A 57,671-nucleotide genomic window follows, 5' to 3' on the forward strand; every position below is an offset into this window, starting at 1 on the left:
GCATGTTCAGATCGCATATCACAACATCGACACCGTCGCCCTTCTGCTCCAGGATCTCCTGTGCGGCCGGGCCTGACATCGCATTCAGTACCCCTGAAATACCCAGATCATTCAGCATTACCGTCATCACCCGGTGCATGATGTAGTCATCATCTACCAGCAGCAACTTGATACTGAACTGGGTGACATCTTCATCTTCAGCAGGCAGCTGCGGGCTGAATTCAGGTTCCACAACCGGTGCCGGGCTCTCAGCTATCGGTTCATCCAGATATTCTTCAATAAAGGCTGTCGCCTCTGCGGCATGCTGACGCAATGGAGGAATCATATTTTCGATCTGCGGCCAGGCCTCATCGGTCGCCTTTGATTCCAGCTGCTGGCAGGCATGTGCCATGGCCATTGCGCCGAGGCTGCGTGACGATGATTTCAACTTGTGCGCGTATTCGGCTACCTGTTCGCTGTTCTTCCAGGCAAAGGCCTGCTGAATGTTTTCAACCTCGTTTACAAGCGCCTTATTATAGGATTGCAGCAGGCGCCTGTGCAGGTCGGGTTTATTCCCGGTGGATTGCACCAGTACGCTCAGATCGATTGCCTCGTCTACCCGCAAGTCAATAGAATCCTGGCCATTCCCCACGTCTTCCACGATCACATTGTCCGGCGCCCACTTATCAAGTACGTTGCGTAGATCATCGAGTTCCACCGGCTTGGGAATAACGTCATCCACCCCGACCGCGAAACATTTTTCGACATCCGCTTCCAGTGCATTGGCAGTAATCGCGATGACCGGCGCCCGCAAACCCTGGTCATTTTCCTGCTGCCGGATTTCCTGCACCAGTTCGTAGCCGTTCATTTCCGGCATGCGCATATCGGTTAACAACAGGTCGTAGTGACCCTGTTGCCAGAGTTCAAGTGCCAGTGCACCGTTAGCGACATAGTCAGCGCGATAACCCAGAATATTCAATTGTGCCGCCATCAACTCCTGGTTAATCAGGTTATCCTCGGCAACAAGTATGCGCGACCTGTCACCTTTGGATTGATCGTCTTGCGATTTAGCTGACTCCGGAAAATCAACCACGCTGCCGATGGGCGTTGACGGTGCCTGGTCAAGCGTTACCCAGAAAGTGCTGCCCTCGCCCGGTTTACTGTTGATCTCAAGTTCGCCCTTCATCAGATCCACCAGCTGCCTGGTAATCACGAGCCCGATACCGGAACCTTCAACACCGCTGAACTCCGCGCCCAGACGATTGAAAGGCTGGAACAGCTCCTTGAGTTTTCTGGGAGAGATGCCTACTCCGGTATCGCGAATACCGATTCGTAATGATTTGTCCTTTCCGAATTCGGAAACAACACTGACGGTACCTTTCTCACCGTTATACTTGATCGCATTCGTCAACAGATTCAGAAATACCTGCTTGAGCCGAATCGAGTCAGCAAAGACGTTTATGCGCTCAAATTGCGTCGCGTCGAATTCCATGCGTATATTGCGCTCGTATGCGAGCGGCTCAACCCAGTGAACGCTATCGCTTAAAACCTGAAACAGCGATACCGGCTCCAGCGTTATATCGCTTTCACCTGCTTCGATGCGTGATAGGTCAAGTATCTGGTCGATCAACGACATCAGGTGTTTACCGGCGCGATTTATTTCGTTGGCGTTGGCGAGATGTTGCTCATTCAGGCCACGGTCATATTCAAACAACTGTGAAAATCCGAGAATCGCGTTCAACGGGGTGCGCAGCTCGTGACTCATGCTGGACAGAAACTCGGACTTCGCCTGGTTGGCCTGCTCCGCCTGAAGCTTGGCCTCGATTAATCGTGCTTCGGCCTCTTTACGATTGGTAATATTTTCGTGGATCGTGATGACGCGCTCCCAGGTATCTTCGTAACCTCGCACCAGGGTTACAATGGAACGGGTTTCGAAATAAGACCCGTCGAGACGCGAGTCGACCCGTTCCGCACTGTAAAGCTTTTCGTCACTGGCAAGCGCAGCGATTTCCTTTGCGTAGTACTCCACCCACTGCGCATCCCACCAGTCGTCAACATCTGCTTCGCCAGCCAGGAACTCCTCTTTCGAGTCGGCCTCATGCATCCGTAACAATGCCTCGTTAACATCGGTAATACGTGTCTGCTCAACCAGTTCCTTCAGGAGTCTTGGATTTTTATAAAAGTACTCTTCGAGGTTTTCGATCCCCTGGAAGCGGAGCTTGTCGACTACAGTCTTGATTTCCGAATAGTCTTCTTCCTGAACGCCCAGCGGCATATGGGTAAATAACGAGCTGAATCGTTCTTCGCTCTTTTTCAGTGCCTGAATCGCCGTTTCCGATTCAGAAACATCCTGAACCATGCCAAAGCTTGACTCCAGTTTGCCCTTGTCATCGAACACGCCCTGCTGGTATTCACGCAAGTGTCGAGTCTCTCCCTTTTTGGTGACAACCCGGTAATCGAACACATGACACTTGCCGGGCTGCAGCAGTTCTGCAGAATTGAGATTCTCGAGATAATGCGCCTTGTCTTCAGGATGGATAATCGATTGGATCTGTTCCGGATTACGGTAAAGCTTTTTAAGTTCGCCCTGATTGATACCTAGAACATCGGCCATTTCGGCGGAGTAACTAATGGGTTTGTTGGCTTTTTCGTCCCATTCCCAGATGCCGAGGTTGAGCATCTTTGACAGTTCCTGGCTTCGTAAATCGCGGGATTCGATCTGTGCCCGGGCCTCATCCAGCTGTGCCTGCAACTCGGCAATCTCGTCACGTAAGGACTGCTCGGTTGAACTGGCTTTGGTGGTTTTTTTGGTTTTTGCTGTCAAGGCATTGCTACAAAAGTTGCACAGCGCTAAGTATAGGTGTCAATTTGGCGGAAATCTTGAGCAAATTCCCGCATTTGTGACCTGTATCTCCAACCGGGAAATGGTAATTCTTATCGCAAATAAAGCGCGATTTCTATCGGTGGACCCTGATCCTTGCGCATGCTGATTTCGAGACAGGCTTTTCTTGACGCCTGGTTTCGTGTCTCGCAATTCAGGTTATAATCTGGCATCAATTAAACCTAGCGAGCACCAACATGGCAGAAACTCCGTCGACAATGCTGGAAATCGGCACCCAGGCACCCTCATTTTCACTGCTAGAACCCGCCACTGGCAACCAGGTGAGCCTTTCGGATTATTGCGACAAGCCGCTATTGGTGGTTTTCTCGTGTAACCACTGCCCTTACGTCCTGCACATCATCAAATCCTTCAGTGAATTTGCGAATGCGGCACAAAATCGGGGCCTTGGTGTTGTCATGATCAGCTCGAATGACGTCACTGGATACCCGGCCGACAGCCCGGAAAAAATGGTTGAGCTGGCACAACAACATGGATTCGAGTTCCCGTACCTGTATGACGAAACACAGCAGGTTGCGCAATCCTATCGGGCCGCCTGCACACCTGATTTCTTCTTATTTGATGCGTCGCACCGGCTGGTGTATCGGGGGCAATACGATGCATCGAGACCTGGCAATGATGTTGCCGTCAGCGGTAGCGATATGAAAGTCGCTGTCGATGCGCTGTTTGCGAACAGACCACTGTCGCGGGAGCAGATTCCGAGCGTTGGTTGTAACATCAAGTGGCGTGCTGACAACGCACCCGATTACTTCTGAGCTTTAAGCGCCACGGAGTCGGCGTGATCGGCTTTCATCGCATCAACCTTGTCCATTACTTCCTGCAGGGTAAGCTGGTGATCCTTGCCGCCACCGAAGATTTCGCCAAATTCGGTTATCAAGTCGCTTAGTTTGTCATTTGCTACCGAGAGTTCGGTACGCAGTTCTTCATTTTCGCCCTGTAGTGTGGAGATCTCCTCGACCACCGCCTCGTCCTCCGATGCAACCTCGACTCGTGGCTGGAGGCATTTGTATGCCTTTACTAAATTATCCAGGGCAGTATCCAGCGTGGTGATTTGTGCTCTTTTACCTCGGTATAAGCTCTCGATCAAATGTTTGAAAAAATCGGTTTCGTGTTTGTCAATATCGGACAGCGTGCTCCTCAACTCGTCGCCTTCAAGTTGATATACCGCCTGTAAATAAGATTCGGTTTGCTGTTTACGCAAGGAAGAACGTCCCTTGATAGCTGCAGTAAGTTTCGCAATATCCCCGCGTTTACGCCGCCTGCGAACCAACGTTACCAGTAACCAGACCAGTAACAGTACCAACAACAGTACGAAACCTTCGACCAGCAGAATAAAATAAATAGCATTGACTTCAAGCATCGAATCACTCTTCATCTAGAACCAGTGCAGGCGTGGCCTTACCCCTTTTCAGGAACCACCAGCCAACAATAAACAACAACAAAAGGAACAGGTTAACCCCAACGATGACCACACCGACGATTTTCCAGTCGATGTCTTCCGATGGCGTCAACGGTTCAGCGGGATCATCCCGGGCGGCACCGGTTTGTTCGGGTTCGGCAATGGGTGGCGCACGATAAACACCGAGCATCGAGAATGTCCCGAGATCAAGGTCCCTGATCTCGTTCGTCTGGGACTGTGCCGAAACCTTGACATGCGCACGATAGAGGCCGTCCTGATCGGTCTTCACTTCGGTATGCAACCATCCCGCCAAGGACTCAAGCGCAAGGCTGTTCTTTGAGCCGTCCGGTGCCTCGATGTCGACATCGGCCGTCAAACCATCCGGTTTCAGGTATTCTTCCCGAGCACGCAGCTTGAGTTCATAAATACCCGGTGCCTGTTGCGCTTCGATTTTGACCTCGACCGGCCACTGCACTTGCATATCGAAACGCTTGCTGCGGTTAAAGGTCTGACTATCGGCTGATATGATAAAACTGTGTGTGCCTTCGGCAAATTTACGATCGGATTGATAGAGGTACCGCCCCTTGTCCTTGCGCACTTTGGTGAGAATCATCTGGTGGCTGGTCTCGTTGCCCTCAACATCGATGTGTGAAATCTCGAAATCAACAAAGCGCAGAAAGCTGTTGCGGCTGATTTTCTGATCACGATTAAACAACTCGGCTGTCACCTCCAGGGCTTCCCGGGGGGTAGCGTAGGCCGGCATACCACCAACCTGCAGTTTCAGATCCGTGACTACCATCAGTCGATTATCCGGATCCATCTCGGCATCGATACGCCAGCTGCCAGCCTGTGGTTTTTTGACCGTTATCAATTCGTATCCCTGGTCGCTACGCCAGCGGGATCCACGCGGTTTCAGCGCGCTCAGTGCCGGGCTATCCGGGGGAATCAACAGTGTCGGCTCACTGGTATCGGTACGAAACAGCAACAGGGTCATTTCCCTGATACTGGAATCAATCTGGAATTCCCTGCCTTTCAGCGCAACCGTATCCGGTTTGCTGGCGCGTTCAAACATCCTGAAAAAAACTTTTTGCAGTTCGGCTGCGCTTTGCGCTACCGCAAATGAACCCCCGGTTTCAAGGGCAAGTTGTTTCAGCAATACTTCGTCTGTACCGTGCGACAATGCGATTGCATGGACCTGCGCCTGTGCCTGCTTGAGCGCGGCCAGGCTCTTGCTCAGAACCCTGGCACGTGATGCCTGGTTCTTCGCGGCATCAGAAGAAACATCGACTTTACCGTCGGTTAACAACAACAGGATGCGCTGGGTATTTGCGTCCGCCTTACCCCAGCCTACGCTGGCGCGTGCGAGTGCACTTTCGATATCGGTTAACAGCGCATTGGAGTGTATTTCATCGGCGCCTGAATCGGCCAGACTGCGCCAGGCATCGTCCACCACACCCCACTTCACGCTCATATTAACGTAACGTCCGAAGGTCCAGACGCCGGCCCGTGATCCGCTCGGTAACAGTCCGTTTATCAGTTTTAACGCCGGGACGCGCAAGTTCTGCGGATCGGTCTGCTTCATGCTTCCGGAAACATCGATTACGATCCGAAAGTCATAGCGGGCCTCTGCCGCTAATAACTGGTCCTGGGAAAGGACAGATATTAAAAGCATATATAGACAAATACGCTTGCGCATTGGTATAAGAAAGAGTTATCTACATATGCTTTATCGGCCAATAACGGAACTTCTAAACATTAATTAGAGCCCCAACAGAATGCGCCACACAATATCAGACCATAACAAGACAAAAGATCGCGTTTAAATGCCCTTCGATCCCGAAAATCCAGAGATTAATACCCGGGTCTATAATTTTTGTGTCCGGGCATTCCGCACTACCAAGAAACTGCTGAAGCTCAATATCAAGCTGCACCAGGACGAAAATGCAGAGCACAGTACGGTGCAGCAGGGCGATATCTTTCTATTCAATCATTTCGCACGATTCGAAACTTTCATTCCGCAATACCTGATCAACGAGGCCACGGGTGCCTATTGCAGGTCCGTTGCCGCGGCGGAGTTTTTTGAAGGCGACGAGAGATTCAGTCAATTCCTTTACTCCATTGGCGTTGTTCCGAACGACCTGCCAAACCTGTTTCCTTTCCTGGCACGCGAAATATTGCACGGCCGCAAGCTCGTCGTGTTTCCGGAAGGAGGCATGGTCAAGGATAAACGCGTGGTCGATCGGAAAGGCGAGTTCAGTGTTTTCTCGCGCACCGCCAACGAACGTCGCAAACACCACCGCGGGTCGGCAGTGATCGCGCTTGCGGTGGATGCGTTTAAAACGGCGTTACTACATGACTTCTCGGCCGGTAAGTATGACCGTGTAGAACGCTGGGCCGAGCAACTGGAATTTGATACCGTCGAACACTTGATGCAGAAGGCGATAAAACCCACGGTAATCGTCCCCAGCCACATCACCTTTTACCCGATCCGAGTGAGTGACAACATACTGCACCAGGCAGCGCGCCTGTTTAACCGGGGTATCAACAAGCGCTTCGCCGAGGAATTGATCATCGAGGGCAACCTTTTGTTCAAGGAAACCGACATGGATATCCGGTTTTCGCGGCCGATCATCGCCGGTGATTACTGGAGCTGGTGGGAAAAGAGACTGCTTCCCAACGTCGTTCACCGATTTGATACCCTGAACGAATTATTTGCGCTCAAACCCAGCGCCGGTCATTGGGGTGGGCGCATTCATGCAATCGGCATGAAGGTTAAGTCCAACCATGTACGCGATGATTACATGCGCTCCATGTACGAGGCGGTTACCGTCAATCTCAGCCATATTGCGTCCCTGATTATTACCAGGCTGTTTGAGCAGGGCCTGACTCAAATCGACTGCGGTCGGTTTCATAAAATGCTCTACCTGGGTATCAAGCTGTTGCAGAAAACCGAGTACCACTTGCACCGCAGCTTGCGCAATCCGGAAGAGTACGACGCCATTATTAACAGGGGCAGCAGTCGGCTCGATCAATTTCTCAAAACGACGACAACTATGAAGCTGCTGCATGTAGACCAGGGTAAATACGTGATCGATCAGAAGCTGATCGAGGATTTTCACGTCGACGACGTTCGTACTGAAAATTTAATCAGCGTCTACGCGAATGAAGTCACGCCATTGTCCAAGATCATCCGAATCATCTCCAACGCGATGCAGCAAGCCGATAAAATCAATGCGCGTGCGCTCGCCGATTATCGATTTAACGACCAGCTGCTGGCCTTCGAGTGGGATCAAGAAAAGTACCAGCGCGAACGCTACGAGGCGATTAATTCGCAGCAAACACAAACTGCCGATGCCAACTGGTATTTTCTCAAATCGAAAGACAAATCAGCTTCGGCAGTACTCCTGGTTCACGGGTTCCTGTCGGGCCCGGCAGAATTGAGAAGTCTTGGTGAACGCCTGCATGCAGCCGGCCACCATGTACTCGGCGTGCGACTCAAGGGGCATGGCACATCACCCTGGGATTTGCGCAACCGTAACTGGCATGAGTGGGTCGCGTCGGTCGAACGAGGTTACGATATTCTGAAGGCTTACAGCCAGTCGGTACACATCGTCGGCTTCTCGACAGGTGGCCTGCTGGCCCTGAGTCATGCCGCCAATAATCCGAACGTCCGGATTAAATCGGTGACCAGCGTCAACGCCCCGGTGCATTTCAAGAACAAAAACATGGTTTTTGTGCCCCTGGTGCATCATGCCAATCGACTCGTGAGTTGGGTGAGTTCCGAAGGCCTGGTACCCTTCACCCCCAACCAACCCGAAAATCCGGAAGTAAATTACCAGCACATCCCGGTCAGGGCGTTATATCAATTACAGCAATTTATCGACCATTTAACTGCAAATAGCCTCACGATCAATGCAGATGTCTACCTGTACCAGGGAGATAAGGATCCGGTCGTAGCGCCTTCCAGCGTTAAAACCCTTGATAAACTGATTATTGCTGAAAACAAGGCCCTGGTTACACTCGACAGTGATATCCACGGTGTGGTTTATCAAAATATCGACGATGTACAACAAAAGATCTGCGCATCTATTCTATAATTAATATTATGTGAGACTGGCAGATAAGGACAAAGCACAGTAGTTTCAAGGCTTGAAACCCGGTATATGCATCACCCAACACGCTTACTCGTCTACGGCTTTGCAATCGTCATCCTGATGATGGTTACGCTGGCCTTCATCGCGTTCTACGCAACCAGCGATACTAATGGCAACGTAAACCAGCAGGTTTCGCAGCAGCTCGAGAAAATAAACCTGATAAACGAGCTGTCGACGATCATCCAGCACCGCACCCGTTTCATGCAATCGATGCTGCTGCATGACGAAGAATTTATCGAGGCCGAGTCATGGCCGAATTTCAATCGCCTGGAAGGTGCCTATACCGAAACCCGGACACGGTTGTTACCCTTGCTGGCACCTCGCGAGCGCGAAATCATGGAGGCGATCGACCGACTTGATCGTGACATCAACGACTTGAATCGACAGGTATCGGTGCTGTTTCTGAACGGCAGTCGTGACGAAGCCAGTAAGATCCTGCTGCGGGAAGTGTTGCCCAAAACAGCGCCTTTGCTCTCACACCTGTCGGAACTCACCCAGGCGCAACGCATGGATGTACAAAAAGCGCTGCTCATGGCCAGCAGTGACACTGAAAAAAGTCGCACCCAGATCGTTATTTTTTCGATTATTGCAGTTTTGATCAGCCTGGCTGTGACCTGCATCGCAATTTGGTATGGTCGCAAGCTATCGGGCCAATTGCAGAATATGAACGATTACCTGGAGCAGAAAATATATGAACGAACCGAATCGTTGCTCGATACACAGAAGGAGTTGCTCGAAGATAACAACGAGTTAACGCGCATGGCTCTAACCGACAGTTTGACCGGGCTGTCCAATCGCACCAGCATGAACCAGATTCTGCACAAGGAATTTGCCCGGTTTGAACGCCACGATCAACGTTTCGGTATCATCATGCTGGATATCGATAAATTCAAGAATATTAACGATAGTTATGGCCACGACACCGGAGACAAGGTATTGAGACAGCTGGCAACCATTTTCGAAAACGCGATACGTGCCAGCGATTTCGTCGCACGCTGGGGTGGTGAAGAATTCCTGATTTGCTGTACCACGATCGAAGAGGTGGATTTGCTGCCAATCGCCGAGACCATAAGAAAGCTCGTCGCAAGTACCACCTTCGAGACCGCCGGACAGATCACCGCCAGCCTCGGATGTGCGGCGATTGTGAAAGGCGAAAGCATCGGCGAACTGATCAAGCGTTCCGACGTTGCGCTTTACGAAGCAAAAAATAACGGCCGCAATCAAACAGTTGTTTCTGAATTCACCGATATCTCGCTGATCCAGGACCCGGACGATAACCTGGACACGGATTCCCACGACATTTGATCCGCAATCCCGGTTACCGCGGCATTGCGGAACTATAATATCCCGATTCGCAGTTCAAACTTTCCAGGCCTAGTCGATGGAATGCAGCTCAACAGTCCGGTCCGGGCCTCGGCTAAACCAGGCGTGATGAACTTTACCCGTCCCATGCTCAAAAAACAGTTTCAGGCTATGGGTCACAACCGGAAAGGCCAGTTCATTCCAGGGAATCTGCTCACGGGTAAACATCCCGACGTCGAGGCTCTCGTGTCCCGCTGAAATTTCTTTACTGGCAAGTTCGCCATGGAATATCAAATAAACCTGTGAAATATAAGGCATGCTGAAAATTCCGAACAGGGTCAGCGGGCCGGCCTGCGCGTTTGCTTCTTCCATCGCTTCACGAGCCGCGGCTTCAGCCACGGTTTCGTTGTTTTCCATGAATCCTGCGGGCAAGGTCCACAAACCATAGCGCGGCTCGATGGCTCGCTTGCAAAGCAATATTTTATCATCGAGTGTCAGCAGCGCACCGCAAACATTATTCGGATTCTGGTAATGCACGTAGCCGCAGTGATCGCAAACAAAGCGCTCGCGATTATCGTCGACCGGAATCTTCAAGGTAACCGGCTGGCCGCACTGGCTACAATAGTTCATTGCTGTACCAGCCTAGCTGCATCGAGTAACAATGATTTCACCTGCCGCATGCCCTGCTCCATGTTAACCATAATATCCCGCATGCTAATAGGCTCATCCTCAACTCCTGCGGCCCAGTTAACAACCAGGGCAAGACAGGCATACTCGATCTCCAGTTCGCGCGCCAACGCCGCTTCCGGCATGCCCGTCATGCCGACCACATTACAGCCTTCGTTGCGCATTCGGTTTATTTCGGCCGCAGTTTCGAGACGCGGACCGTTAGTACTGCCGTAGGTTCCTGATACAACCAGGGGCTGCCCCTTTTGCAAGCCGACCTCGGTCAGCACCCCGCGCAACTCGGCGCTGTAGGGCCAACTGAAATCAACATGCATCACTTGCGCGTCTTCGCCGTCAAAAAATGTCTGTTCACGTCCTGAACTGTAGTCGACCAACTGGTTCGGCACCACCAGGGTTCCGGGTTTCATCTCGTCGGTTATGCCACCAACGGCGTTGACCGAGATGATCCTGGAGACGCCGACCTGCTTCAGTGCCCAGATATTTGCACGATAGTTGACGCGGTGTGGCGGCACGCGATGCCCGGGGCCGTGGCGCGGCAGGAAAACGACCGGAATAGATTGCCAGCGACCCTGCAAAACATCCGCCGAAGTATCACCATACGGGGTACGTCGTGGCGCCTGCTCTTCGAGACTGAAGTCTTCTCCCAGCGAATAAAGACCGCTACCGCCGATGATCGCCAGCATCAGTCAACCTTTGCAGGCAAGGCATAAATACTCGAAAGATTGCGAAAATGCCCGTTCAAGTCCATGCCAACACCGTAGACATAGCAGTCGTTGCATTCGAGCCCGACATAGTCCGGCAGGACATCCGCCTTCTTGCGTTCGTGCGTCTTGCCGATCAGGAAAACGCTGCTGCACTTGCTAGCACCGTGCTTGAGACAGTAGGACTTGACTTCTTCAAGCGTATAACCCTGGTCGTAGATATCATCGACGATAATCACGTTGCGATCTTTAATCTCGTTTTGGGGGTAGGCCTTCCACAATACATCTTTACCGAGCGTCTTAAGACGATAGCGCGTGGCATGCACGTAATCGAGCGTTAGCGGAAAGTTCCAGTAACGCAACAGCTGTCCGGTCAAGTACAGCCCGCCATTCATGACGCATAACACCAGCGGAAAATCCTGTTCGCTGTCCGCTTCAACCTTGCGCGCAAGTTCCCCGATCGCCTGTTCGACCACTTTCTCGTCGTACAATAATTCGGCCGTCTGGTGGACCTGTTGGGCTCTGTCAGCATTCATGTCAGGAATTATCAATCGCAATGGGTTCGCCAATATGAATTGTCGACGTCGGAAATGCAATCTCGGCGTTATTCGCCTCGACGATATCGGCAATGCGCAACATCACGTCCTGTTTAACCTGGTGAAATTTTCCCCACAGCGTGGTCCTGGTAAAGCAGTAGATGAAAAAGTCGACCGACGAATCTGAAAATTCATTGAAGTTAACCATCAGGGTCTTGTCGGAATCGATTTCGTCGTGCGACCTCAACATGGCTTCCACCTCGGCCACAACCTTATCCATGCTGGTCAGGTCTGAGTAACGCAGGCCGATGGTCTCGTAAATACGACGATTGGCCATGCGCGAGGGATTTTCAACAATGATTGTCGTGAAAACGGAGTTGGGTACATACAGCGGCCTGGACTGAAAATCACGGATCATCGTTACCCGCCAGCCAATGTTCTCCACAGTGCCCTCGATGTCACGATCGGGCGAGCGGATCCAGTCACCAATAACAAACGGCCGGTCAAAATAGATAATCAGCCCACCGAAAAAATTGGCGAGCAGGTCCTTGGCGGCAAAACCAACCGCAATGCCACCAATACCGCCCATCGCAAGCACACCGGAAACGCTGAAACCGAGAGTCTGCAGTATCACCAACGCCGCTGTGATAATAACCGCGAGGCGCACCAGTTTACCGATTGCGAGGACCGTATGCTTGTCGACCCGGTCCGATTCCTGGCCGAATTCCTGTTCCGCGCCGCGGATAATTCCGAGCACAAACCAGGTGATACAGACCAGTACCCCGACGTCTCGTACCGAGTCAGAATAGGTGAAAATAGTGCTCTGGGTTTCGGCATAGATAATTTCAACCGCGATATCCAGCCCTGCGAGCCAGATTATCCAGGTAACCGGGCGCATCATCGCACCGAACACAATTTCATCCCAGCGTGTGGGCGTTCGGTAAAGCTTTTTATGAATTCGTGCGAGCAAGCGCTTGGCAAAAAAACTGACGACTGCAGTAATCAATACAACGATGAAAACCTGCACTATCCAGATCGATTCCCGTTCTATCCAGGGTAACCAGTTTTCCAGGTCAAACATTATTCAAACAAGTCTCCGCTTTCAGCCAGACCCAGCCGATGATTAAAGCTTTGTAATTCTTCACATGCATTTTGCCAGGCTTGAGAGTTGAACATATCTTTACAGGTCGCCTGTCCGTGCAGGCGAATCATGCGCAGCTGCGACGTGGGATTAGAATAACCCTGTAGCGAATTCAGCACTTCGTCTGCGCCCTCGGCATTATTACAAACCAGCAGGATGTCACAACCGGCTGCAAGCGCGTGTTCCGCACGTTGCGGGTAACCGCCAACCGCCTCGGCTCCGCTCATGCTTAAATCGTCGCTGAAGACAGTGCCTTCGAATTGCAGCTGCCCGCGCAGGATTGTCTCGATCCAGTAGCGCGAGTAACCCGCGGCATTCTGATCAACCTGGTCATAAATGACATGCGCCATCATGATGCCGGCTAAATGAGTCGCGATAACCCGTCGAAATGGTACCAGGTCGAGCGCTTCGATTTCACTGATGCTGCGTCGATCGAATGGCATCACGTGGTGCGAGTCCCCCTTGACCGATCCGTGACCCGGAAAGTGCTTGCCAACTGCCTCCATGCCCGCCCTGCGCATGCCTCGTATCCAGGCATTGGCCAAATGAGAAACGGTCTCCGGATCCCGGTGAAACGCGCGATCACCGATCACACTGCTGACCGGACTGGCGATATCCAGCACCGGCGAAAAGCTCAGATCAACACCGTAATAGAGCAGCTCTGCAGCCATTACCCAGGCAAATTTCTCGGCCAGTTGGAGCGCCTGCCCCGCATCCTCGTCGTAAAGATCACCTAGCAGGCCCATCGCCGGAATCGCCTGGAATCCGTCACGAAAGCGTTGTATCCGGCCACCTTCATGATCGACAGCCACCACCAGCCGTGGATCTCTGAGCTTATGAATTTCCGCGCACAGCGCCGCGAGTTGCTCCGGATTCCGGTAATTGCGGCTGAACAGGATCACACCACCGACCTGTGGATCCAGCAGACGCTTACGATCTTCCGCTTCGAGTTCGCAACCGGCGATATCGAGCATGACAGGTCCCAGACTCACTAATCAGACTCCAGGATTACGACCGCAGCTACGGCAATTCCCTGTTCACGTCCGATAAAGCCGAGCCCCTCGGTCGTGGTCGCCTTGATATTGATTGCGGTGGCCGGGGTCTCCAGATCCTCGGCGAGAATCGCGGTCATTGAGCCGATATGAGGTGCCATTTTTGGCACCTGTACGATGATCGTGATATCGGCATTACCCAGCCGAAAGCCATCGGTATCGATCAACTGTTTAATTTTGCGCAGAAATTCACGGCTATCCCGATTTTCATTGCGTACATCGGTATCGGGAAACATCCGGCCGATATCGCCGCGTCCCAGGGCACCGAGTAAGGCATCGCACAGCGCGTGAATAAGCGCGTCACCGTCTGAATGGGCGACGACTGCCTTGTCGCAGGATACGAAGACGCCGCCCAGGGTAAATCCGTTTCCTTCGACGAAGGCGTGCACATCATACCCGTGTCCAATCCTGGTCATGCTCTTCGAAATCCAGTCTCAATCGACTAAAAGCGGATAATTATAACCGCAGGTTATGCTAACTACACCCGACTTAGTGCATGTATGTTGAAAAGTAATGCGCTGAATAACAGCAAGGCGCCAGCCTGGTGTAAGGCACCTAACCATACAGGCACCTGCATTAACAGGGTAGCGATGCCGAGTATCAGTTGCAGGACAACCATCATGCCTACCAGCTTGAAACTGCGCTGCAGCCTTGTCTCCTCGAAGTGCAAGCGCCCCCTGATATACCAGGCAATCAGAATTATTCCGGCCGTAACGGCCAGCCAGCGATGGTTGAACTGTACCGTGACCATGTTTTCCAGCGGGTTCAGGTACCACGGTGATAATGCGCCGATGCCCTCGGGTATCAAACTGCCTCCCATCAACGGGAAAGTATTGAAAATCAAGCCGGCATCCAGCCCGGCAACAAAACCACCGGAGACGATGGTCACCAGTACCAGGATAGCTAATCCAAGGGACAGTAAGCGCCAGCCGGTAACGGTCGACTCGGCCAGTCGACGATAGCTGGCTGTCGTCGCGAGGTTGAATATCGTCCACAGGATGAATCCGTAAATCAGGATTGCACTGAGCAAATGTGCACTTAATCGGTATTGACTGACATGCGGATTACTGACCAGCCCGCTTTTAACCATGTACCAGCCCAGCAATCCCTGCAATCCACCCAGTACAAACATGATCACCAGGCGGGGCGTCAATCCCGGTTTAATCATTTTACGCAACCAGAAGTAAACAAACGGCAGCAGGAATACCAGCCCGATTAAACGTCCCAGCATCCGGTGCGAGTACTCGAACCAGTAGATCGATTTAAAACCCTCGAGCGTCATGTCGCTATTGATTTTCTGAAACTCGGGAAACTGCTGATATAGCTTGAATTCCGCCAGCCACTGCTCCGCACCCAACGGCGGTAGCATTCCGGTCGGATGCCAGGTGACCATGGAAAGCCCCGAGCCGGTGAGGCGCGTGACGCCACCAAGTATTATCATCGAAAAAATCAAAACCAGACAAACCTGCAACCAACGCGTTATCGCACGATCGTTTTCGCTAATCTCATTCATATGGAACGGGTATCTAGTCTCCAGGATCTGCCGCCGTAACCGGCAGTCAGCACCACACTGCGTAATTCTATTACAGACGCCCAAAAAAAAAAGGCGCCTATGGGCGCCTTTCTCGTCCTCGCTGCCGCTATTATTCTTGTATGGCAGCTATCTCCTCCAGTTGCTTTGCCTTGATCGATCAACCATCCCGCGTTGACTTTTCAACACCAGGGCCCAGGGCCACTGATACTTGCTGGCAGTAGTAAACCACAGGCATTTCAAAGTTGCTACCGAATTTTGCAATAATTTTTCCCGGTAATTTTCCGGATTATGCCGGGGAATTTCCAGACTTCAGGAGATGTCGCTCCGGATACAACTGGCTTAACGCCTGGCCTGAATCTCCTCGAACGGAAAGCTGTCCAGACGCTCAACCCCATGGTGCCTGACCACGACCTGGACCTCCAGCTTGATTGACTCGCTGCCCTTTTCTCCAATCAGGCTTTCCACGCACAGCACCATGTTCTTTTCAAATCGACCTTCGCAGGCAAATTCAAAATCGGGATGCAGGGGGATGACCGGCCATTCATCCGCCATGCCGACGCCATGCGCGGCCAGCGAATAGCGATAGGGTTGGTAAGGTTCCGGAATCCGCCAGGACTTCGCATTGAATTCTCGAAAACTCATTCCGCATTCGATAATTTCCAGGTTGTGATTTATCTGTTCCACCGCGGCCGCGTAAAGTTCGGCCTGCTTTGGCGTCATCTGGGTATAGCCACAGGTCCAGGAGCGCGACAGGTCCGCGCAGTATCCGTATGGCCCGATCATGTCCGTATCAAACGAAATCATTTCCCCTTGCCGGCAGACGTAGTCAGAACACTCCTGGTACCAGGGATTGGTACGCGCACCGCAGGTTAGCAACCGGGTCTCGAGCCATTCTCCACCGGAACGCGCGTTTTCGTAGTGTAATTCTGCCCACAGCTCCTGCTCGGTGCGTCCCGGAACGGAGTTTTCATAGATGCGCGCCATGCCGGCCTCGCAAACGCGGATCGTCCATCGCATCAGGGTTAGTTCATCCTCGCTTTTAATCGCACGCGCGCGCTCGGTCAACTCCTGTCCATCAACGATCTCCAGGCCATGGGCTTCGAGTTCCCTGAGCCCGAGCGGTTCAAGTTTGTCAACTGCGAGGCGCCTGTTGCCGGCACCGTGGCTTTGCATTGAATCGACAATCCCCCGGCCCCAGGTAACGACTTGCTCCGGGACACGGTCTCCAACTTCCATGAAAATCCATGGAACCGAACTACGAACCTCGTCGATACCCTCGTAGCCCTCGCACAAATGATGGCAGCCATCAAACTCGAACATAATCGCCGGTCCATCGGTAAAAATGAGTGCATAGCGCATGGCACTGTGCGCACACCAGACCTGCATGTTACGCACATCGAGGGCGTAACGAATATTAACCGGGTCATATAGTAACAATGCTGCGTAATCGAAATTCTGTAACTGTTCGCGGATTCGTGCCAGTCGATACTGGCGTGCGCTTACCAGCGTTTCATGCGGGATCGGACTCTTTAGCGGACGCCCGGCGCCTTCCTGGTTAAGGTAGGTTCTTTTTCGTTCATCGAAGAAAGTATTCTTTAACGCCTTCACTTTATTGCCCCGGGTCAATATGAGCCAACCGGTCCAGCTTGTCGCCTTCCAGTTCGTAAGCCTGGCCAAAGCCGCGTACGAATCGACCCGTCTTTGCATGCACGCAAAACAACTGGAAATCGGGGAGCGGTTCGATAATTTCCATCACCTTACCAAAGCGGTGGTGAAACAGGTCCAACACAGCCCTGAATTGCCCATTATCCCGGGTTACGAGCTCCGCCCTTCCCTGTAGATTGATGCGTTTTCGGGCAAACGGATTTCCGGCTTCGTCTTCAAGCAGCATCAAGCCAATTTCAGGGTTGCGCATCAGATTGCCCGTATGACTCGCGAGCCGACTGAGGAAGAGATAGTAATTTCCTTCGAATAAAACGCAGGGAGCGTAACTCGATTCTGGGGTATGGGCGCTGCCGAGGGTTGCCAATTGAGCGCTGTTGGCATCGTCGCGTAACGCGAGATAATCCCGGTGTGCGCTATCTATGTCGTTCAAAACGGGCCCCGGCAGTCAGTACCCGTTTATTCTGCCACGCTAGGAAGACATTCGCATCAAGCTCGCGCTGGCGGTGTCGTTTTCACTGGCCAGTTTCATCAGTTTGACCTGCTGCTCGTAGTAGCGCGCATAGTCAATCATGCGCACCATGGCGTCCACCGCGTTGACATTGCTGCCTTCGAGCGCACCCGAGGTTACCGAGATCGATGCGTCGGCCTGGGCCTCGACACCATCCTGGACACGAAACAGGCCATCCTCGCCACGGTAGATTTGATCCCTGGGTGGATTGACCAGGCGAATTCGATCCACACCGACCAACGTATTGGCTGACTGGCCAGTGGCACGAATGCTGATGGTGCCGTCGCGACCGATGACGAGACTTTCAAATTGCGGGATCGTAATCGGACCACCGTCACCGAGCACGATCTGGTTGGCTCCATTGACTAAAAGACCGGTTGGGTCGATCCTGAAATCGCCACGACGCGAATAGGCCGTACTGCCATCTTCTGCCTGCACCGCAAACCAGCCGTCACCATCAATGGCAAGATCGAGGTTGCGACCGGTTATATTTATGGTGCCAGGGTTGAAATTGACACCACTATCCTCGTCGCTGACATATACCCGATCGAGATGACCGGGGCCAGAAACCGGGTTCGACTCGAAGTGGTCCAGGGTTGCCTTGAAGCCAACCGTACTGATATTGGCAAGATTATTGGCATTATTTTGCTGCGCAAGCATCGCCTGCGCAGCGCCATTCATTGCCAGGTACAGGTAATTATCCATGACAGTCTAACCCTGATTCCCTATCGAATCTGGATGATGGTATCGGTTATCGAGTTCGATGTTTCGATCGAACGCGCGTTGGCCTGGAAGTTCCGCTGCGCCGTGATTAGATTCACCAGTTGCTGCGTCAGGTCGACGTTGGAAGATTCCAGCGCACCCGATTGAATCAGGCCAAAACGTCCAGTACCGGCAGCGCCGGTGATCACCGGCCCCGAGTCTATGGTTTCCTGCCAGGCTGATCCACCAACCGCATTCAAGCCCTGCAGGTTGGCAAAATCGGCCAGCGCGACCTGTCCCATCGGGGTCTGAATGCCGTTACTGTAAGTCGCACGAATCAATCCATCCTCGGAAATATCCAGCCCGGTCAGTCTGCCGGTGGTGAAACCATCCGGATCGAGCGTACTCACCGAGAACGATGCTGCGAACTGGGTGGTGCTGTTATTAGCAAAATCATGCAACACTGTGAGCGGGCTGGCGCCGTTGGTCAACGGAATCGCGGTGTTTTGCAGTGCTGCCGGCGTACTGCTGGCATAACTGCCGTCGGGATTGAAGTTCAAAACACCTGCATTTTGTAGCACAGGCAGGCCGCCATTCAAGTGGTTAACCGCGGTACCGCCGGCGATATCAACCTCGGCACCATCGAGATAGGTAAATACTGCCCACTGGTTGGGATTGCTGAGCGGATTGGTAACCGAGCCCCCCAGGTCATTAACGAAGTAATAGGACAACACATGCGAGGCACCGAGCGAATCGAAAACCGTGGACGAGGTCGCGTGCGTATAGGTGTTACTCGCAGTCGGATCGAACGCGGCGGGATCAAGCTTGATCGTCGACGCGTCCAGGTTCAGCCCGACTTCGACTTCGGTTGTTGCCTGTGGCGCGCCAGTGGTCGCCGGCAACGTAATCGGGATCGTGGTATTCAAGCTGGTCGAGGTGACATTACCGCTAGCGTCTACCGGGAAAGCCTGCAGGTATTCGCCCGCGCTATTGGTAACCGTGCCGGTATTATCAACACGAAACTGCCCGGCCCGGGTATAGGAAATGTCGCTGCCGGTCAGGGATTTGTTGGTAATGAAGAAACCCTGGCCACTGATTGCCATGTCGAGACTGGCGTCGGTAAATTTGAGGTTACCCTGGTCGAACTGCTGGCTAACGCTCAATACTTCAACCCCGCTTCCGACCTGGGTGGAAGTGTTGCCAAACGGCGATAACTCGAACAGGTCGCCGAATTCGGTACGCGAATTCTTGAACCCGGTGGTTGCGACGTTAGCGATGTTGTTGCTGGTAACGCTAAGATCGACGGTTGCGGCCTGTAATCCGCTCAGTGCTGCATTAAATGACATTAGTTTCTCCTGCTTTGCTACATTATTTTGCGAACCTGGTTCATATCGATATCGCCGAGGCCGGACACGCTAAGCGTAAGATCCTGACCACCGACGCCGAGGGTTACACTCTCGACATCAACCACCGTAAACATACTTCCCGAGCTGACCTCGGTACCCCTGTAAACCTCTGCTGCGATCTGGTACTGACCGCCCGGCAGACTATTGCCGTCCGGGTCCAGTCCATTCCATTCAAAATCGATCAACCCGGCCTGCTGCAGTCCGAGTTCCTGGCGATTCATCAGTTGGCCTGCCGAATTCTTGATCGTAATGACGACCTTGCTTGCCGGCTGGGCCAGTTCTACTGATCCCATCAGGCTGGCACCATCATTCAGAATACCGGTTTGCGACGGCACCAAAACGCGCCTGCCGACCAGCGTCGATGCCTGCAACGCCTGGTTTGACTGGAAAGAGGCACTCATGGTGTTAATCGTGGTATTCAAATCACTGATTCCGCTAACCGTACCGAACTGGGCCATCTGCCCCAGAAAATTTCCGTTTTCCATTGGCTTGAGCGGATCCTGGTATTGCAATTGGGCAGTCATCAGTGCCAGAAACTCTGCCTGTCCGAGCTCATCGTTTTCCCTGGTATCATTTTCCGTGGGCTGGTTTAATCCCAGCTGGGTATAAATCGAGTTGGTATCGATATCAGACATCTTGATACTCCGTTAATTTCCCAACGACAGGACGCGCAGTAACAGGTCGCGCGAGGTATTTAAAACTTCAACATTATTCTGGTAGGCACGCGAAGCCGAAATCATGTTCGCCATTTCTTCGACCGGGTTGACATTGCTACCAAACACGAAGCCATCTTCATTCGCCAGGGCATGACCCGGGTCGTAGCGTCGTTCGACCGTCTTTTGACTTTGCACGATCTGAAGCATTTGCACCCCGACCTCACCCGGCCGGTTATGGTTGCCCAGCAATGACTGGAATACCGGCTGGCGAGATCGATATGCCTCTGCCTCGCTGCTGGCGATGGTTTCTACATTGGCCAGGTTACTGGCAACGGTATTCAAACGCACCGACTGAGCACTGATCGCGCTACCGGAAATATTGAAATTGGCATACAGCCCCATGTCTATTCTCCTTTCAGGGCCTTCATAAGACCCGTTACCTTGCTATTCAGGAATGTAAAACTGGTTTGGAACATTAATGCGTTTTCGGAGAACTCGGCCTGCTCAACGTGGGAATCAACCGAGTTACCGTCCAGCGAGGGATGCAACGGGTTGCGATACATCAGGGCAGGCTGCATCGAGCTCGATTGAGTCGTCATATGGTCGCGATGCGTGCTGGCCAACACTATGTGGCTGGCCTGTTGCTGGCTTGCGTTGCGCAGCATGGCGCCGAAGTCTATGTCACGCGCTTTATAGTTCGGTGTATCCGCGTTAGCGATATTGGCGGCCAGGATCGAGGTACGCTGGCCGCGCAGCAGCAGTGCGTCATCGTGTATAGAAAAGGCTCGTTCGAAGCTTATTGGCATGGTAATACCCGTAATTCAGCAATACGGATCCTGATGCATAGACGATGCCACCAAATTATTACGTTTGTAAATCAGAGACTTAGTTGAAAGTACCCGGCTAAAAGGTGGCAATGCGGCAATCCGGAGAGGCAATGTTGCCACCTCATTGTTAGCCTTTCAGAAAGCAGTCACAAAACTCAACAGGCAAGTTCTGCACAGGTTAGGTGCAGTCGGTGACAGCAGCGGGTAAGGTCGAAGCAGCGGAAACTGTCCTGTTGAATTGCCTAAAATCCGTAAAACGGAATCCTTGATAAAAGCTCCTCGTCGGATTCGACCCGGGTCGATACTATTTTTCTCACGATAACTAAGGATGTGTTTTGGCCTGATAATTGCATTGATTTTTATCATGACCAAACAAATGATTCTGCAAACCCTTACGAAGTACCTATTGCAACTTGCGATAACCGTATGTTTCATACTGGCATCTTCATCGTCACTACTGGCTGCGGAAATCCAGAGCCTGGCGTCGATCCGCATGCAGACCGAATCTTTTATCGTGAATTATCCCTACCAAAGCCCCTATCCACCACGTTTTCAATTCAGCAAGCTGGATTCAAGACTGCGCCTCAAGGCCTGTCCCGAAGCACTCCATGTCGAATTTGCCCGCCGCGACCTGATTGCAGGAAACACCGCGGTGCGGGTAAATTGCCCGACCAAAGCCGGCTGGAAAATTCACTTGCCGGTACGCGTTGATGTATTCGAAGACGTCGTGGTTACCGCAAAACCGCTGCTGAAAGGTCAAAAAATTGACGCATCAGCCGTGACTTTTCGGAAGCAAAATATCGCGCAGCTGAGAAATGGCTACTATGTCAAGAACAGCAACTTTAATCAGCTGCAGGCCCGTCGCAACCTGAGTCAGGGCACGGTACTTACCCCGAAAAATATGAGTCCCAGGTTAATGGTTCGCTCGGGCCAGCAGGTTACACTGGTGCTGGATTACAATGGGCTGCAGATTAAATCGAAGGGTACCGCCCTGAAGTCCGCGACCCTTGGCCAGCTCGTCCGGGTACGCAACAGCCAATCGCTGAGGATTGTCGAGGGGATCGTCTCGGGCGAGGCCCTGGTGCGGGTAAGCATCTGATGAATCCGGGCGCATTTAACAGTAAACTATTTTGTCACGCTGCCGATAAGGTAAGCAGGAACCTCCAGGAGTCCAGCAATGACTGACGCGATTAACACGCAAAACCGCCCGCGCAATACCGGGGTATCAGCGGATACCAAGGCTAGCGCTACTGCGAAAACCAGCCCGCAGACCGCTCAGAACAAGTCCAAAGCTGACGCCACGGGTGAGACGAGCACGGTTGAGCTAAGTACTACCGGTTTGATCGAGCAATTAAGCGAACAAATCAAGAATCTACCCGAGGTTAACGAGGCCCGCGTGGAAGCAGTCAAACAGGCACTGGGTAAAGGGGAATACAAACCCGATGCCGAAGTCATCGCACGTAAATACAGTGAAATCGAGAAGTTACTGCCATGAATAACCAACAATGTCGCGAGCAACTGACAGCACTGCTGGAAGAACACAATCAACGCATTACCAGTGCCAGCGAGTACCTTGCTGGAATCAGGCAGGCGATCGCCGAGAATCAACTGGAGAGCCTGCAGGACTCACTGGCAAAGCCAGAGTTTGTGGTTGACGATATCGAGCAGCTCGAGCAGCAGCGTTACCAATTGCTGTCAAACTACGGATTTAGCCAGGATGCCGATGGATTTGAGAAATGCATGGCCTGGTGTGACGATGGGAACCAACAGGTATCCGCGCTATACCAGCAACTGATACAGAACCTGGTGCGGCTGCAACATTCCACCCAGGTCAATAGTCTACTGGTTAACCGGGGTCGCGATCGGGTGCGACGCTCGCTCGGTATACTGACCGGGCTTGGCACCACGGGTACTTGTAAAACCTATAGCAGTGATGGCAAGCTTGGTTCCAGCGATCCGCGCGATATCGCAATCGCCTGATCTTCGGTCCTGTCGTCCTTAACGGCAGCAACCCTTACCGATCACAATCGCAAGATACCCGCCTTTAGGTGGATGAGCGCTTTTCTTTCTCAGGTTTCAAATCCCGGTCTGTGCAGGCAATCAAGCGAATCAAAAAAAACCCCATCGCGTAAATGGGGTCAACACACAAAAATATAACTGGAGGGTCTTGAGATATAATCATAAGCATTTATGCACCCTTGTTTGGGACCTGGGTCTCAGTTCCTGATTCCTTAAAAGTAATTTAATCACAGATCTCCCGCCCAGGAGGCCGGCAATTCAATTGCCTGTCGATCATTTAAAACTCTGCCAGCGTCGTTATACTGTTCGTACCAGTATGGACGAAGCACCCATGAACAAAGAAATATCCCTGTTACAGCCTTACCCGTTCGAAAAACTCGTCCGGCTGAAACAGGGCCTGAAGCCGCCCCAACATCTCGATCATATCGCCCTGTCAATCGGTGAACCCCGGCATCTGGCACCGCATTTCGTAGTCGAGAGCCTGATCGCCCATTTGCACCAGTTATCGAACTACCCCGGTACCCGCGGCATAGAAGAATTGCGCGAGGCTATCGCGGCCTGGCTGACCTCAAGATACCGGATCGAACCGGGATTACTGGATCCCGAGACCAACCTGTTACCGGTAAGCGGCACGCGTGAAGGTCTGTTTGCCATCGCCCAGTGCGTGGTCGATCGTAGTGCCTCGAATCCCCAGGTTCTGTTGCCGAATCCGTTTTACCAGATCTACGAGGGTGCTGCGCTGCTGGCTGGCGCAACACCGCGTTACCTCGACTGCCTGCCCGAGAATGATTTCCTGCCTGATCTTGACGACATTAGTGCGCGGGAATGGTCGGACTGCCAGATGATTTACATCTGCAATCCGGGTAATCCCAGCGGGGCGGTCATGCCAGGCCATTACCTCGAACGGTTGATCGAGCTTGCTCATCGCTACGATTTCGTGATCGCGAGCGATGAATGCTATGCCGAAATTTACTTTGACGAGCGGGATCCTCCCCCAGGCCTGCTGGGCGTTGCCGCAGCAATGGGAAATGACAGCTTCAGCCATTGCCTGGTTTTTCACAGCCTGTCGAAAAGATCCAATCTACCCGGACTGCGCTCGGGATTCGTCGCCGGTGACTCGGCAATCATCGAAAAATTTCTGCTGTACCGGACTTATCACGGTTGCGCGCTGCCTCCGGCAACCCAAACTGCCAGTGCCGTGGCCTGGCGTGACGAAACCCATGTCGTTGCAAACCGCGACCTTTACCGGCAAAAATTTGAGCAGGTTTTGGCAGTGCTTTCTGATACACTCGCGCCGCAGAAACCGCAGGCAGGTTTTTACCTGTGGGCAAAAACGCCAGTTTCAGATACCGAGTTTGCACAGCGTCTTTACGCCGAGCAAAACGTAACCGTGCTGCCAGGCAGATTCCTGGCGCGCGATCACGGCGGCCGGAATCCCGGCGAAAACCGGGTACGTATGGCACTGGTAGCTCCTCTGGACGAATGCCTCGATGCGGCCAAACGCATCAATTCACTGTTAACGGTTCTTTAGGAGAAACACCATGGCTGAAATTCAGCAAATTATCGAACAGGCGTTCGAAAATCGCGCTGAAATAAATCCCGGTAATGTCGATGCCGGGACCAGGAATGCCGTACTCGAAGCAATCGATCTTCTGGATAGCGGGCGCGAGCGGGTTGCCGAGCCTGTTGCGGGGGGATGGCAGGTCAACGAGTGGCTGAAGAAGGCCGTGTTGCTGTCGTTTCGTATTCGTGAAAATCAGATCATGCCGGGTGGATTTACCCAGTACTTCGATAAAGTCGACTCCAAGTTCGACGGCTGTTCCGCCGAGCAGCATGCCGCCAGCGGGGTTCGAGTGGTACCGCCCGCCGTGGCGCGCAAAGGCTCGTTCGTGGCCCCGGGCGTCGTTATGATGCCCTCCTACGTCAATATCGGCGCCTATGTTGACAGCGGCACCATGGTCGACACCTGGGCGACCGTTGGCTCCTGTGCGCAAATCGGCAAGAACGTGCATCTTTCCGGGGGCGTCGGTATCGGTGGTGTACTCGAACCGCTGCAAGCCTCTCCGACCATCATCGAGGACAACTGTTTTATCGGGGCCCGTTCGGAGGTCGTCGAAGGCGTCATCGTCGAGAAAAACTCGGTTATTTCGATGGGCGTTTATATCGGCCAAAGCACCAAGATATATGACCGTGAAACAGATGAAGTGACCTTCGGGCGTATTCCGGCAGGCTCGGTAGTGGTTGCCGGAAATTTACCATCTGAAGATGGCAGGTATAGCCTCTATTGCGCGGTAATCGTCAAACAAGTCGACGAAAAAACGCGTGCCAAGGTCGGCATCAACGAGCTGATACGTAACATATAGATCGAACATGGTTAACGAAATGACGCTCTACGGCATCCCCAACTGTGACACGATCAAAAAAGCCAGGGCATGGTTGGACGATCACAAGATCGCGTTCCGGTTCCATGACTACCGCAAGCAGGGTCTTGATAGGGAACAACTGCTATCCATGGTGTCTGCACTGGGCTGGGAAGCCATGCTGAATCGCCGGGGCACGACCTGGCGTGCCTTGCCAGGCAAAGTTAAGGACCACATCGACCTTGAGTCGGCGATTCAGGTCATGCTCGAGAACCCGACCATCATCAAGCGTCCGATACTGGCCACAGGTGATCAACTTCACGTGGGCTTCAGCGATGCACAATACCGGAAGATTTTCGGCTAGGACATGGACAGTGCAACCCTGAAACTGGCATCAGACCTCATCGCAAGGCCCTCGGTTACGCCCGATGATGCCGGCTGCCAGGCGCTGTTGATAGAGCGGCTCAACGAAATCGGATTTGATTGCGAGACCCTGGTTTTCGAGGATGTCACCAACCTGTGGGCACGCCGCGGTAATTCCGGCCCGGTACTCGCCTTTGCCGGACATACCGATGTGGTGCCGCCTGGGCCACTGGAGAAATGGCTTAGCGATCCCTTTGTTCCGGAAATTCGGGATGGAATCCTTTATGGCCGGGGTGCCGCGGATATGAAATCGAGCATTGCCGCGATGATAACCGCCTGCGAGCGATTCATTGCGCAACGACCCGGGCACAGGGGTTCGATCGCTCTGCTGATTACCAGTGACGAGGAAGGCAGGGCAGTTAACGGTACGGTCAAGGTAATTGAAACACTCGAGGCACGAGGTGAAAAAATCGACTGGGCGCTGATCGGAGAGCCCTCGAGTCACCTGCATGTAGGAGACGTTGTCAAAAACGGTCGCAGGGGATCCATCGGCGCAAAGCTCGTGATTCACGGGGTTCAGGGGCATGTCGCTTATCCACACAAGGTCGATAACCCAATCCACCGCGCAATGCCGGCTCTGCACGAGCTCGCTCGACACGAGTGGGACCAGGGCAATCGATTCTTTCCGCCCACGAGTTTTCAAATATCCAATATTAACTCGGGGACCGGTGCGCACAACGTGGTTCCAGCACATGCCGAGATTGTGTTTAACCTGCGCTACTCAACCGAGATCGACGCGAAACAGATTATTGAAACCACCCGGGTAATCCTCGATAAACACGAGCTCGATTTTGACATCGACTGGTCGATTTCAGGGTATCCGTTCCTGACAGCCGAGGGAGAACTGGTCGCGGCAGCAAAGCAGGCCATCAAGCTGCATACCGGGCTTACCACCTCGCTGGAAACCACGGGCGGAACGTCGGATGGCCGATTTATCGCTCCTACCGGTGCACAGGTCCTCGAACTCGGTCCCGTGAACGAGTCCATTCATAAACTCAATGAACATGTGAATACAAAAGAACTCGACCAACTGTCCGATATTTACCAAAGTATTCTCGAAAACCTGCTGTCTTGATCCCGTTAATCGGACGATTCGCGCCCTCGCCTTCGGGCCCCCTGCATTTCGGCTCCCTGGTCGCAGGTCTCGCGAGTTACTGTCAGGCGAAGTCGCAACAGGGCAACTGGTTATTGCGCATCGAGGATGTCGATACACCGCGTGTCGTCGCCGGTGCCAGCGAGCAGATTCTGCGCGATCTGGAAGCCTTCGGTTTCGAGTGGGACGGACCGGTCTCCTACCAGAGCGATCGATTCGAACACTACCAGTATTACCTGGACAAGCTCTTCGAACGGGGCGACTGCTACGCCTGCGAATGCAGCCGCAGGTCCTTGCGCGAACAGGGCGTGCGCAGTGGCCCCCTGGGACAGATTTATCCGGGAAACTGCCGCTTGAAACGACTGGTGCCGGCCAACCATTCTATCCGGCTGAATATCGAGCATGCGCAATCCATCAGGTTTGTCGACAAGGTCTATGGCGATTTCACGCTCAACCTGCCCGAATCGGTCGGTGATTTCGTGCTCAAGCGGGCGGACAATATCTATGCCTATCACCTGGCGGTTGTGGTCGATGACGAGCTACAGAAGATTTCCGAAGTCGTTCGCGGCGCCGATTTGCTGGAGAACACCTGTCTGCATATCTACCTGCAGCAGAGACTGGGCTTCAAGACGCCTGAATACCTGCATATTCCACTGGTCAATAATGCCGAGGGCCTCAAGCTCAGCAAGCAAACCGGGGCCAATGCCCTAGATCATCGCAATGCCCCGAGACAGTTACTGGCCGCGTTGCACCACCTCGGCCAGTCACCACCGTCGGAACTCGAGCACCGACAACCGCGGGAAATCTTGCAATGGGCGCTCGACAACTGGTGTATCACGTCGATTCCGGTGCAGCGCCCGGAGATTGCCGAAACTTTTGAAAATTAACCGATCAGACATTTGTTGTGCCCGGTTCATTTCGCTGTAAACTATGGTCCTCGTCCGTCATTAAACCAGGTGCAAAGCATGCTCAAATCTGCAGGTGACATGATCCAGGAAGCCCAGCAGCATATAGAATGCGTGGACGTCACGACGGCAAAGAAGATATACGATGAAAATTCGGATGCAGTCATTGTCGACGTGCGCGAGGCGCACAGCGCGAACGAGTCCAAGCTCTCCAACTCGATCAATATTTCGCGCGGACTGCTGGAAATGCAGGTACATAAGGTCTGTCCCGAGGCAACGACCGTCATCCTGACTCACTGTGGTGGTGGGGGCCGTGCTTCACTTGCGGCACACACGTTGAAACAACTCGGTTACGCGGAGGTTTACGCGATCACGGCACCGTTTGAAGATATCAAGGAAGTCTTCGGCTGACCAGGTGCCTACTTGACCTGGTCAATCGTCAGAACGATTTTCTCGGGTGGATTGCTGCTGTCCACTGCTTCAAGCTCGGTGTAGAAGTCACCCGCCTGGGCCACCGGGTTGCCGCTGCTCGAGACCCGCGCGCCGACGATAACCTGGTCGAAGGTCGATAGCTTCATCGTCGGCATCATCGCGTCGTCGTCGCTCAACGTCAGCGTTGCCGGTAAATCGCTGAGTTGCAACTTTCTGACTGCCAGCGGCATCGGAGGTCCCTGCATCGCCTTGGCATAGATGAATACCGCTGCTCCGGGATTTGCCCTTGATTTAAGATCAGCGATGATATCGACAACAACATTTAGTGTGGCCTTGTTGATCGCTTTGCTGGCGAGTTCCGGATCACGTTCTTCGAGCATCGCGATAAGATCCCTGATTTCACGGGTCGAATTTGGGTTGTCGGCGATCAACGGCAGCAACTGCGTCCAGTGTCGATGCGCCGTCTTGTAGTCCTGGCGTTGTTCGGCAGCCATTCCGGCCAGCCAGAGACCGTTCGGAAAACGGGGCGCGAGCTCGAGCCCCCGTTTAACCAATTTCTCCGGCTCACCCAGCAGGTTGCCATTGTTTTGCATTGCCAGAGCATCCGCGAGCGCAAACATGATTCCGGGTTCATCGGCAATCAGGTCATGGCTGCGTTGAAACGCGGTCACGGCCTGGCTGTACTGCTGCTTGCCCATATAGGATCTGCCCAGCATAAACCAGCCTTCTGCATCCTCGGGGTTGGCGCGTAACCTGTCCTTTATCGCGACGATCATTTCATCGAGCGTCATCTGTGGTGCTGCGGCCGTTTGTTGCGCCGGTACCGCGCGCGCCAGTTCCGGGTTCTTGATGACCCGGTACTCACCGTAAACCAGGTACAGCGCAACGCTCGACAGCGGTATTGCCAGTAACACTACGACAGCCATCCATTTGCCGCGTAATCTGTCACTGTCTGCTTCCTTGCCCTCCAGTTCCAGCGCGAGCGAGGTTTGTAAATCAACGAGTGCGCTGTCGTAACTGTCCTGGTCGATTTCGCCGTCGGCGAGCTGTGCTTCGAGCTGCCGTTTCTGTTCGCGTGCGATTTGAATATTCTGCTGCTGTCGTTGATTATGCTGTTGCGCGCGGTTAGATCGAACCAGCGGCACCAGTAAAATGACGAGCGCTAGCGCGAGCAGCGCGATGGCGATAATCCAGAAACTCATTTACCCTGCTCGTTTTCTTCCAGCAGCTGTTTTGCTTCGGCCATTGCAGCGGCGTCCACTTCGACCGGCTTCTGGGCATTACGCAACCTGCGAACAAGCAGATAAAGAACCAGCAGCAATAACAGGAAAGGTCCCAGCCAAAGCAGGTAAGTCGTCGATTTGAATTGAGGACGGTAAAGCACGAAGTCGCCATAACGGGTGACCATGAATTCGACCACCTGTTGTGGGGATTTGCCCTGCTGCAGCATCTCGTAGGTTTCGCGGCGCAGGTCACGAGCGAGGTCAGCATCGGAACCCGAAAGGTTCTGGTTCTGGCATACCAGGCAGCGCAGTTCGTCGATGAGTTTCTTGTAGTCTGCCTCCATCTGTTCAGACTCGAACTCGTAGGCCTCGATCGCGGCCTGCACCGGTACGACCCAGAGCACCAACATGAGCATCAGTAGTAGCGACTTCAACTCAGCAGCTCCCTGAGAACAGGCATAATTTTCTGCTCCAGCGATTCATGCGTAACCGGACCAATATGCTTGTACTTGATCAGTCCGTCGGCGCCGATGACAAAGGTTTCCGGCACCCCGTAAACACCCCAGTCGATTCCAACTCGGCCATCGCGATCGATAACGCTGGTGGCATAGGGATTGCCAAACTGCTGCAACCACCGGATTGCGTCATCCGGTTCATCCTTGTAGTTGAGCCCGACCACGGTAACCAGGTTTTTGCGCGCAAGCGCCGAGATCACTGCATGCTCGGCACGGCAGGATACACACCACGAGGCCCATACGTTAAGTACCCAGACCTGTCCTGTCATGTCCGCAGTCGAAAGCTGCCGGGTCGGATTATCCAGCATCGCCAGTGAAAACGACGGTGCCGGTTTATCGATCAGCACTGACGGCACTTTCTTGGGATCAAGACGCAGGCCGTAGCCGAGCAGACCGACCATTAGTACGAATACCGCAAGCGGCAGGATAAAACGATTCACGCCGCACGCTCCCCGGCATCGGCATCGACAGTGACGCTGCGGGCGAGTCGGCGATAGCGTCGGTCGGATGCGGCAAACAGCCCGCCAATCGCCATAATGATCGCACCGAGCCAGATCCAGCGGATAAAAGGTTTGTAATAGATTCGTACCGCCCAGGCGCCCTCCTTGTCGAGGGGTTCGCCCAGGGCGATAAACAAATCACGCGTGAATCCCGCATCGATCGCAGCCTCGGTCATCGGCATGGTTTGCACGAGGTAGGTCCGTTTCTCGGGGAACAGGTCAACCTTGAAATTTCCGCTTTCGGAACGCACCGAAAACCCACCCCGGGTTGCAACATAGTTCTCAATATTATAATCACGCACCCCGTGGAAGGTGAATTCATAACCCGCCACCGAGTAGGTATCGCCCGGCGCCATGCGCAGATCTTTTTCCTGGTTGTACAAACTGGTCAGCGTCACCCCGACGATGAAAACCGCGATACCGAGATGTCCGAGTAACATGCCATAGAAACCGGCCGGTGTTGAACGCAGGATCGAGAGTACAGCCCGGTTATGAAATCGATCGTAAATCGCGACGGCGCCCGTGACTACAATCCACAACGCCATCGCAATACCGAGGTAAGCACTCCATATCCATTGCGGCAATGCCAGGCTGAGCGGCAAGGCCACAACCAGCACTACCAGGGCGGGAATTTTCAACTTGGCCCCCAACCGCGAAAGACTGTCAGTCTTCCAGCGAATCAACATACCGATACCGATTAATATGCCCAGTGGTGCGGTCAACGTTATGAACATCAGGTTGAAATACGGCGGACCAACAGAAATTTTCCCGCCCATGGCATCGATTGCAATCGGGTAAAGCGTACCCAGCAGGATCGCGCTGGTCACGACCGCGAGAAACGCGTTGTTCAATAACAGGGCCCCGTCGCGAGACAACAAGCGGGTCTGGGCCGCGCTCTTGAGTAACGGCGCGCGCCACGCATAAAGGGTTAACGAGCCGCCGACCACCAACACCAGGAATCCCAGGATGAATATGCCGCGTTCCGGGTCACTGGCAAAGGCGTGCACCGAAGTCAAAACGCCGGAGCGAACCAGGAAGGTACCCAGCAAACTCAGCGCAAACGCGAAGATTGCCAGTAGCGCCGTCCAGGCCTTGAAGGTGCCGCGCTTTTCGGTAATCGCCAGTGAATGCATCAGCGCGGTACCAATTAACCACGGCATGAAAGACGCATTTTCGACCGGGTCCCAGAACCACCAGCCACCCCAGCCGAGTTCGTAGTAAGCCCACCAGCTGCCCAGCGCGATTCCCAGCGTCAGAAACAGCCAGGCGACATTGGTCCACGGCCGCGACCAGCGCGCCCAGGCCGAATCGACCTGGCCGGAAATCAGTGCCGCAATCGAAAACGCGAACGCCACCGAGAATCCGACATAACCGAGGTAAAGCATGGGCGGGTGAATCGCAAGCCCGATGTCCTGCAGCAACGGGTTCAAATCGCTGCCCTCGGTCGCCGCGGGAAACAGACGCTCAAACGGATTCGATGTAATGATAATAAACAACAGGAATCCACAGCTTACCAATCCCAGCACCGACAGCACCCGGGCGCGCATGGCATTCGGAACATTCGGCGTAAACACTGCTACCGCGCCCGTCCACAACGCGAGCACCAGCGCCCACAACAACAGCGAGCCTTCATGCGAACCCCAGACCCCGGAAATCCGATAAATCAGCGGCAACGCGCTGTTCGAATTCTTGGCCACGTAAAGCACCGAGAAGTCATGGCTCAGGAAAGCCCAGGTCAGGCAGGCATAAGATATGCCAACGAATAGTAACTGGCCCAGGGCGGCGGGCACTGCCAGCGCGACCCAGCGCTGTACCCCGAGACCGGCACCGGCGAGCGGCACTAGTGACTGGATCACGGCGATACTGAGCGCAATAATCAGTGCGAGTTGACCGATTTCGGGAATCATCGCTAGTTTTCCTTTTTCATTTTCATTTTCATGTCGGCAAGCTCCGGCGGCATGTAAGTTTCGTCGTGCTTGGCCAACACTTCCTGGGCGACAAATTCGCCGGAATCATTCAACTTGCCATTGGCGATGATGCCCTGGCCCTCGCGAAACAGGTCAGGCAATATTCCAGCGTATTGAACAGTTACCTGCTGTTCATTGTCAGTCAAATCGAACTTCACGGTCAGGCCGTCACCCGGGCGGTTGACGCTGCCTTCGACCACCATGCCACCCATTCGAAACAGCTTGTTGGTGGGCGCCTTGCCGGAGATTACTTCGCTGGGTGTAAAAAAGAACATGATATTCTGATCCAGCGATTTGAGTGCGAGCCCGACGCCAACAGCCACGCCGGTAACCATCAACAGGATTAACGCGAGTCTTTTCTTTCTTGCAGGTGTCATTTCTGTTCATCCCTTGTGCGCCGCTTCAGCTGGCGCAGTTCTTTCTCGTGTTGCTTGCGCGGCAGGTACCAGTTCAGCCACAGCACCACTGCGACCAGTGCATAGCTTGGCCAAACAAAAACTGCATATCCGCCCATTTGGAAAAATTCTGCCATTTAAAGTTCCTCAACCCACTTGCTGTTGCGTTCGCGCCGCAACAACTCCAGGCGACACTTCTGAAACAGGGCCAGAACGTAGTAGATCTGGAAAGCCATCGCCATTAGCAGCAACGGGATCAACATGCTCCAGTGTATAGACGGCTTGTCGAACTTGGTAACGGTCGGCCCCTGGTGTAACGAATGCCACCACTCTACCGAGTAATGGATAATAGGAATATTCACCACGCCGACCAGCGCCAGGATTGCGACCGCCCGGGCAGCGATACGTCGATCATCGATAGCATTGTGAAGCCCGATAATGCCGAGGTACAGGAACAGCAGGATAAGTTCAGATGTCAGGCGCGCATCCCAGACCCAGTAAGTGCCCCACATCGGTTTGCCCCACAACGAACCGGTGACCAGCGCTAGAAAGGTGAAGCTGGCACCAATCGGCGCACTGCTGATCAATACCACCTCGGCCAGTTTCATGTGCCAGATTATAACTATGGCGCCACAAATCGCCATGACAACATAGATAAACAACGACATCCAGGCCGAGGGCACGTGGACAAAAATAATGCGATAGCTTTCACCCTGCTGGTAGTCGGGTGGTGCTTCGATTAAACCACCGTAAAGACCCGTCAGCAAGAACGCGAGAAAGATCCACGTTAACCATGGGATCCATTTACCGGCAATGCGATAAAAGTGCGGGGGCGAACCTAACTTGTGAAACCAGAGAAACATTAAGATCCCTTTAACTTGCCGACATTCGTAACGCTGCTGCGGTGGCCCAGGGCGACAGCGAAATCGACAGGAACAGAAAAGCCAGAAGCATGTAAATCTGGGCTGATACGTCAAATCCCATCGCGGCATTTTCGATCGCGCTGGCCGCAAAAATCAAAACCGGCACATACAGGGGCAACACCAACAGCGACAGAATTATACCACCTTTTCTTAAGCCTACCGTAAGCGCGACACCGATCGCGCCGATGAGGCTCAAGATTGGGGTTCCGATGAGTATAGTCAATAGCAGCGTTATCTGCGCCGCCGATGGCAAGCCCAGCATTTCTGCCAGTAATGGCGCCACGATCAGCAAAGGTAATCCGGTGACCAGCCAGTGTGCGCACACTTTCGCCAACACCAGTACCGCAACGGGATGCGCACTCAACAGAATCTGTTCGAGCGAGCCATCGTCAAAATCCGAGCGAAAGATGCTATCCAGCGACAACATCGCCGCGAGCAATGCAGCGACCCAGACAATCCCTGGCGCAATTCGCGCCAGCAGCTCGGGTTCGGCACCCAGCGCCAATGGAAAAAGAGTAATGACCAGCACAAAAAATAACAGCGGCATCGCGTACTCGGCGCGATTGCGCAGGGCCAACAGCAGGTCACGCCTGAGCAGAAACACGAAAGCCTGGGTCAGGGATAATCGATGACTCATGCCGGTGCTCCGAGTTGAAGTCGCTGCACGGATTGTCCCGGCAGCGAAATATCGTGATGTGATGTCATCACAATCAGACCCTGGTTCTCCAGGTGATGTTCAAACAGTGAAGCGAACATCGCCATGCTGTTTCTGTCGAGCGAGGTAAACGGCTCATCCAGAATCCACAGTATTGATTCCGTCGCCAGCAGACGGGCCAGCGCCAGTCTGCGTTTCTGACCCGCCGACAGGCTGCCTACCTCGGTTTCACCGTAGGCGTAGAGGTTAACCTGCTCGAGTACGTCGTCGAGATCCCGCTCCGACGGCACGCCCATTGCTCTCGCCAGGCGCATGTTTTCGAGACAGGACAGTTCGTTCTTGACACCGTCGTGATGCCCTACATAGGCTACCTGTTCGTAATAATTTCCAGCCAGGCGGTCAATCGGAGTACCGCGCCATCGAATCTCGCCACTATCAGCGAGCCTGAGTCCGGTCAGAATACGTAACAGGCTGGTTTTACCGCAACCGTTGGGGCCTTCGACCACCAGCATCTCGCCCGCTTCGAGTGCGAATTCGAGGTTCGCGAACAATTGACGATCGTTACGGATACAGCCGAGATCCCGGGTTTCGAGTAAGGTCGATGTGGACATGCAATGGTTGGATTTTAATGTGCCCGAAGATTAGCCTTGCCCATGATCACGATCAACCCATTTTTTTGATATAGATCAGACAAGAGAGTATAAACGGTAGTAATGTAATGCCGTAAATATCGGAGAAAACAGAATGACTACCACCAAGGAACAATTAATCGATCAACACATTCGTGAGTACGAATCACGAATGAAACATATCGATGAACTTTACGAACGCGCTGAAAAGGCGACCGAACACCTGGACGAAGAGCATGAAAGCCGCTCCGAGTTGAAATGGTTCGAAGAACGACTGCCGAAGGTTGCGGATGCGATCAAAACCATGCCGGTAAAGAACTGGCGCGAGGAAACCGTGCAAAAAGCCGGCCCCATGGCGATCTGGGATATTATCGCGCAACAACTCGAGGATTTTCTCGAACGCCACGAAAAGTAGCGGCGGTGCGGCTGAATTAGTTTCTCCCGATCACTGCAGAAATCCCAGGTTTAGCAATATTCAATCGGATTCCAGGGAAGCCTCGCTAATTCGAGCAGGCTAGCTGCTATGTGGATACTTGTTGCCCCGCTTTTCTGCTTCGATAAATACACGCTTTATCTCCGGAAATTTTTGCTTGATTGAGCGATCGACTTCGGCGATGTCAGCCTCGACCAGCTGCGCGCTTATCGAATCCTTAAAATCAACGCTAATATTGACGAGAATAAAATCCGGCCCCATGTGCATGGTCAATACCTCGTTGACATGTTCGATATTTTCTCGACCTGCCAGGGTGTTGCGAATACCGCGAATCACCGACTTTTTGGCCCGTTCTCCAATCAACAGGCCCTTGGTTTCATAAGCCAGCCAGATTGACGTGCCTAGCAGGATCAGACCGATCATGACCGAGGCGATGCCATCGAATACCAGGATGCCGGTCACCTGGCTCAGCAACACCCCGAAAAATGCAACGACCAGGCCGAGCATTGCCGCACTGTCTTCAAACAGCACGACGAACACCGTGGGATCCTTGGCAAGCTGAATAGCTTCCAGGTAACTCCAGTGTCCCCGGGTACGGTTGAATTCGCGAAACGCGAAATACCAGGCAGCACCTTCAAAAACCATTGCTAGCCCAAGCACGATGTAGTTAACCATCGGACTACTAATCGGCTCAGGGTGCCTGATATGCTGGAGGCCCTCGTAAATCGAGATACCGCCACCGAGCGCAAAAATCAGGATCGCAACGATAAAACTCCAGAAATATATTTCTTTGCCATGACCAAAGGGGAAGTCTTCATCAGGCGGTTTCGCAGCCCGCTTCATCCCGTAAAGCAATAATCCCTGGTTACCGGTATCGACCAGCGAATGAATGCCTTCCGACAGCATCGCCGAACTGCCGGTAATCGATGCCGCGAAAAACTTGGTAATTGAAATCAGCGAGTTACCGACCAGTGCCGCAATGATGACCAACTTCGAGCCCGATGCCATGTTTCTACCCCAAAAAATTTGCGCTTACTATATCTCAACAGCCACTCCGAGCGAAAGGCGAAGGTATATTCGGAATCACCATGCATTGTGATCTGACAGCGACCAGTGGCGGAAGTTGTCAGCCTGTTTTTGAATTCAGGACCTCAAGGCTCAGGGCGATTTAATCGACAACGAATTAATCGTTGCTGGCAGGCCAACCCTCTACTAAACTCCGCGCAGCTTTGACCCAACTGACTTGCAGTTACTAGCTGGAATCAAACCCTTATGTGGAAAAATCTTGGCGCTTCCTGGGCGATATTAATTGGCATCGGATGCATGATGCTAGCCAATGGCCTGCAGGGTACCCTGCTGGGTGTGCGCGCCGGCATCGAGGGATTTTCGACGTTCACAACCGGGATATTGATGTCGGGATATTTCATCGGCATGTTTATCGGTTCGCTGGTGTCACCAATGCTGGTCAATCGAGTTGGCCATATTCGTGTGTTTTCGGCACTCGCGTCGATGGCCTCCATTTCAATCCTGTTTCACGGCGTTTATATCGAGCCGTGGATCTGGATGCTGATGCGCATCATTACCGGAATCAGTTTTGCCGGGTTCTACGTGGTAACCGAGAGCTGGCTCAACGACCGGGCCAGTAATGAAACCCGTGGCAAGGTGTTATCGGTATACATGCTCATTGTTACCGGCGGCATGGGCGCTGGTCAGTTTTTACTCAACCTTGCAAAACCCGAAGCGATTGATTTGTTCATACTGATTTCCGTGATCATATCATTTGGGCTGATTCCAATACTGCTAACGGCCAAGCCCGCGCCAAACTTCGCCACGTCGTCCAAGATGTCGGTAGTCGACCTGTATCGCGCCTCACCGCTGGCCGTTATCGGCAACTGCCTGACGGGAATGGCTCATGGTACGATTTTCGGGCTGGGAGCAATTTATGCGAGCGCGGTACTGGTCGACCTTAAGGCAATCTCGTGGTTCATGGCCTGCTTCCTGATTGGCAGCCTGATATTCCAGTGGCCCGTCGGATTTATCTCCGACCTCGTCGGCAGACGTGGCATCATGGCCGGTCTGTCGAGCATTGCTATCGCCTGCTGTTTACTCGCGCTCGCTACACCGAGTGACAGCTGGCTGTTTTACGCATCGATCATCGCCCTCGGCGGCGCCGCAATGCCGATGTACTCGGTTTGTATTGCTTACGCCAACGATCGACTGGAACCACATCAAATCGTTGCCGCCAGTGGCAGCCTGGTCATGGTCGCAGGTTTTGGTGCAATGATCGGGCCTATTGTAATCGCCTTTTTCATGGACCTGTACGACCTGTCATTTTATTTCTGGGGTATCGCGACGGTATTCGCGATTATCTTCTTTTTCACCTTGATCCGCATCGGCTCCCGTGCCGGAGTCGCAATAGCTGATCAATCGCACCTGATCGCTGGCCCTATTGGTACCCCGATTGCCGAGTTTATCGCACCCGATTCGTTCGAATACGCGGACGCCGTCGCAAAGCACAATGTGCGGGAGCTCGATCAACGCGAAGACATTACCGAGCGTCGGCTATAGCGATTTAAAGCGTCCACCGCAGATCGAGCGTGAAGATGTCCTCGTCACCGATATCGTCACCGATTTCCTTTAACGGATGTCCCCAAAGCAGGCGACCATTGAAGTTTGCATCCGATACTTCAATCCCTACACCAACACTGTAAATTTCTCCACAAACATCTGGATTGTCGACTTCACATTTGGCATCGCCATAGTCGACGCCGGCCGACAGAGAAATTGTTTTGGTGAAAGGGTTTCCACTGAAGGGATTCACCACCGACCGTAATTGTCGGGTCAGGTTACTGTGCAGATACCAGGCATTGCTTCCACTCAGTGACGACGAATAGCCACGCACGGTGTAGGGGCTGCCCAGGTACAGCTTATCGTTATCGAACAGTATATCGTCACTGTATTGCAGGTATAGCTTGATGCTCGCGTACCAGGCAGGATCAGGCAGGTAATAAAACAGCTGGCTGTCGATATTGAATTTTTCAAATTGAAGTCTTGCTTCATTTTCAAACCCATCCGCGAGCGTGTAGTAGTCATCGTCTCTGGCCCCGAAGGAATCAAGCCCCCGGTGATAACTGAAACCGGTGCTGAGCTGACCCCATGGTTGTATCCAGTCGTGCCGCAGATCGAGTCGCAGCTGGCTGGTTTTATAGCTGGAAACATCAATTAGCTGGTCATCAAAAAAACTGCGCGTGTCCTTAAGCTCCAATGCCAACGCCAGGGTCAGCCTGGCCGTCTGGCTACGGGTTAGCAGCTTGCTGACCTGTAGCTGATTGCTGACAGTATCACCCTCGGAAAGAAAACTGTCGTTGATTCCCTGTACCCGTTGTTCATATTCGATATCGCTATGATTCAATAGCAGCAGGTAATCCCCCAGGGGAAAAGAGTAACTTAACTCGCGACTTCGATTACTTTGATAGGTCTGAAATATTTCACCGCCGTTATAGCGAAACTCTATTATGTCATTGATATTGAAAGGATTATCGAGGGTTGCCAGTAAACTCAACTGGGGATCGATATCCGTTCGCACATTGATTCCAAGCTCGGTGCGAACCGTATCCGACTCCGTGGTCCTGATCGCTACGATGCTGCCACCCTGTTGTGTCCCCGGCCTGATCTCGAAACTGGCGCTGACCGAGGCCACGCGCTCGATGGCCTCAAGCGAAGTCTCAAGTTCGCGCAGGTTTAGAATCTCGCGGTTGAACATGAAAGCCGTCGCGATCTTGCCATTGCTGGTACCGCTATTGGCATCGATGATCGCCTCGACTCTGCCCACCAGGATACGAATCTCGATCTGACCATCGCTGATATCCTGTTCCAGTAAATAAGGACGTGAGGTGACATAGCCTCGCCCGATAAAGTCATTCGAGATTGCTGACAGAATGCCTCGAATCAGGCTGCCATCGATACAGTTGCCGAGGAATGGTCGGATCAATGATGCCTGGCCGGCATCGCTGAGAATTTCGCTGGCCTCAATATCCACCCTTGCCAGGGGGACACATTCAGCTTCGCTTGCCGCGTGTACCACGCCCTGCAGCAACAGGCTGAGTAGAACTACCCTAAAACCAGATTGACGTAAAAAGGCGCGTGACGGTAGCGTCAAAACTGTAAAGCGGTTCATTTCCAACCGTCCCCGCCTTGGTCAGGTCGCGGAAATCGTCATAGTCGAAGCTTATGAAATCGAGCTGCAGGTTCAGACTGCCACGTTCAACCGCACTCCAGGACCGGCCAAATTCGTAACTTGCACCCAGGCCAACAGTAGTGCTAGAAAAGGTGCTCAATTCCTTGTCACGTGCGAGGAAATTCAGTGCACCCCTGCTCGGGAACAAGTCGCTGTAGAATTCGGCGCTGCTTTGATCGTGATATCGAAAACTGGCCTCGACAATCCAGGCGTCACCGTAGGGGAAGGTATACCCCAGCTCGTAGGTGGTCGCGTCGATATCCCAGGTATCTTCGAATATTCGAACCCCAGCATGTAACGCGGCACGTTGTGGCAGAAAATAATTGGCGCGCACGGCAATAGCGTTGCTAGTGCGGGTATCCGGATAGATTTCCGGCTCAAAGCTATAGCTAGTGCATGCTGGTGGATCACTACAAAATCGTACCGAACGATAGGGATTATTGAGATAACCATCATCGGTTATCGTTTCCAGGGTTAAAGCCATGACCAGATCCTTGGTCAGGATTTGCGAAATCCCAAACCGATAGCTGCGCACCTTGGTGTCTTCTTCAAAAGCATCATCCCCATTTCGTCCAACTGTATTATCACCCAGCGCAAAGCTCATGGTGACGGTGGTCAGGTCACCAAACATGTCCTGCGAAATCCCGAGACTTAATGTATTAGCCTCGAAGTCACTTTCATCGCTAACCGTATAGCCGAGACTCATGGTTGTCTTTTGACGCAGGTAATCGATGCTGACAGAATTTTCTGTGCGTTCCTCGGTGTACTCGCTTGCACTAACGAGCACATCAACCGAGGCACTGGTGACATTATCGACATAGTGATTCAAGCCTACTGATAGGCTATCACCCACATTCTTGCGCACCAGAAACGATGGTCCATCGATTTCGGCGCCACCACCATCGTATCGATGGTAGAGCAGGTCCACGCGCTCTTCCGGCAATACAGCGGCTCGCAATTCCTGGATGGACGATACCAACAGGGAGATAACCACCAACAGCCAACTGGATGATTTCACGAAAGCATGACATTGCTTGGTGGCGGTCATATTTACCATGCAAGAGTTTTTTGCGGTAACCAGCAGGGCAGGCAAGCTAATTGCAGCCGCATCCACCGCCTGTTGCTATGCCCGCGCCCCTTGCGCCCTCACGAGAATCATAAACATGATGTATATAGCTTGCCGATACCGGATCTCGGTTGAAGCTCATGATGGGGTCTGCGAGATTGGCGCGTTCGTAGGGCTTGACCCAGGGCTCGATCGCACAACCCCCCAGAATAAAGACACTACTAATTAATGCAAATGCGATTTTCTTTTGCATCTTTTTACTCGCGCACCAGTTTTTTCACCATCTTGCGATACTTCTCTTCATCGCCCGGCTTGTAACCCTTATGCAGATAGCGCACGTTGCCATCACGGTCGAGGACAACCGTGGTCGGCATCGCGATCACATTGTATTTCTTACTGACCAGGTTGTTGTTATCCAGCAATACCGGAAAATCAACCGGGAAGTTCTTGAGGAATCCCCGCGCTTTCTTGACGTCCTCTTCGACATTAACGCCGAGCACGGTAAATCCGAGCGGTTCATACTTATTATGCAGGTTGTTCAGCAAAGGCATTTCTTCTCGGCAGGGGCCGCACCAGGACGCCCAGAAATTAATCAGGACCACGTTACCCGTCAATTCGCTGAGTTTGAGGTTTTTACCGGTAAGCGACTTTAACGTGAAATTCGGCGCCGGACCCTTTAACGAGGCCGCGTGCGAGAGATTTAATCCTGCAAACGATAAAAAACACAGCAGTAACAAGCTGATTCCGGTTCGCGATAACATGCTGTTCATATCTAATCTCCTTTAGAAAAATAAGTTAAATGCCACTGTTAGTTCAATATTGTGGGTCGTTTCCTCGCTGCCGAAGAGGTCCTGCTCGAAGATCAAGTCTCGCATTTCAATGTCGAGGCTGAAGCCGTCGGCAAACAAGGTGCGATGCCCTACTGCATAAGCGATGGTAAATCGATCATCGCCCGCAAATTCCGTGTTACCCACACCCGCAGACAGATAAAGCACAGTATTGAATGTAGTTGAATCGGTTAAAAATGCCTCCCCGGGGAACAGGTTGAATCCAAGGGAAACGATGTAGTACTCGACTTCCCGCTCCTCATTGGACAACAGGGGGGCACCGCCACTCAGAATCTCGAAGCTGGTCTTTCCGGAGTCGCCGAGGCCGTAGGAAGCCTGCACGAAAAAATCTTCAGAAACGTTATAACCAAGCTTGATACCTTTCACGAGATCGGTATCAAAATCCTCGAGCGCCAGGTAACCTACGTAAACAGCGATTTCAAAATCGTCTGAATCGATCTGGGATTCATCGAACTCGATACGCTCGATCTGAGGCTCGATCAGACTAGATTGATCCTCTTCATCACTCTGCGCAGCAACCTGGGTCACCGGCATCATTGCGATCAACCAAGCACTCGCTAGAAAAATACTGCGAAACCGAATTTCCACTCGTTTACTACCTCGCTGTTGTCACTGGTGCCGGATGAAAAAATTACATACTCGTTAGCCTCGAATCGAAACAGAAAACTGCGGCTGACATAGCGTTGCAATCCCAGACCAAATTGCGCAAAGCTATTTTTATCGTCTCTTGCTGAAATCAGGATAACACTGGGATCAACCTCAATCTCACCCAATCCAAGAGTGAGATAAGGCGAGTACTTAAAATCCGGAAACGGCTGCATTACCAGATTTCCCTTGTAGAATGTACTACTCGATTTATCGCCTACTGACTTCCCAAAATGAAACTCACCCGTCAGGTTCTCGGAAAACGAATATCCGGTAAACAGAGTAAACACCGGAGCCGATTCAAATTCACCGCCGGTATATCCCAGGATCCACTTGCGCTGGGTAAAATCTTCCAGATCGGACTCGACAACCCTGAACTTTTCGCCGGTGAGTAGAAGTGTTTCCCGCATCTGATCACGACTCGCCCACCCGGTCTTGCCTGTGCTGGTTTCGATTCTGAACCAGTCGGTTTTGCGTCTGATAACACTGACCTCGGTGCCTCGATCAACCACGTAAAAAATCGGGTAGCCTGCGCCTGGGCCGGTATGCAGCTCGATAAAAGGATCAGCGATTTTAACCTTGTAATAAACCTTTCCTTCCGCATCAATATTTTTCTCAGGCGCGACTTCACTCTCAGCTGTCCTTTTCGATGCTCCCTCTTCCATTACGGTAGGTGCTTTTTGTGCCACCAGGATATCTGCGTCGATCGATTGCGACTGTGACGGTCTGGAAGCGACAAATAGCAAAAGAAACAGGCTGGGCAAAAGTATCCCCTTGAGACGTTTCAAGTTTATTTTCCCGTGTTATTACAGCCACTAGCTAGTTTTGTGGCGCCGCCGGGTCAAAAGGATCATTAAAGTTCTGGGCGCCTAAATCTATCCACTCTGAGATTAGCTTTAATTCGGCACCTGTCAACATAGTCGTATGATCGACACTGCCCACCGGCAATGCGCGCCCGGCGTCCAGCTCGGTTCCGGTCATCTTTTCAATGAAAAAGCTGCTGCGGGCACCAGCCGAAGTCATGATCGGAGCGATCGCAGCTGCCGGGTCGGGAATTGTACCGCCGATGCCGTCGGGCACAGTAAACTGCTCGAGCATACCCCCCGCATTGATGAACTGGCCCTGCCTGGTGTTAAACATTTGTTGATAAGACCTGAAACGATCGTTCGGGTCCTGGTTGGGATCGGTGGTCAAATCGAGCTGCCCATAGGGTAGGCGTGTACCGTTGTTAGTGGTGTGACAGCTAATACAGGTATCGTCACCGACGCCATCGGCCACCGCCACTGACACCAGTGGCGTATTGGTCGGGTCGTTGTTTGGTGGATTGACCGGATCCATCGGCGTAATGGCGTCAACAGCGCCGCGATTAAGCTGGAAAATCGCGTGAATATGGGGTGGATAATGGATTGCCACACGGCAATTGTAGAGCCAGTTGGGAGCGCAAAAGGTATTAGTCGGCCTCAACATGCCGGGGCTCAGATCGGCATAAAGATAATCGATATCCGGGTCTGGAGTGCTTATGCCGGGATCGGTCCAGTAATCTCGGTATATCAGGTCAGCGCTGAGCTTCGGTTGATTGGCGACCGCAAGGCTATCGAAACGTACCTCCGCCATGGTTTGCCCGGGAGTACCCATGTAAGGACTAGCTGGCATCGAGCCTGGAATCAAAGTATTGACGAATATCCCACCAGCCGGCAGACCGCTATTGATCGATGGCGCCTCGCCATCGCTGCGCGCATGAATTTCGGGCGGACTACCGCCATTGTTGACGTCATGACAACCGACGCAGGTTAGCATATCTCCCGGTTGCACCTGGAACCAGTTCTCATGCGACGGGCCAATCCTGCGACCTTCACCATCGAGCACCTCGACCGCTAACGGGACATAGGCCGGAACTTTGACCTTGACCGAACCGTCGGGTTCGACCGGCGCGTAGCCGACGATCTCGCGCATACCCCGATTACGTTGCGGTCCAAACGCATTGCCATCAAGGTCCGGTGGGTTGACCAGCGTCGGGTCATCGGGATCGGGTATTCCGACCGACTTTACGAAACGCACGAAACGGGCGGGACGATCGACTGCGGCGGAATTCACCGGATCGGCAAAATCCTGTACCGAGGTAATGCCGAGGCCAGCGGGCGCGCATTCGGTAAAGAAACAACCGTTAAACGCGGGATCGCTCAAATCGTAAACGCTTTTGATATTGACCACGCCAACGACTTCGGTCTCCCAGCCAGGATCAAGCTCACCGAGCAGGCTCTTGTCGAAGATAACCGGCGCCCGGGTTCTGTTCTCGAGCGCAATGACGTCGGTGATAACCCTGCCCGCTTCCGCCAACACGATGGGTTTCTGGGTATCGACGTCCATATCGTAAATCCAGATCGAGTAAGAGGGCGACCTTTCCACGGCCGCTGGATCATTCACATATTCATCAAGACAGGGCCTTATTACACCATTGACGTCCACCTGGCAGGTGGATTTACTGACCAGCATGCGATTCGATCCATCCCATAACGGGTAAACCGTGGCATAGCGGCCGTTGGCTGAGATCGAACCATCGTTGGTGACATTGGAGACGGTGGCATCACGCTGCGCCGGACCGGGCATGCCCGCCAGTGACCAGAGCGGCTTATTGATATCCACAAAGCGATCGACGCTGATAACCTCAACATTGCCGCCGTCGAAGGTTCCGTCAAACGGCTTGGTGATTACCATCAAGTCACCGTTTTCCATTTCGCGAAAATTGGTAAAGTGGATTTCTGCGCCGCCGGTGCCGGTATTGTGACTTTGCGATCCATATAGAATCTGCAAATCGCTGCCGTCCGGATTGACGGTGTATAAATTGATTTCGTCATTGCCGCCGGCATTGTCCCAACGACTGAATACTATTTTTCCACCCTTGAAACTGGTAAATACCTGCGGGTAAAGATCGTGGCTCTGGTTGAAGGAAATCTGCTTGATTTCGGTGCCGTCGGCATTCATGACGTGCAGCACCAAAGCCTGAACACCCTCGTCTTCGTCGAGTGCGGAAAATCTCGGCTTGCCTTCGTTGATCAGCATTTCGCGAGACTGGCGCTGACGATTCGAGGAAAATACGATACGGCCATCGGGCAGGTAGCTGGGGAAAAGATCATCACCCTCCTCGGCAATCAGAGCGGTGGAGATAACTCGACGAAGTTGACTCGTGGTTAAATCGTATTCGTAAACATTCCAGCTGGGGAACGGGGGATTGTTCGGGTCGGGGTCGAACAGGCGCAGTGAAAAAACCAGCTTGGTGCCATCGTGGCTGGCGCTCAAGCCCTTGACGTCGCCGATACCGGTGGTAACGGAGCTCGTGATATTAATCTCGTTGTCGTTACTCCGCAGATAAACATCGCCGCCGGAACTGAACAGCCTCGGCTCGCGCACATCGACCTGAACCTCGTCGCCCATGTCGTCTACCGGAATCGGACGCTTGACGTAAGCAATCGGGATTTCGATGATGCCGGGATCGATTCCTTCGCCTGAGTCGGATCCGGGATCACATGCGCTCAGGGCGACGACTGCGGTGCATATTACAGCTAATCCTAACCAGTGAAACTGGAATTCCATCAACTGCCTGGATCTCGTCAGAATGCGTGTATATAAGGCTGTCGTATGTTTCATCTATTTCCTTAAAGTTGGTACCCGGTGGAGCGCCCTATGTCATTAATTTTATAGTTTATCTTCGAACTTATATAACCCGCTGCCGAATTCTGACCAGATGTACTTATTTCCTTACGAACGGTATACGTGAGAGCGAGCCAGTCTCGTAAAATAGGGTATTAGGTTTAATACGCAAACAGTATTTACGAGTTAACAGCTCTGAGCTTAACAGCATAAATAAAATGGTCAGGTGTAATTGAGGTTTTTGTGACTTAATTAACGCAGTTTATCCATTTGACGTTAACTCGTTGTGCTAGGTTTAAACCTTCGGCTTTGAGCCCGCGCAACAGCGGTTGATAAGGAAATAATGGGGATACTGATGGGAAAGAACAACAAAATATCGCTGCCGTTGTTAATCATGGTGGCACTGACAAGCCAGCCGCTCTGGGCCGATGCCCAGGATAGAGCGCAGGCCAAAAGAATTCATGATCGGCTCGTTGGCGTTACCGCTACTAACGCGACGATAGACGCCATGGAAGCACTGCTGATCAGTGATCCTACCGGTAAAACCGCCGCTGAATACGCGATCGACACCGCGCAAAATCCCAATGCACGATTCTTCTACAACGTAACCCTGAAGAATTTCGCCGCGCCCTGGACCAACGAAGAGCAGACGGTATTCACCCCGCTAAACGATTATTCGGCGACCGTGATCGGCCTGATACGCGATGGCGGCGATTTCAGGCAAATATTGCACGGCGACATCATCTATCGCGGTGATCCGGGCCTCGGCATCGCGGCTTACTCGAATAGCAACAACAACCACTATGAACAACTGGAAGCGCTTGGTCCCACTACTGGTGACCTCGCCAACCCGAATATCCTCGAGGGTAGCGTAACCCAGCCGGGCATAACCCAGAGCTCGGTGACAGGCCTGGCCAGTGGTGCCACCGCCGGTGTGATGACCACGCGCGCGGGCGCAATGGCGTTTTTCTCCGCAGGCACCAACCGCGCCATGTTCCGCTTCACGCTAATGAATCACCTGTGCACCGATCTCGAACCGCTCAAGGATGTCTCGCGCTCCCCCGACAAGGTTCGCCGCGATGTATCGCGCAGCCCAGGCGGCGATAGCCGTCTCTACATGAATGGCTGTGTCGGCTGCCACGCCGGCATGGACGGCATGGCGGGCGCGTTCGCCTTCTACGAGTGGGATAGTGCCGCCGGCCGTATGCTGTACCAGGACATCGGCAGCCCGCTTTTCGACCCCGCCACCGGCGTATCGCTCAAGCACAACATTAACGGGAATAACTTCGAGTACGGTCACATCACCGAGGATGACAGCTGGATCAACTACTGGCGCAACGGTCCCAACTCGAAGCTCGGACTCCGGCCCGCCGATGACGGCCCGAATGCTACCGGTTGGGGACCGCTCATCAATCCCGATGCCAATGGCAATGAAACCGGTAACGGGGCGAAATCTCTTGGCATCGAAATGTCCAATAGTAAAGCCTTCGCCCAGTGCCAGGTAGACAAGGCATTCAAGTCGATCTGCCTGCGTGATCCCAATAATTTCGCCGCGGACCGCAGCGCACGCGACGGATTTGTTTCCAACTTGGTCGGCAGCGGATACGACATGCGCGAAGTCTTCACCGACGTCGCCGCATACTGCAAAGGGAGTTGAATATGAATAAAAATCACCCTTTTATTAAGATCATTTCACTCCTTGCACTGGGCGCGATGATGGCGGCCTGTGACAGTGGCGGCGTTGGCACCACGGCTAACCAGAACCTGGGTAACACGGCTAACAATTTCGCCTACACCGGTCCGGCCGCGCGCGACATCGCCGTCAGTAATTTCCAGTACTACCTATGGCGGAACGTGACCGACGTAACCCGCTGCGGCGGCTGTCATAACTCAGAAGCCAGCGCGCCGGTTACCCCGTTATTCTTCGATACCTCCAATGTTAACGTAGCTTACGACGCGACTGTGGCCAGGGATCCGTCACTTTTACCCGCGAATCTACCGACGATGAATCCGTTGAACGCGGTATTTGTCGACAAGCTCAACAATAATCACTTTTGCTGGGAGACCAATCCCGCGATCTGCGCCACGCTGATAGCTGGTTGGATCGACGACTGGAAAAATGCGGCCAATGGCGGCGCTGGGGCGCGCCAGATCAATCTGACTGCACCGGCCAGCATCAGGGACCCGGGCGACTCCAAGTCGTTTCCCGCCACCGCGACCACTGTCGGCACCAACGGCACCAGTTTCGCCGATACCGTGTACGAGCTGCTGGTTGGCAGCAACCCGGTAATTGCCGACAATAACTGCCAGAACTGCCACAATGAAGTTGGCCCAATATTGCCGCAGGCGCCGTTTTTTGCCCACACCGATGTCGATGTAGCTTACGAGGCCGCCAAGTCAAAAATGGACATCGATACACCCGCTAATTCGCGATTGGCCGTGCGCCTGTTCGAGCAGCACAACTGCTGGAGCACCTGTGGCCCCGACGAAACGCTGATGGTGCAGAGGATCACGGATTTTGCCGATGGCATTGCGGTTTCGTCGATCGACCCCACCCTGGTCACCAGTAAGGCACTGACCCTGGGCGAAGGTATTATCGCCTCCGGTGGCAATCGCCATGAAACCGATCAATTCGCCATCTGGGAATTCAAAACCGGCACTGGTCTGACCGCTTACGACACCAGCGGTGTCGGCGCCTCGATCAACCTGTCACTGATCGGCAGCGTCAACTGGGTTGGCGGCTATGGTCTCGAATTCACTGGTGGACGGGCACAGGCCGATACTATCAGCAGCGATAAAATCTTTACCTATCTTCAGGATACCGGTGAATATGCCATCGAAGCCTGGGTCATCCCGGCCAACGTCACCCAGGAAGACGCCAATATCGTCAGTTACTCCGGTGGTGACCTCGCGCGCAATTTCACGCTGGGCCAGGATATGTACAACTACGAGTCTTACAACCGGATTGACTCGGTTATTCCTGCACCGAACGGCGAACCCGTTATGTCTACCGGGGAAGACGACGAGGAGCTGGCGCAAGCCAGCTTGCAGCATGTCGTGATCAACTATGATCCCCTCGATCGCCTTGGCAATGGCGCTGGCCGCAGCATTTACGTCAACGGCCAGCTGGTCAATAACCTGACTGACACCGCGGCGGGATTACCGATCACAAACGTCTGGGACGATACTTTCGCATTCATCCTCGGCAACGAAATCTCAGGAAACCGCCCGTGGATGGGACAGGTCAAAATGGTTGCGCTACACAACAGGGCACTAGCCCAACCAGAGATTCAGCAGAACTTCGACCTCGGCGTCGGCCAGAAATTCCTGCTGCTATTCTATGTCGGTCATCACCTCGGTGAAATCGGCAACCCCAACAGCTTTATCATGTTCGAGGTGGCCCAGTTCGACAGCTACAGTTACCTGTTCAACAAGCCCACGTTCGTCACCCTTGATGGCAGTGCCCCGAGTTCAGACATTGATATTAAAGGCCTGCGTATCGGCATCAACGGCAAAGAGGCGCTCGCAGGCCAGGCTTATGCCAACCTCGACACCAGCGTCATCGCCGCCACCTACGACCCGGCGACCGGCCAGGAACTGTCTTCTAAGGGTACTATTATTTCGCTCGAAAAAGGCTCCGACAGCGACGAGTTCTTCCTGACTTTCGAGGATTTCAACGGCTTCACCAAGGCCTTTAGTGATATCGTTCCGACAGTAGCTGCCGATCCGGGCGATCCGGTCAACCCGCTTGAGGCCGACATCGGCGTGCGCACCTTCCAGGAGATCAATGTGACCATCGCCGAGATTACCGGCGTGCCTGTCACCAACACGGCAGTCGCAACGGTTTACAACGACTACATCCAGCAGTTGCCGACGATAGAGGCGATCGAAGCCTTCCTGCCCTCGCACCAGATGGCGATCGCGCAACTCGCGTTGACTTCCTGTAGCGAACTGGTCGAAGGCAACGGTTCGATACCCAGGGCGACCTACTTCCCTGGATTCAATTTCGGCACCAACGCGCAAACCGCTTTCGATACCCAGGCCGAGCGAGATGCGATTATCGATCCGCTGCTAAGCGCGGCGATGAACGTCGACCAGGCCACGCCTGCGAATAATCTCATCACGCAACCAGTGGAACTGGAAGTCGCTGACTTGCTGAGTTCTCCGGCCGCGCAGGATCTTGATCCCGCACTCACCGGCGACTCGTATGACAGTCTGATAACAGAAATGTTATCCGATCTCGTAAACACGCCAGCACGCACCGAGCAAATCGTGAAAGCCGTCTGCGCCGTCGCCACTGGTGGCGCGGTAATGCTAGTACAATAGGATTCGAATATCATGGCCAGATTTAAAAAGAACCAGTACATCCCCCCCCAGGCACCGTTGTTGTACGAAGACCACGGACGTCCTGTCACCCGACGGCAGTTTATTCGCCAGGGCATGATGACCGGCTCGGCTACCGTGCTTTCGGCCGGCGCCTTCGGTATGTTTGCGAATCCGAACATGGCGCGTGCAGCGGTCGCACCCGATCTTGACGCCCTCGCGACCGATATCGGCTGTATCCTGGGCGGTGTCGGCGCCGGTCAAAGCGTACCCTTTATCGCCTTTGACCTGGCCGGGGGTGCTAATTTTGCTGGCTCCAACGTGCTGGTCGGCCAGGGCGGCGGACAGATGGATCTGCTGTCCACGGCCGGTTACAGCAAACTCGGTCTGCCGGGCGATATGCTGCCCGGACAGGACAGCACCGGCGTAACCCTGTTAAATACCAGCGCCAACAACGATTTCACCAATAATGATCTCAATCTCGTATTTCATGCGGATAGCCCGATGCTGTTCGGCATTCTCGAGAAAGCCAGCACGGCAATCGGCAATGTCGATGGCGCCGTGATCCCGGCACGCTCGGACAACGACACCGGCAACAATCCGCATAACCCGCTCTACCCGCTGGCGATGGCCGGTGCGCGCGGCAGTGTGGTCGACCTGATTGGTTCGCGCAGTAGCGTCTCGGGCGGCAACTCGATGGCGCCGGCGATGTATATCGATCCCAATTTCCAACCCACCAAGGTAGATCGTCCCAGCGATGTCACCGGGCTTGTGGATGTCGGCGATCTGACCACAATCCTGGGTCCGGACGATGTCACCGCGGTGATGGAATCCATTACCCGGATAACCCACAAAAAACTCAAGCTGGGTACCATCGACACCGGGCTGACCAACGACGACGTGGTCAAGGACCTGGTACGCTGTGGCTACCTCAAGGCCTCCGACATCGCCGACCGCTTTGCCGGCGTCGAAGTCGATCCGACACTCGATACCAACATTGCTGGTCCGATCTTTTCGGCAACCGAACTGGCCAACGATGGTGAGTTCAGAAAAACCGCCTCGGTCATGAAAATGGTCATGAATGGCTATGCCGCAGGCGGCTGCATCACCATGGGTGGCTATGATTACCACACCGGTGACCGGCGCGTCGGTGAAAATCGCGATTTGCGGGCCGGGCGCTGCATCGGCGCCTGCCTCGAATATGCGCGCCTGCTGGCGTCTCCGCTAATGATTTACGTGTTTAGCGACGGTTCGGTGGCCAGTAACGGTAACACCGACGATACCGCGTCTGCCGGTGCTGGTGAGAACCTGGTACTCGGTGGCGGCGGCAAGGGCGAATGGACTGGCGATAATTCCTCGACCGCCTGTTCCTTTTTCCTGGTGTTCGACCCGACAGCCGCACCTACGCTGGTCGGCACACGCCAGATCGGACGTATGAACGCAGGCGCTTCCGTGGTCACCTCGGCCACGCCCGCGGCAAATAACGTCAACCTGCTGGTTAATATGGTCATACTTAACTATATGGCCGTGAACGGGCAGGTGTCGCCCGGAAATACAACCGCCTTCACCAATATTTTTCCGAATCACGGCCTGGGTAATCAGGCAAACCTGGACAGCTTTATTTCGTTTGGTTCTTTGGTGTAAGCTAACCTTTTTGGTGCACTTTACATGTCTGAATCTCTGGCAGGCAAAGCCAATGGTTTGCCTCGGCAGACATTAGCCTCGTCTATCTTTACGATAATTCTCCTGTGTAGCCAAACGACGGCGCACGCCGAATGGCATCAACAGCAGCGCGACATCATGGGAACCCGGGTTTCAGTTGAACTCTGGCATGATGAAGCCACAACCGCATCCAGATGCAGTGAAAAGGTTTTCACCGAAATGCGTCGCATCGAAGCAAGGATGAGCTCATATAAAAGCGACAGTGAGCTTTCATTTATCAATGACAACGCCGCGATGAACGCGGTCAAAATCAGTGATGAAATGATGCATCTGATTAAAAGATCGATTCACTTCTCCGAGGTTTCGAAAGGCGCGTTCGATATCACTTATGCCAGCGTCGGCTATGCCTACGACTACCGTAAACGCCAGCAGCCCAGCAATGAATCTATCTCGGAGAAACTGCCAGCTATCGACTATCATCATATTATGATTTCCGGAGATGAGATTCAGTTTGGCAACGATGCGGTACGTATCAACCTCGGCGGCATCGCCAAGGGTTACGCGGTCGATCGTGCTGCCGATATTATCGGCCAGTGTGGCATCACCGAGGCCATGGTAAGTGCGGGCGGTGACAGCCGTATCATCGGAGATCGCAAGGGTCGCCCCTGGGTCATGGGTATCAAGCATCCTCGCGACCCTGAGGGCATTGCGATACGTCTGCCGCTCAGCGAAAGCGCGATTTCAACGTCGGGTGATTACGAGCGGTTTTTTATTGACGACGGCAAACGCGTGCATCACATTATCAATCCCGCCACCGGCCGCTCCGCGACGGCCAGCTGGAGTGCAACCGTCGTCGGCCCCGATGCCCTGACAACTGACGCTTTATCTACTACTATTTTTATTCTGGGTGCAGTCGACGGAATTACCCTGATTGAAACCCTGGAAGGAATCGACGCCATCATTATCGATAGCGATGGAAAAGTGCATTACTCCTCTGGCTTTGAAGTACCTGAAGTCAAACAATAATCGCCCAAAATCTAGCAGACCTATGAAATATTTCAGCCTTATCATCCTTTTACTTGTTTACCTCGCCGTTCCCGTTGTCGGGCAGGAAACTTCATCAGAGTTGATCGAAGGCGAGATCGAAGTGCCACAAGCGGAAGAATCGGACGAGGCCAATGCAGAATCGATCGATGAAGATGAGTCCCTGGAAGGCTCGCTCGACGCGGATATCGAAGCCCTGAAAAAAGAAGTACTATCGCTTAACCGGGACCTGTTTATCCTCGAAGAGGACTTACTGTTTCCTTCGAACACCCAGTTCAGCGTCTTCCTGTCGATGAACGCCGGTGCACTGTTCAGTCTCGATTCGATCCAGCTGAAAATTGACGACAAGAACATCGCCAATCACCTGTACACCGAGCGCGAACTCGCGGCCCTCAAGCGCGGTGGCGTGCAGCGTCTCTACATCGGCAACCTGCCGACAGGTGAGCACGAAATTATCCTGATTTTTACCGGGGTTGGACCCAAGGGTCGGGACTACCGCCTCGGTGAAACAATCGTCATAGAAAAGACAACCGATCCCCAGTTCGTGGAATTCATGATCGCTGATGATACCGGTAAGGAACAACCTCAATTCGATGTGCGTGTCTGGGAATAAGCGCCATCAAAAATTCCTGAGGCACGTATCGCGCGGCATTCGTCGCTCATTCTACGGGCTACTGTTAAGCTGTGCCTGCAGCCCGGTCATCGCGGTTCAAACGGTCGAACATAGAGTCGAGGATCTCGACTATGGTCGCGCACTCTACCAGTTTTTCCAGGATAGCAGGCTGGCGGCAATTACCCAACTGATGATAGCCGCGGAAAGACCTCGCAGCCGTAGCCAGGTCAATGAGTCCAACCTGTTGCTCGCAGATCTATACTACGGGTACGGGCTATACGAAGAATCGCGCGACCTGTTTGCCCAGCTCCTGACCGCCGAGGTTTCGGACTCGATTCAAAACAGGATCTGGTTCAACCTGGCACGGCTTCGCTACGAGCAGGGTTACTATGAACCAGCGCTTGACCTGCTATCACGCATTAACGACCAGCTACCGGGTGGTGTGGAGTCAGAAAAGAGATACCTGCTGACCAACCTTTATCTTGACAATCGCCAGTACGACGAGGCCGCCGATCTCAGCAACCAGATCAACCCGAAATCGATCTGGAAGATCTACGCGCGCTACAACCTGGCGGTAACGCTCATCGAAGACGATCGCTACGAGTCCGGTAAGACACTGCTCGAAAAGATCGGCCAGATGGAAGCCGGTACACCCGAATTGATTGCCCTGCGCGATCGCGCAAATCTTTCGCTGGGGCTCAAACAGCTGCGCATGGAACTGGCCGAGCCGGCACTGGAAAGCCTTTCCAGGATCAGGCTCGAGGGACCCCTGAGCAACGAGGCGCTACTTGCATCCGGCTGGGCCTGGTATCGACTCGGCAAGTTCGACAAGGCAATGATCCCCTGGCAGGTGCTGCTGCAGCGCAACGCAGTAGATGCAGCGACACAGGAAGCGATCCTGGCGATTCCCGCCAATTACGCCAAGTCAGGCCAGGACGGGCTGGCAGTACGCCATTATGAAATTGCCGCGACACAGTTTGATTTGCAGCTGCAGTTGCTCGATAACGCGATCAAGTCGATCGAAAGTGATGAATTAATTGCAGCGCTGCGGGAAAACGCCATTCTCTACGATCGCAGCAGCCTGCAACGCTTACCACCGAGTTCCGATGTTACCCCGCAATTACACCTTCTGCTGGCTTCGACAGAATTTCAACGCGAAATTACACGCTACCAGGAATTGCTCGATATTCGTAACTCGCTTCGATTCTGGGGCAATAACTTCCCTGCTCTGGAGCTGATGCTGTCAGAGCGTCGCCGTGGTTTTGAAAACAAGCTGCCGTTACTGCAGCAATCCAGCAGTTTCGATCAGCTCGATCTACTGCGTGAACAGAGGGACCAGTTTGCCGGCCGGGTCAGTGCGATCGAGGCGGCACAAGACTTCGAGGCGCTCGCAAATCCGGATGAGCAGGAACAGCTGTCAAGGCTGCAACGCGTCTCGACGTCTATTGACATGGTCGCACCGGAACGTAATACGGCCTACCAGCAGGATATGTTTCGCCTGTTATCCGGATTGCTGCGGTACGAGTTGGAGACCGACTTTCCGGTAAGATTCTGGAAAACAAAGAAACAGCTGATACTGCTGGATCGTGCACTGGCTGAATCCGAGCAGCGGGTTAATGACTTACGCAGGATCACGGAGCGTACCGACCTCGAGTTCGGTCTGTTCGAGAAACGCATCGGCGGCCAGACAGAGCGCATCAGTCAATTGCGTAGCAAGGTCTCAACCCTGTTGTCGTCACAGGAGCGACTCATCAATCAAATGGCAATTGACGCCATTCGTCAACAGCAGCAGCATATCGTGCAGTTACGCCTTAATGCCCGTTTTGAACTGGCCAAAATTTTCGACCGGATGGCGGCAGAACAATGACTAAAAGCCTGTCCCATCGCCTGCCCATCATGATGCTCACCGCGACACTTGTTGCCTGTGGTTCAGGTGGGTCCGATTTCGGACCGACGATCGGTGATCTCGAGGAACTGCCGCCCCTGCTGGAGACCGCGGAACTGGAGCCGCAGGCGAGTTTCAAAGTCGATCGTCAGCAAGTCATAGACAGCTTTCGGGCCCTGGTTGAGATAACGGCCGACGGTGGCGGTACCGGAGATGAATTACGACGCCTGGCTGATCTCGAACTGGAATCCAGCCTCGATAACCGAATATCCGATGACGAGACGACCCAGCAGCAGGGCATTGGCGAAGCGGCACGGGCAATCGGGATTTACGAAGCCTATCTTAAAAAATACCCCGAACGCCCGAGTAACGATATGGTGCTTTACCAATTGTCTCGTGCCTATGCCCTCGAAGCTGAATCTGAAAAATCCATAGCCGCGCTGGATCGCATCGCGCGCGAGTACCCGGATTCACAATACATGGACGAGGTTCAGTTCCGGCGTGGCGAGAACCTGTTTGTGCAGCGGGAATACCAGGCTGCAGAGCAGGCTTATGGCAAGGTCGTAAACGATCACCCGGATTCGCTGTTTTTCGAAAAAGCGCTCTATAAATATGGCTGGACGCAGTTCAAACAGAGTCGCTATCGCGATGCCCTAGCCAGCTACACGCGCTTGCTCGACGTCAATTTTGAACAGGATAAGATCTGGGAAATCGGTTTCAATCCAGGGCTGCCTAGAGCAGATCGGGAGCTACTCGAAGATGTCGTGCGCGTCGTCTCACTCAGCTTTTCCTACCAGGACGAAAAATACTATATTGCACAATACTTCAATGAAACCGGAAAGCGAAACTACGAGCCCCTGCTTTACCTGCGGCTGGGCGAACTTTACCTGGACAAAAAGCGCATCATCGACGGTTCGGATCTGTTCCTGGCCTACACCAAGCAATACCCCTACTCATCGCATACCCCGCGTTTTCACCAGCGTGCAATTGAAACCTTCCAGCAAGCCGGTTATTCGGACCTGGTGCTAAAAGAAAAGATCGCCTTCGTTAACCGCTACGACGTAAACGGCGAATACTGGGCGTTGCAGGAACCCGAAACCCAGCGAACCCTGACCAAGACCCTGGTCTTGCACATGACCGAGCTGGCTACCCATTTTCACGCACTGGCCCGGGCCAGCAAGAAAATGAAAGACTACGGGATTTCGGCCGACTGGTATCGCCGCTTTCTAAAATCCTTTCCGAATGATCCGGGCGCACCGCGGATGAATTTTCTGCTCGCCGAAAACCTCTACGATGCAGGTCAATATCCGCAGGCAATCGACGAGTACCAGAAAACAGCATATAACTATGCGCCACACAAGGATAGTGCCGAGGCAGGCTACGCAGCGCTGATCGCGTTTGATGCCCTGTTCAAGACGACCAATGCAAGTGACATTCCCGCATTGCGGCGCAAGCGCATTAAATCGGCGGTCCGCTTTACCACGGCTTATCCCGATGATCCCCGATTGTCGGTGGTTGAACTGCAGACCGCACAACAGTTCTTCAAGTGGAAGAATTATCCTGACGCGATCGCGTCGGCAAACCGCCTGATTGAAAACCAGCGCGTTGACAAAACCACCAAGCAAACCGCGTGGACAATACTGTCCGATGCGCAGTTTTCAACGGCGGACTACGCCGCGGCTGAAAAATCCTATCTCACGCTGCTGACTTTTATGCCGAAACAGGACCAGAAGAGAAAGGCAGTGCGCGAACAGGTCGCCGCGAGTATTTACAAACAGGGGGAAATCGCTCGTGAGGTGGGGAATCACCTGCTCGCAGCACAAACCTTCACCCGACTTGGCCAGGTGATCCCAGAATCTCCAAAACGCAAGGTCGCCGACTACGATGCGGCAACCGCGTACATACAACTCGAAGACTGGTCGACCACGATCGCGCAACTGGAAGCCTTTCGCAAGAGATACCCGAGTGATAAAAAGTTCACGGATGGTGTCACCGAGAAACTCGCGCTGGCCTACAGCAAAAATGGAAACCAGTCCAAGGCGGCGCGGGAAATACTCGCGTTATCGAATCTTCCCGGCAC

Annotated in this window: 55 protein-coding genes (2 of these 55 cut by a window edge); 21 read left to right on the top strand and 34 right to left on the bottom strand. The window is 53.4% G+C overall.

What is annotated here, in order from left to right:
* On the bottom strand, positions 1 to 2,803 hold the 5' portion of the coding sequence (locus OES20_06130) for an EAL domain-containing protein (GenBank protein MDH3634265.1). The gene continues 998 nt to the left of window position 1, outside the view; only the first 2,803 of its 3,801 coding nucleotides appear in the window; the start codon lies at positions 2,801 to 2,803; its stop codon lies beyond the left edge, outside the window.
* Positions 2,804 to 3,057: 254 nt separating this feature from the next.
* Here OES20_06130 and OES20_06135 point away from each other — a divergent pair, with 254 nt between their 5' ends.
* Positions 3,058 to 3,633: a thioredoxin family protein gene (locus tag OES20_06135; protein ID MDH3634266.1), complete on the top strand. Its 576-nt coding sequence runs from the start codon at positions 3,058 to 3,060 to the stop codon at positions 3,631 to 3,633.
* Here the strand turns inward: OES20_06135 and OES20_06140 are convergent.
* Together OES20_06140 and OES20_06145 are read right to left on the bottom strand one after the other, a co-directional pair.
* Positions 3,624 to 4,238, bottom strand: a complete 615-nt coding sequence (locus OES20_06140) for a hypothetical protein (protein MDH3634267.1) — start codon at positions 4,236 to 4,238, stop codon at positions 3,624 to 3,626. The genes OES20_06135 and OES20_06140 overlap by 10 nt on opposite strands.
* Before the next feature lie 4 nt (positions 4,239 to 4,242).
* Complete coding sequence (locus tag OES20_06145) at positions 4,243 to 5,949, bottom strand: VWA domain-containing protein (protein ID MDH3634268.1); 1,707 nt, start codon at positions 5,947 to 5,949, stop codon at positions 4,243 to 4,245.
* Between the two features lie 151 nt (positions 5,950 to 6,100).
* On the opposite strand from OES20_06145, the gene OES20_06150 reads away from it, so the two are divergent.
* The gene (locus OES20_06150; GenBank protein MDH3634269.1) at positions 6,101 to 8,374 is read left to right on the top strand and encodes an alpha/beta fold hydrolase; all 2,274 of its coding nucleotides are present in this window, start codon (positions 6,101 to 6,103) and stop codon (positions 8,372 to 8,374) included.
* Between the two features lie 66 nt (positions 8,375 to 8,440).
* Positions 8,441 to 9,736 carry a GGDEF domain-containing protein gene (locus OES20_06155; GenBank protein MDH3634270.1) on the top strand — a complete coding sequence of 432 codons (1,296 nt, stop codon included), beginning with the start codon at positions 8,441 to 8,443 and terminating at the stop codon, positions 9,734 to 9,736.
* Positions 9,737 to 9,805: 69 nt separating this feature from the next.
* On the opposite strand, the gene OES20_06160 is transcribed toward OES20_06155, so the two are convergent.
* The 14 genes from OES20_06160 to flgB form a co-directional block, all read right to left on the bottom strand.
* Complete coding sequence (locus OES20_06160) at positions 9,806 to 10,363, bottom strand: NUDIX hydrolase (GenBank protein MDH3634271.1); 558 nt, start codon at positions 10,361 to 10,363, stop codon at positions 9,806 to 9,808.
* Positions 10,360 to 11,103, bottom strand: coding sequence for an S-methyl-5'-thioinosine phosphorylase (locus tag OES20_06165; GenBank protein MDH3634272.1), 744 nt, complete (start codon positions 11,101 to 11,103; stop codon positions 10,360 to 10,362). Before OES20_06165 ends, OES20_06160 begins: the two co-directional genes overlap by 4 nt.
* Entirely contained in the window at positions 11,103 to 11,657 is a 555-nt protein-coding gene (locus OES20_06170; GenBank protein ID MDH3634273.1) for a hypoxanthine-guanine phosphoribosyltransferase, read from the bottom strand. The genes OES20_06165 and OES20_06170 overlap by 1 nt, the downstream gene beginning before the upstream one ends.
* A gap of 1 nt (position 11,658) precedes the next feature.
* Positions 11,659 to 12,738 (bottom strand): mechanosensitive ion channel family protein, encoded by a 1,080-nt coding sequence (locus OES20_06175; GenBank protein MDH3634274.1) that lies wholly within the window; start codon positions 12,736 to 12,738, stop codon positions 11,659 to 11,661.
* Positions 12,738 to 13,790, bottom strand: coding sequence for a beta-N-acetylhexosaminidase (gene nagZ / locus OES20_06180; protein MDH3634275.1), 1,053 nt, complete (start codon positions 13,788 to 13,790; stop codon positions 12,738 to 12,740). The genes OES20_06175 and nagZ overlap by 1 nt, the downstream gene beginning before the upstream one ends.
* The gene (gene ispF, locus OES20_06185) at positions 13,790 to 14,266 is read right to left on the bottom strand and encodes a 2-C-methyl-D-erythritol 2,4-cyclodiphosphate synthase (protein ID MDH3634276.1); all 477 of its coding nucleotides are present in this window, start codon (positions 14,264 to 14,266) and stop codon (positions 13,790 to 13,792) included. The genes nagZ and ispF overlap by 1 nt, the downstream gene beginning before the upstream one ends.
* A gap of 62 nt (positions 14,267 to 14,328) precedes the next feature.
* Positions 14,329 to 15,363 carry a COX15/CtaA family protein gene (locus tag OES20_06190; GenBank protein MDH3634277.1) on the bottom strand — a complete coding sequence of 345 codons (1,035 nt, stop codon included), beginning with the start codon at positions 15,361 to 15,363 and terminating at the stop codon, positions 14,329 to 14,331.
* Positions 15,364 to 15,723: 360 nt separating this feature from the next.
* Complete coding sequence (locus OES20_06195; protein MDH3634278.1) at positions 15,724 to 16,992, bottom strand: Xaa-Pro peptidase family protein; 1,269 nt, start codon at positions 16,990 to 16,992, stop codon at positions 15,724 to 15,726.
* 1 nt (position 16,993) lies between these two features.
* Positions 16,994 to 17,479: a pyridoxamine 5'-phosphate oxidase family protein gene (locus OES20_06200; protein MDH3634279.1), complete on the bottom strand. Its 486-nt coding sequence runs from the start codon at positions 17,477 to 17,479 to the stop codon at positions 16,994 to 16,996.
* A gap of 39 nt (positions 17,480 to 17,518) precedes the next feature.
* Positions 17,519 to 18,262, bottom strand: a complete 744-nt coding sequence (locus OES20_06205) for a flagellar basal body rod protein FlgF (protein ID MDH3634280.1) — start codon at positions 18,260 to 18,262, stop codon at positions 17,519 to 17,521.
* Positions 18,263 to 18,282: 20 nt separating this feature from the next.
* The gene (flgE, locus tag OES20_06210) at positions 18,283 to 19,605 is read right to left on the bottom strand and encodes a flagellar hook protein FlgE (GenBank protein MDH3634281.1); all 1,323 of its coding nucleotides are present in this window, start codon (positions 19,603 to 19,605) and stop codon (positions 18,283 to 18,285) included.
* A 17-nt stretch (positions 19,606 to 19,622) separates the two neighbouring features.
* Positions 19,623 to 20,300, bottom strand: coding sequence for a flagellar hook assembly protein FlgD (locus OES20_06215; protein ID MDH3634282.1), 678 nt, complete (start codon positions 20,298 to 20,300; stop codon positions 19,623 to 19,625).
* A gap of 12 nt (positions 20,301 to 20,312) precedes the next feature.
* The gene (flgC, locus tag OES20_06220) at positions 20,313 to 20,723 is read right to left on the bottom strand and encodes a flagellar basal body rod protein FlgC (GenBank protein MDH3634283.1); all 411 of its coding nucleotides are present in this window, start codon (positions 20,721 to 20,723) and stop codon (positions 20,313 to 20,315) included.
* Between the two features lie 2 nt (positions 20,724 to 20,725).
* A complete protein-coding gene (gene flgB, locus OES20_06225; protein ID MDH3634284.1) occupies positions 20,726 to 21,127 on the bottom strand; it encodes a flagellar basal body rod protein FlgB in 402 nt (133 codons plus the stop codon).
* Between the two features lie 385 nt (positions 21,128 to 21,512).
* Between flgB and flgA the strand changes: the two genes are divergently transcribed.
* The 9 genes from flgA to OES20_06270 all read left to right on the top strand — a co-directional run bounded on the left by flgA (position 21,513) and on the right by OES20_06270 (position 28,359).
* Positions 21,513 to 22,247, top strand: coding sequence for a flagellar basal body P-ring formation chaperone FlgA (gene flgA, locus OES20_06230; GenBank protein ID MDH3634285.1), 735 nt, complete (start codon positions 21,513 to 21,515; stop codon positions 22,245 to 22,247).
* A 78-nt stretch (positions 22,248 to 22,325) separates the two neighbouring features.
* Positions 22,326 to 22,643, top strand: a complete 318-nt coding sequence (gene flgM / locus OES20_06235) for a flagellar biosynthesis anti-sigma factor FlgM (GenBank protein MDH3634286.1) — start codon at positions 22,326 to 22,328, stop codon at positions 22,641 to 22,643.
* On the top strand, positions 22,640 to 23,128 hold the full coding sequence (locus OES20_06240; GenBank protein MDH3634287.1) for a flagellar protein FlgN: 489 nt from the start codon (positions 22,640 to 22,642) through the stop codon (positions 23,126 to 23,128). Before flgM ends, OES20_06240 begins: the two co-directional genes overlap by 4 nt.
* Before the next feature lie 370 nt (positions 23,129 to 23,498).
* Positions 23,499 to 24,698 carry a succinyldiaminopimelate transaminase gene (dapC, locus tag OES20_06245; GenBank protein ID MDH3634288.1) on the top strand — a complete coding sequence of 400 codons (1,200 nt, stop codon included), beginning with the start codon at positions 23,499 to 23,501 and terminating at the stop codon, positions 24,696 to 24,698.
* A gap of 10 nt (positions 24,699 to 24,708) precedes the next feature.
* The gene (gene dapD / locus OES20_06250) at positions 24,709 to 25,530 is read left to right on the top strand and encodes a 2,3,4,5-tetrahydropyridine-2,6-dicarboxylate N-succinyltransferase (protein ID MDH3634289.1); all 822 of its coding nucleotides are present in this window, start codon (positions 24,709 to 24,711) and stop codon (positions 25,528 to 25,530) included.
* Positions 25,531 to 25,537: 7 nt separating this feature from the next.
* The gene (locus tag OES20_06255) at positions 25,538 to 25,891 is read left to right on the top strand and encodes an ArsC family reductase (GenBank protein MDH3634290.1); all 354 of its coding nucleotides are present in this window, start codon (positions 25,538 to 25,540) and stop codon (positions 25,889 to 25,891) included.
* Between the two features lie 3 nt (positions 25,892 to 25,894).
* On the top strand, positions 25,895 to 27,025 hold the full coding sequence (dapE, locus tag OES20_06260) for a succinyl-diaminopimelate desuccinylase (GenBank protein ID MDH3634291.1): 1,131 nt from the start codon (positions 25,895 to 25,897) through the stop codon (positions 27,023 to 27,025).
* Entirely contained in the window at positions 27,025 to 27,930 is a 906-nt protein-coding gene (gene gluQRS, locus OES20_06265; GenBank protein ID MDH3634292.1) for a tRNA glutamyl-Q(34) synthetase GluQRS, read from the top strand. The genes dapE and gluQRS overlap by 1 nt, the downstream gene beginning before the upstream one ends.
* 78 nt (positions 27,931 to 28,008) lie before the next feature.
* Entirely contained in the window at positions 28,009 to 28,359 is a 351-nt protein-coding gene (locus OES20_06270; protein MDH3634293.1) for a rhodanese-like domain-containing protein, read from the top strand.
* An 8-nt stretch (positions 28,360 to 28,367) separates the two neighbouring features.
* On the opposite strand, the gene ccmI is transcribed toward OES20_06270, so the two are convergent.
* The 9 genes from ccmI to ccmA are packed head-to-tail and all read right to left on the bottom strand — an operon-like array spanning position 28,368 to position 35,169.
* Positions 28,368 to 29,582 (bottom strand): c-type cytochrome biogenesis protein CcmI, encoded by a 1,215-nt coding sequence (gene ccmI / locus OES20_06275; GenBank protein ID MDH3634294.1) that lies wholly within the window; start codon positions 29,580 to 29,582, stop codon positions 28,368 to 28,370.
* Positions 29,579 to 30,037 (bottom strand): cytochrome c-type biogenesis protein CcmH, encoded by a 459-nt coding sequence (locus OES20_06280; GenBank protein ID MDH3634295.1) that lies wholly within the window; start codon positions 30,035 to 30,037, stop codon positions 29,579 to 29,581. The genes ccmI and OES20_06280 overlap by 4 nt, the downstream gene beginning before the upstream one ends.
* Positions 30,034 to 30,558 (bottom strand): DsbE family thiol:disulfide interchange protein, encoded by a 525-nt coding sequence (locus OES20_06285; GenBank protein MDH3634296.1) that lies wholly within the window; start codon positions 30,556 to 30,558, stop codon positions 30,034 to 30,036. Before OES20_06285 ends, OES20_06280 begins: the two co-directional genes overlap by 4 nt.
* Positions 30,555 to 32,525 (bottom strand): heme lyase CcmF/NrfE family subunit, encoded by a 1,971-nt coding sequence (locus OES20_06290; GenBank protein MDH3634297.1) that lies wholly within the window; start codon positions 32,523 to 32,525, stop codon positions 30,555 to 30,557. Before OES20_06290 ends, OES20_06285 begins: the two co-directional genes overlap by 4 nt.
* Positions 32,526 to 32,527: 2 nt before the next feature.
* Positions 32,528 to 32,962, bottom strand: a complete 435-nt coding sequence (gene ccmE, locus OES20_06295) for a cytochrome c maturation protein CcmE (protein ID MDH3634298.1) — start codon at positions 32,960 to 32,962, stop codon at positions 32,528 to 32,530.
* Positions 32,959 to 33,117: a heme exporter protein CcmD gene (gene ccmD / locus OES20_06300; GenBank protein ID MDH3634299.1), complete on the bottom strand. Its 159-nt coding sequence runs from the start codon at positions 33,115 to 33,117 to the stop codon at positions 32,959 to 32,961. The genes ccmE and ccmD overlap by 4 nt, the downstream gene beginning before the upstream one ends.
* Positions 33,118 to 33,843 (bottom strand): heme ABC transporter permease, encoded by a 726-nt coding sequence (locus OES20_06305; protein ID MDH3634300.1) that lies wholly within the window; start codon positions 33,841 to 33,843, stop codon positions 33,118 to 33,120.
* A gap of 10 nt (positions 33,844 to 33,853) precedes the next feature.
* Positions 33,854 to 34,540, bottom strand: a complete 687-nt coding sequence (gene ccmB / locus OES20_06310; protein MDH3634301.1) for a heme exporter protein CcmB — start codon at positions 34,538 to 34,540, stop codon at positions 33,854 to 33,856.
* The gene (gene ccmA, locus OES20_06315) at positions 34,537 to 35,169 is read right to left on the bottom strand and encodes a cytochrome c biogenesis heme-transporting ATPase CcmA (GenBank protein MDH3634302.1); all 633 of its coding nucleotides are present in this window, start codon (positions 35,167 to 35,169) and stop codon (positions 34,537 to 34,539) included. Before ccmA ends, ccmB begins: the two co-directional genes overlap by 4 nt.
* A 133-nt stretch (positions 35,170 to 35,302) precedes the next feature.
* Between ccmA and OES20_06320 the strand changes: the two genes are divergently transcribed.
* A complete protein-coding gene (locus tag OES20_06320; protein ID MDH3634303.1) occupies positions 35,303 to 35,602 on the top strand; it encodes a hypothetical protein in 300 nt (99 codons plus the stop codon).
* 99 nt (positions 35,603 to 35,701) lie between these two features.
* On the opposite strand, the gene OES20_06325 is transcribed toward OES20_06320, so the two are convergent.
* On the bottom strand, positions 35,702 to 36,628 hold the full coding sequence (locus OES20_06325; GenBank protein MDH3634304.1) for a cation diffusion facilitator family transporter: 927 nt from the start codon (positions 36,626 to 36,628) through the stop codon (positions 35,702 to 35,704).
* A 264-nt stretch (positions 36,629 to 36,892) separates the two neighbouring features.
* Between OES20_06325 and OES20_06330 the strand changes: the two genes are divergently transcribed.
* A complete protein-coding gene (locus OES20_06330) occupies positions 36,893 to 38,188 on the top strand; it encodes an MFS transporter (protein ID MDH3634305.1) in 1,296 nt (431 codons plus the stop codon).
* A gap of 4 nt (positions 38,189 to 38,192) precedes the next feature.
* Here the strand turns inward: OES20_06330 and OES20_06335 are convergent, their stop codons facing one another.
* From OES20_06335 to OES20_06365, 7 genes are read right to left on the bottom strand one after another with little or no spacing between them, the layout of a single operon-like run.
* Entirely contained in the window at positions 38,193 to 39,797 is a 1,605-nt protein-coding gene (locus tag OES20_06335) for a hypothetical protein (protein ID MDH3634306.1), read from the bottom strand.
* The gene (locus OES20_06340) at positions 39,736 to 40,905 is read right to left on the bottom strand and encodes a DUF3570 domain-containing protein (GenBank protein ID MDH3634307.1); all 1,170 of its coding nucleotides are present in this window, start codon (positions 40,903 to 40,905) and stop codon (positions 39,736 to 39,738) included. Before OES20_06340 ends, OES20_06335 begins: the two co-directional genes overlap by 62 nt.
* A 46-nt stretch (positions 40,906 to 40,951) precedes the next feature.
* Positions 40,952 to 41,176, bottom strand: a complete 225-nt coding sequence (locus OES20_06345) for a DUF4266 domain-containing protein (protein ID MDH3634308.1) — start codon at positions 41,174 to 41,176, stop codon at positions 40,952 to 40,954.
* A 4-nt stretch (positions 41,177 to 41,180) separates the two neighbouring features.
* Entirely contained in the window at positions 41,181 to 41,684 is a 504-nt protein-coding gene (locus OES20_06350) for a TlpA family protein disulfide reductase (protein ID MDH3634309.1), read from the bottom strand.
* Between the two features lie 21 nt (positions 41,685 to 41,705).
* Entirely contained in the window at positions 41,706 to 42,359 is a 654-nt protein-coding gene (locus OES20_06355; GenBank protein MDH3634310.1) for an outer membrane beta-barrel domain-containing protein, read from the bottom strand.
* A complete protein-coding gene (locus tag OES20_06360) occupies positions 42,329 to 43,204 on the bottom strand; it encodes an SH3 domain-containing protein (GenBank protein MDH3634311.1) in 876 nt (291 codons plus the stop codon). Before OES20_06360 ends, OES20_06355 begins: the two co-directional genes overlap by 31 nt.
* Before the next feature lie 31 nt (positions 43,205 to 43,235).
* Positions 43,236 to 46,061: a hypothetical protein gene (locus tag OES20_06365; GenBank protein MDH3634312.1), complete on the bottom strand. Its 2,826-nt coding sequence runs from the start codon at positions 46,059 to 46,061 to the stop codon at positions 43,236 to 43,238.
* Between the two features lie 358 nt (positions 46,062 to 46,419).
* On the opposite strand from OES20_06365, the gene OES20_06370 reads away from it, so the two are divergent.
* The 7 genes in view from OES20_06370 to OES20_06400 are tightly spaced (at most 24 nt apart) and all read left to right on the top strand, a layout consistent with a single transcriptional unit that may run on beyond the window.
* A complete protein-coding gene (locus OES20_06370) occupies positions 46,420 to 47,721 on the top strand; it encodes a hypothetical protein (protein MDH3634313.1) in 1,302 nt (433 codons plus the stop codon).
* Between the two features lie 2 nt (positions 47,722 to 47,723).
* Positions 47,724 to 50,390 carry a LamG domain-containing protein gene (locus OES20_06375; protein ID MDH3634314.1) on the top strand — a complete coding sequence of 889 codons (2,667 nt, stop codon included), beginning with the start codon at positions 47,724 to 47,726 and terminating at the stop codon, positions 50,388 to 50,390.
* A 12-nt stretch (positions 50,391 to 50,402) separates the two neighbouring features.
* A complete protein-coding gene (locus OES20_06380; GenBank protein ID MDH3634315.1) occupies positions 50,403 to 52,031 on the top strand; it encodes a general secretion pathway protein GspF in 1,629 nt (542 codons plus the stop codon).
* Positions 52,032 to 52,055: 24 nt separating this feature from the next.
* Positions 52,056 to 53,075: an FAD:protein FMN transferase gene (locus OES20_06385; protein MDH3634316.1), complete on the top strand. Its 1,020-nt coding sequence runs from the start codon at positions 52,056 to 52,058 to the stop codon at positions 53,073 to 53,075.
* 22 nt (positions 53,076 to 53,097) lie between these two features.
* Entirely contained in the window at positions 53,098 to 53,706 is a 609-nt protein-coding gene (locus tag OES20_06390) for an AraC family transcriptional regulator (GenBank protein MDH3634317.1), read from the top strand.
* A complete protein-coding gene (locus OES20_06395) occupies positions 53,693 to 55,573 on the top strand; it encodes a tetratricopeptide repeat protein (protein MDH3634318.1) in 1,881 nt (626 codons plus the stop codon). The genes OES20_06390 and OES20_06395 overlap by 14 nt, the downstream gene beginning before the upstream one ends.
* Positions 55,570 to 57,671 carry the 5' portion of a tetratricopeptide repeat protein gene (locus OES20_06400; GenBank protein MDH3634319.1) on the top strand. 724 nt of this gene lie beyond the right edge of the window, so 2,102 of the gene's 2,826 nt are visible here — the first part of the coding sequence; the start codon lies at positions 55,570 to 55,572; its stop codon lies off the right edge, out of view. The genes OES20_06395 and OES20_06400 overlap by 4 nt, the downstream gene beginning before the upstream one ends.

The sequence above is a fragment of the Gammaproteobacteria bacterium genome, from assembly GCA_029862005.1.
Classification (GTDB): domain Bacteria; phylum Pseudomonadota; class Gammaproteobacteria.

Coding starts and splice junctions, on each gene's coding strand:
- OES20_06135 (MDH3634266.1), top strand. CDS start 3,058: ATGGCAGAAACTCCGTCGACAATGCTGGAAATCGGCACCCAGGCACCC.
- OES20_06140 (MDH3634267.1), bottom strand. CDS start 4,238: ATGCTTGAAGTCAATGCTATTTATTTTATTCTGCTGGTCGAAGGTTTC.
- OES20_06145 (MDH3634268.1), bottom strand. CDS start 5,949: ATGCTTTTAATATCTGTCCTTTCCCAGGACCAGTTATTAGCGGCAGAG.
- OES20_06150 (MDH3634269.1), top strand. CDS start 6,101: ATGCCCTTCGATCCCGAAAATCCAGAGATTAATACCCGGGTCTATAAT.
- OES20_06155 (MDH3634270.1), top strand. CDS start 8,441: ATGCATCACCCAACACGCTTACTCGTCTACGGCTTTGCAATCGTCATC.
- OES20_06160 (MDH3634271.1), bottom strand. CDS start 10,363: ATGAACTATTGTAGCCAGTGCGGCCAGCCGGTTACCTTGAAGATTCCG.
- OES20_06165 (MDH3634272.1), bottom strand. CDS start 11,103: ATGCTGGCGATCATCGGCGGTAGCGGTCTTTATTCGCTGGGAGAAGAC.
- OES20_06170 (MDH3634273.1), bottom strand. CDS start 11,657: ATGAATGCTGACAGAGCCCAACAGGTCCACCAGACGGCCGAATTATTG.
- OES20_06175 (MDH3634274.1), bottom strand. CDS start 12,738: ATGTTTGACCTGGAAAACTGGTTACCCTGGATAGAACGGGAATCGATC.
- ispF (MDH3634276.1), bottom strand. CDS start 14,266: ATGACCAGGATTGGACACGGGTATGATGTGCACGCCTTCGTCGAAGGA.
- OES20_06190 (MDH3634277.1), bottom strand. CDS start 15,363: ATGAATGAGATTAGCGAAAACGATCGTGCGATAACGCGTTGGTTGCAG.
- OES20_06205 (MDH3634280.1), bottom strand. CDS start 18,262: ATGGATAATTACCTGTACCTGGCAATGAATGGCGCTGCGCAGGCGATG.
- flgE (MDH3634281.1), bottom strand. CDS start 19,605: ATGTCATTTAATGCAGCACTGAGCGGATTACAGGCCGCAACCGTCGAT.
- OES20_06215 (MDH3634282.1), bottom strand. CDS start 20,300: ATGTCTGATATCGATACCAACTCGATTTATACCCAGCTGGGATTAAAC.
- flgC (MDH3634283.1), bottom strand. CDS start 20,723: ATGGGGCTGTATGCCAATTTCAATATTTCCGGTAGCGCGATCAGTGCT.
- flgB (MDH3634284.1), bottom strand. CDS start 21,127: ATGCCAATAAGCTTCGAACGAGCCTTTTCTATACACGATGACGCACTG.
- flgA (MDH3634285.1), top strand. CDS start 21,513: ATGACCAAACAAATGATTCTGCAAACCCTTACGAAGTACCTATTGCAA.
- flgM (MDH3634286.1), top strand. CDS start 22,326: ATGACTGACGCGATTAACACGCAAAACCGCCCGCGCAATACCGGGGTA.
- OES20_06240 (MDH3634287.1), top strand. CDS start 22,640: ATGAATAACCAACAATGTCGCGAGCAACTGACAGCACTGCTGGAAGAA.
- dapC (MDH3634288.1), top strand. CDS start 23,499: ATGAACAAAGAAATATCCCTGTTACAGCCTTACCCGTTCGAAAAACTC.
- dapD (MDH3634289.1), top strand. CDS start 24,709: ATGGCTGAAATTCAGCAAATTATCGAACAGGCGTTCGAAAATCGCGCT.
- OES20_06255 (MDH3634290.1), top strand. CDS start 25,538: ATGGTTAACGAAATGACGCTCTACGGCATCCCCAACTGTGACACGATC.
- dapE (MDH3634291.1), top strand. CDS start 25,895: ATGGACAGTGCAACCCTGAAACTGGCATCAGACCTCATCGCAAGGCCC.
- OES20_06270 (MDH3634293.1), top strand. CDS start 28,009: ATGCTCAAATCTGCAGGTGACATGATCCAGGAAGCCCAGCAGCATATA.
- ccmI (MDH3634294.1), bottom strand. CDS start 29,582: ATGAGTTTCTGGATTATCGCCATCGCGCTGCTCGCGCTAGCGCTCGTC.
- OES20_06290 (MDH3634297.1), bottom strand. CDS start 32,525: ATGATTCCCGAAATCGGTCAACTCGCACTGATTATTGCGCTCAGTATC.
- ccmE (MDH3634298.1), bottom strand. CDS start 32,962: ATGACACCTGCAAGAAAGAAAAGACTCGCGTTAATCCTGTTGATGGTT.
- ccmD (MDH3634299.1), bottom strand. CDS start 33,117: ATGGCAGAATTTTTCCAAATGGGCGGATATGCAGTTTTTGTTTGGCCA.
- OES20_06305 (MDH3634300.1), bottom strand. CDS start 33,843: ATGTTTCTCTGGTTTCACAAGTTAGGTTCGCCCCCGCACTTTTATCGC.
- ccmB (MDH3634301.1), bottom strand. CDS start 34,540: ATGAGTCATCGATTATCCCTGACCCAGGCTTTCGTGTTTCTGCTCAGG.
- ccmA (MDH3634302.1), bottom strand. CDS start 35,169: ATGTCCACATCGACCTTACTCGAAACCCGGGATCTCGGCTGTATCCGT.
- OES20_06320 (MDH3634303.1), top strand. CDS start 35,303: ATGACTACCACCAAGGAACAATTAATCGATCAACACATTCGTGAGTAC.
- OES20_06325 (MDH3634304.1), bottom strand. CDS start 36,628: ATGGCATCGGGCTCGAAGTTGGTCATCATTGCGGCACTGGTCGGTAAC.
- OES20_06330 (MDH3634305.1), top strand. CDS start 36,893: ATGTGGAAAAATCTTGGCGCTTCCTGGGCGATATTAATTGGCATCGGA.
- OES20_06335 (MDH3634306.1), bottom strand. CDS start 39,797: ATGAACCGCTTTACAGTTTTGACGCTACCGTCACGCGCCTTTTTACGT.
- OES20_06340 (MDH3634307.1), bottom strand. CDS start 40,905: ATGACCGCCACCAAGCAATGTCATGCTTTCGTGAAATCATCCAGTTGG.
- OES20_06345 (MDH3634308.1), bottom strand. CDS start 41,176: ATGCAAAAGAAAATCGCATTTGCATTAATTAGTAGTGTCTTTATTCTG.
- OES20_06350 (MDH3634309.1), bottom strand. CDS start 41,684: ATGTTATCGCGAACCGGAATCAGCTTGTTACTGCTGTGTTTTTTATCG.
- OES20_06365 (MDH3634312.1), bottom strand. CDS start 46,061: ATGAAACATACGACAGCCTTATATACACGCATTCTGACGAGATCCAGG.
- OES20_06370 (MDH3634313.1), top strand. CDS start 46,420: ATGGGAAAGAACAACAAAATATCGCTGCCGTTGTTAATCATGGTGGCA.
- OES20_06375 (MDH3634314.1), top strand. CDS start 47,724: ATGAATAAAAATCACCCTTTTATTAAGATCATTTCACTCCTTGCACTG.
- OES20_06380 (MDH3634315.1), top strand. CDS start 50,403: ATGGCCAGATTTAAAAAGAACCAGTACATCCCCCCCCAGGCACCGTTG.
- OES20_06385 (MDH3634316.1), top strand. CDS start 52,056: ATGTCTGAATCTCTGGCAGGCAAAGCCAATGGTTTGCCTCGGCAGACA.
- OES20_06390 (MDH3634317.1), top strand. CDS start 53,098: ATGAAATATTTCAGCCTTATCATCCTTTTACTTGTTTACCTCGCCGTT.